This window comes from Streptosporangium sp. NPDC005286, assembly GCF_040607515.1.
GTDB lineage: Bacteria > Actinomycetota > Actinomycetes > Streptosporangiales > Streptosporangiaceae > Streptosporangium.
This window is the reverse complement of the sequence record NZ_JBEXGU010000036.1, coordinates 1-57671: the sequence shown is the minus strand read 5'-3', so window position 1 is coordinate 57671 and position 57671 is coordinate 1. Positions and strand designations below refer to the sequence as shown.

General features: G+C 69.7%; 51 protein-coding genes and 1 tRNA gene (1 of these 52 running past the window's edge). 25 read left to right on the top strand and 27 right to left on the bottom strand.

Features of this window, described 5'->3' with window-relative positions:
- The 5 genes from ABZU75_RS16120 to ABZU75_RS16100 all read left to right on the top strand — a co-directional run.
- A protein-coding gene (locus ABZU75_RS16120; RefSeq protein ID WP_355554579.1) for a CDP-glycerol glycerophosphotransferase family protein crosses the window boundary here: on the top strand, positions 1–47 show its end. Its footprint begins 2854 nt before the window's first position; 47 of the gene's 2901 nt are visible here — the last part of the coding sequence; the start codon falls outside the window, past its left edge; its stop codon occupies positions 45–47.
- Positions 48–321: 274 nt separating this feature from the next.
- Entirely contained in the window at positions 322–3510 is a 3189-nt protein-coding gene (locus ABZU75_RS16115) for an ATP-dependent DNA helicase (protein WP_355554577.1), read from the top strand.
- A gap of 103 nt (positions 3511–3613) precedes the next feature.
- Positions 3614–7258: an ATP-dependent DNA helicase gene (locus ABZU75_RS16110; protein WP_355554575.1), complete on the top strand. Its 3645-nt coding sequence runs from the start codon at positions 3614–3616 to the stop codon at positions 7256–7258.
- A gap of 102 nt (positions 7259–7360) precedes the next feature.
- Entirely contained in the window at positions 7361–8068 is a 708-nt protein-coding gene (locus ABZU75_RS16105; RefSeq protein WP_355554573.1) for a TetR/AcrR family transcriptional regulator, read from the top strand.
- 32 nt (positions 8069–8100) lie between these two features.
- Entirely contained in the window at positions 8101–9294 is a 1194-nt protein-coding gene (locus tag ABZU75_RS16100; protein ID WP_355554571.1) for a cytochrome P450, read from the top strand.
- A 74-nt stretch (positions 9295–9368) separates the two neighbouring features.
- Here ABZU75_RS16100 and ABZU75_RS16095 read toward each other — a convergent pair whose 3' ends face one another.
- Entirely contained in the window at positions 9369–9698 is a 330-nt protein-coding gene (locus ABZU75_RS16095) for a hypothetical protein (RefSeq protein WP_355554569.1), read from the bottom strand.
- Between the two features lie 434 nt (positions 9699–10132).
- Here ABZU75_RS16095 and ABZU75_RS16090 point away from each other — a divergent pair, with 434 nt between their 5' ends.
- On the top strand, positions 10133–10471 hold the full coding sequence (locus ABZU75_RS16090; RefSeq protein WP_355554567.1) for a hypothetical protein: 339 nt from the start codon (positions 10133–10135) through the stop codon (positions 10469–10471).
- A gap of 81 nt (positions 10472–10552) precedes the next feature.
- Here the strand turns inward: ABZU75_RS16090 and ABZU75_RS16085 are convergent, their stop codons facing one another.
- A complete protein-coding gene (locus tag ABZU75_RS16085) occupies positions 10553–11356 on the bottom strand; it encodes an SAM-dependent methyltransferase (RefSeq protein WP_355554565.1) in 804 nt (267 codons plus the stop codon).
- Between the two features lie 229 nt (positions 11357–11585).
- On the opposite strand from ABZU75_RS16085, the gene ABZU75_RS16080 reads away from it, so the two are divergent.
- The gene (locus ABZU75_RS16080) at positions 11586–12290 is read left to right on the top strand and encodes a hypothetical protein (RefSeq protein WP_355554563.1); all 705 of its coding nucleotides are present in this window, start codon (positions 11586–11588) and stop codon (positions 12288–12290) included.
- 422 nt (positions 12291–12712) lie between these two features.
- Positions 12713–13315 carry a signal peptidase I gene (gene lepB / locus ABZU75_RS16075; RefSeq protein ID WP_355554561.1) on the top strand — a complete coding sequence of 201 codons (603 nt, stop codon included), beginning with the start codon at positions 12713–12715 and terminating at the stop codon, positions 13313–13315.
- A 221-nt stretch (positions 13316–13536) separates the two neighbouring features.
- Here the strand turns inward: lepB and ABZU75_RS16070 are convergent, their stop codons facing one another.
- From ABZU75_RS16070 to ABZU75_RS16040, 7 genes are all read right to left on the bottom strand, one after another.
- Entirely contained in the window at positions 13537–14142 is a 606-nt protein-coding gene (locus ABZU75_RS16070; protein WP_355554558.1) for a phosphotransferase, read from the bottom strand.
- A gap of 48 nt (positions 14143–14190) precedes the next feature.
- Positions 14191–15039, bottom strand: a complete 849-nt coding sequence (locus tag ABZU75_RS16065) for a DUF5753 domain-containing protein (protein WP_355554556.1) — start codon at positions 15037–15039, stop codon at positions 14191–14193.
- Between the two features lie 13 nt (positions 15040–15052).
- The gene (locus ABZU75_RS16060; RefSeq protein ID WP_355554554.1) at positions 15053–15565 is read right to left on the bottom strand and encodes a DUF6879 family protein; all 513 of its coding nucleotides are present in this window, start codon (positions 15563–15565) and stop codon (positions 15053–15055) included.
- A complete protein-coding gene (locus ABZU75_RS16055) occupies positions 15540–15782 on the bottom strand; it encodes a hypothetical protein (protein ID WP_355554552.1) in 243 nt (80 codons plus the stop codon). Before ABZU75_RS16055 ends, ABZU75_RS16060 begins: the two co-directional genes overlap by 26 nt.
- 176 nt (positions 15783–15958) lie before the next feature.
- Positions 15959–16168 (bottom strand): DUF397 domain-containing protein, encoded by a 210-nt coding sequence (locus tag ABZU75_RS16050; RefSeq protein WP_355554550.1) that lies wholly within the window; start codon positions 16166–16168, stop codon positions 15959–15961.
- 71 nt (positions 16169–16239) lie between these two features.
- Complete coding sequence (locus tag ABZU75_RS16045) at positions 16240–16443, bottom strand: DUF397 domain-containing protein (RefSeq protein ID WP_355554548.1); 204 nt, start codon at positions 16441–16443, stop codon at positions 16240–16242.
- A gap of 26 nt (positions 16444–16469) precedes the next feature.
- The gene (locus ABZU75_RS16040; RefSeq protein WP_355554598.1) at positions 16470–17303 is read right to left on the bottom strand and encodes a helix-turn-helix transcriptional regulator; all 834 of its coding nucleotides are present in this window, start codon (positions 17301–17303) and stop codon (positions 16470–16472) included.
- A gap of 810 nt (positions 17304–18113) precedes the next feature.
- Here ABZU75_RS16040 and ABZU75_RS16035 point away from each other — a divergent pair.
- Positions 18114–19100 carry an ATP-binding protein gene (locus ABZU75_RS16035; RefSeq protein WP_355554546.1) on the top strand — a complete coding sequence of 329 codons (987 nt, stop codon included), beginning with the start codon at positions 18114–18116 and terminating at the stop codon, positions 19098–19100.
- A gap of 167 nt (positions 19101–19267) precedes the next feature.
- On the opposite strand, the gene ABZU75_RS16030 is transcribed toward ABZU75_RS16035, so the two are convergent.
- The 8 genes from ABZU75_RS16030 to ABZU75_RS15995 form a co-directional block, all read right to left on the bottom strand.
- Positions 19268–20158 (bottom strand): ABC transporter substrate-binding protein, encoded by an 891-nt coding sequence (locus tag ABZU75_RS16030; RefSeq protein WP_355554544.1) that lies wholly within the window; start codon positions 20156–20158, stop codon positions 19268–19270.
- Complete coding sequence (locus ABZU75_RS16025; RefSeq protein ID WP_355554542.1) at positions 20158–21270, bottom strand: LLM class flavin-dependent oxidoreductase; 1113 nt, start codon at positions 21268–21270, stop codon at positions 20158–20160. The genes ABZU75_RS16030 and ABZU75_RS16025 overlap by 1 nt, the downstream gene beginning before the upstream one ends.
- Positions 21260–22138 carry an LLM class flavin-dependent oxidoreductase gene (locus ABZU75_RS16020; protein ID WP_355554540.1) on the bottom strand — a complete coding sequence of 293 codons (879 nt, stop codon included), beginning with the start codon at positions 22136–22138 and terminating at the stop codon, positions 21260–21262. The genes ABZU75_RS16025 and ABZU75_RS16020 overlap by 11 nt, the downstream gene beginning before the upstream one ends.
- 207 nt (positions 22139–22345) lie before the next feature.
- A complete protein-coding gene (locus tag ABZU75_RS16015) occupies positions 22346–23812 on the bottom strand; it encodes a hypothetical protein (protein WP_355554538.1) in 1467 nt (488 codons plus the stop codon).
- On the bottom strand, positions 23809–24531 hold the full coding sequence (locus ABZU75_RS16010) for an ABC transporter ATP-binding protein (protein ID WP_355554536.1): 723 nt from the start codon (positions 24529–24531) through the stop codon (positions 23809–23811). The genes ABZU75_RS16015 and ABZU75_RS16010 overlap by 4 nt, the downstream gene beginning before the upstream one ends.
- Positions 24528–25361 (bottom strand): ABC transporter permease, encoded by an 834-nt coding sequence (locus ABZU75_RS16005; protein ID WP_355554534.1) that lies wholly within the window; start codon positions 25359–25361, stop codon positions 24528–24530. The genes ABZU75_RS16010 and ABZU75_RS16005 overlap by 4 nt, the downstream gene beginning before the upstream one ends.
- A complete protein-coding gene (locus ABZU75_RS16000) occupies positions 25358–26374 on the bottom strand; it encodes an ABC transporter substrate-binding protein (protein ID WP_355554530.1) in 1017 nt (338 codons plus the stop codon). Before ABZU75_RS16000 ends, ABZU75_RS16005 begins: the two co-directional genes overlap by 4 nt.
- Positions 26367–27356 (bottom strand): ABC transporter substrate-binding protein, encoded by a 990-nt coding sequence (locus ABZU75_RS15995; RefSeq protein ID WP_355554528.1) that lies wholly within the window; start codon positions 27354–27356, stop codon positions 26367–26369. The genes ABZU75_RS16000 and ABZU75_RS15995 overlap by 8 nt, the downstream gene beginning before the upstream one ends.
- A gap of 126 nt (positions 27357–27482) precedes the next feature.
- On the opposite strand from ABZU75_RS15995, the gene ABZU75_RS15990 reads away from it, so the two are divergent.
- On the top strand, positions 27483–28259 hold the full coding sequence (locus ABZU75_RS15990) for an IclR family transcriptional regulator (protein WP_355554526.1): 777 nt from the start codon (positions 27483–27485) through the stop codon (positions 28257–28259).
- 156 nt (positions 28260–28415) lie between these two features.
- A complete protein-coding gene (locus ABZU75_RS15985; protein WP_355554524.1) occupies positions 28416–31634 on the top strand; it encodes a penicillin acylase family protein in 3219 nt (1072 codons plus the stop codon).
- 96 nt (positions 31635–31730) lie between these two features.
- Here the strand turns inward: ABZU75_RS15985 and ABZU75_RS15980 are convergent, their stop codons facing one another.
- The 3 genes from ABZU75_RS15980 to ABZU75_RS15970 are packed head-to-tail and all read right to left on the bottom strand — an operon-like array spanning position 31731 to position 36159.
- Positions 31731–33287 carry an IucA/IucC family protein gene (locus ABZU75_RS15980; RefSeq protein ID WP_355554522.1) on the bottom strand — a complete coding sequence of 519 codons (1557 nt, stop codon included), beginning with the start codon at positions 33285–33287 and terminating at the stop codon, positions 31731–31733.
- Positions 33284–34978 carry an IucA/IucC family protein gene (locus tag ABZU75_RS15975; protein WP_355554520.1) on the bottom strand — a complete coding sequence of 565 codons (1695 nt, stop codon included), beginning with the start codon at positions 34976–34978 and terminating at the stop codon, positions 33284–33286. Before ABZU75_RS15975 ends, ABZU75_RS15980 begins: the two co-directional genes overlap by 4 nt.
- 23 nt (positions 34979–35001) lie before the next feature.
- Positions 35002–36159 carry a siderophore biosynthesis protein gene (locus ABZU75_RS15970; protein ID WP_355554518.1) on the bottom strand — a complete coding sequence of 386 codons (1158 nt, stop codon included), beginning with the start codon at positions 36157–36159 and terminating at the stop codon, positions 35002–35004.
- A gap of 224 nt (positions 36160–36383) precedes the next feature.
- On the opposite strand from ABZU75_RS15970, the gene nudC reads away from it, so the two are divergent.
- A complete protein-coding gene (gene nudC, locus ABZU75_RS15965) occupies positions 36384–37361 on the top strand; it encodes an NAD(+) diphosphatase (RefSeq protein WP_355554516.1) in 978 nt (325 codons plus the stop codon).
- Between the two features lie 273 nt (positions 37362–37634).
- Here nudC and ABZU75_RS15960 read toward each other — a convergent pair whose 3' ends face one another.
- Together ABZU75_RS15960 and ABZU75_RS15955 are read right to left on the bottom strand one after the other, a co-directional pair.
- Entirely contained in the window at positions 37635–37889 is a 255-nt protein-coding gene (locus ABZU75_RS15960; protein ID WP_350921976.1) for a mycoredoxin, read from the bottom strand.
- A gap of 58 nt (positions 37890–37947) precedes the next feature.
- Positions 37948–38928: an alpha/beta hydrolase gene (locus ABZU75_RS15955; RefSeq protein ID WP_355554514.1), complete on the bottom strand. Its 981-nt coding sequence runs from the start codon at positions 38926–38928 to the stop codon at positions 37948–37950.
- Positions 38929–39104: 176 nt separating this feature from the next.
- On the opposite strand from ABZU75_RS15955, the gene ABZU75_RS15950 reads away from it, so the two are divergent.
- From ABZU75_RS15950 to ABZU75_RS15930, 5 genes are all read left to right on the top strand, one after another.
- Positions 39105–41168 (top strand): ATP-dependent DNA helicase UvrD2, encoded by a 2064-nt coding sequence (locus ABZU75_RS15950; RefSeq protein WP_355554512.1) that lies wholly within the window; start codon positions 39105–39107, stop codon positions 41166–41168.
- Positions 41165–42031 carry an acyl-CoA thioesterase II gene (gene tesB / locus ABZU75_RS15945; RefSeq protein WP_350921983.1) on the top strand — a complete coding sequence of 289 codons (867 nt, stop codon included), beginning with the start codon at positions 41165–41167 and terminating at the stop codon, positions 42029–42031. The genes ABZU75_RS15950 and tesB overlap by 4 nt, the downstream gene beginning before the upstream one ends.
- 115 nt (positions 42032–42146) lie before the next feature.
- Positions 42147–42443: a hypothetical protein gene (locus ABZU75_RS15940; RefSeq protein WP_355554509.1), complete on the top strand. Its 297-nt coding sequence runs from the start codon at positions 42147–42149 to the stop codon at positions 42441–42443.
- A gap of 126 nt (positions 42444–42569) precedes the next feature.
- A complete protein-coding gene (locus ABZU75_RS15935; RefSeq protein WP_030910441.1) occupies positions 42570–42839 on the top strand; it encodes a WhiB family transcriptional regulator in 270 nt (89 codons plus the stop codon).
- A gap of 74 nt (positions 42840–42913) precedes the next feature.
- Positions 42914–43108: a hypothetical protein gene (locus tag ABZU75_RS15930; protein WP_350964065.1), complete on the top strand. Its 195-nt coding sequence runs from the start codon at positions 42914–42916 to the stop codon at positions 43106–43108.
- Between the two features lie 197 nt (positions 43109–43305).
- On the opposite strand, the gene ABZU75_RS15925 is transcribed toward ABZU75_RS15930, so the two are convergent.
- Positions 43306–44643, bottom strand: coding sequence for an AarF/UbiB family protein (locus ABZU75_RS15925; protein ID WP_355554506.1), 1338 nt, complete (start codon positions 44641–44643; stop codon positions 43306–43308).
- 65 nt (positions 44644–44708) lie between these two features.
- Complete coding sequence (locus ABZU75_RS15920; RefSeq protein ID WP_355554504.1) at positions 44709–45809, bottom strand: ThiF family adenylyltransferase; 1101 nt, start codon at positions 45807–45809, stop codon at positions 44709–44711.
- A gap of 212 nt (positions 45810–46021) precedes the next feature.
- Here ABZU75_RS15920 and ABZU75_RS15915 point away from each other — a divergent pair, with 212 nt between their 5' ends.
- The 3 genes from ABZU75_RS15915 to ABZU75_RS15905 all read left to right on the top strand — a co-directional run bounded on the left by ABZU75_RS15915 (position 46022) and on the right by ABZU75_RS15905 (position 48060).
- The gene (locus tag ABZU75_RS15915; protein WP_355554502.1) at positions 46022–46807 is read left to right on the top strand and encodes an enoyl-CoA hydratase-related protein; all 786 of its coding nucleotides are present in this window, start codon (positions 46022–46024) and stop codon (positions 46805–46807) included.
- Between the two features lie 141 nt (positions 46808–46948).
- The gene (locus ABZU75_RS15910; RefSeq protein WP_350922000.1) at positions 46949–47464 is read left to right on the top strand and encodes a M48 family metallopeptidase; all 516 of its coding nucleotides are present in this window, start codon (positions 46949–46951) and stop codon (positions 47462–47464) included.
- Positions 47465–47478: 14 nt separating this feature from the next.
- Positions 47479–48060 (top strand): hypothetical protein, encoded by a 582-nt coding sequence (locus tag ABZU75_RS15905; protein ID WP_355554500.1) that lies wholly within the window; start codon positions 47479–47481, stop codon positions 48058–48060.
- 21 nt (positions 48061–48081) lie between these two features.
- Here the strand turns inward: ABZU75_RS15905 and ABZU75_RS15900 are convergent, their stop codons facing one another.
- From ABZU75_RS15900 to ABZU75_RS15890, 3 genes are all read right to left on the bottom strand, one after another.
- Entirely contained in the window at positions 48082–49068 is a 987-nt protein-coding gene (locus tag ABZU75_RS15900; RefSeq protein WP_355554498.1) for an endonuclease/exonuclease/phosphatase family protein, read from the bottom strand.
- A 297-nt stretch (positions 49069–49365) separates the two neighbouring features.
- Positions 49366–49911, bottom strand: coding sequence for an NUDIX domain-containing protein (locus ABZU75_RS15895; RefSeq protein WP_355554496.1), 546 nt, complete (start codon positions 49909–49911; stop codon positions 49366–49368).
- On the bottom strand, positions 49908–51218 hold the full coding sequence (locus tag ABZU75_RS15890) for a zinc-dependent metalloprotease (RefSeq protein WP_350964069.1): 1311 nt from the start codon (positions 51216–51218) through the stop codon (positions 49908–49910). The genes ABZU75_RS15895 and ABZU75_RS15890 overlap by 4 nt, the downstream gene beginning before the upstream one ends.
- A 79-nt stretch (positions 51219–51297) precedes the next feature.
- Between ABZU75_RS15890 and ABZU75_RS15885 the strand changes: the two genes are divergently transcribed.
- The 5 genes from ABZU75_RS15885 (at position 51298) to ABZU75_RS15865 (ending at position 57644) form a co-directional block, all read left to right on the top strand.
- The gene (locus ABZU75_RS15885) at positions 51298–52371 is read left to right on the top strand and encodes an NAD-dependent epimerase/dehydratase family protein (RefSeq protein WP_355554596.1); all 1074 of its coding nucleotides are present in this window, start codon (positions 51298–51300) and stop codon (positions 52369–52371) included.
- Positions 52372–52673: 302 nt separating this feature from the next.
- Positions 52674–53099: a molybdenum cofactor biosynthesis protein MoaE gene (locus ABZU75_RS15880; protein ID WP_355554493.1), complete on the top strand. Its 426-nt coding sequence runs from the start codon at positions 52674–52676 to the stop codon at positions 53097–53099.
- Between the two features lie 83 nt (positions 53100–53182).
- A complete protein-coding gene (locus ABZU75_RS15875; RefSeq protein ID WP_355554491.1) occupies positions 53183–54229 on the top strand; it encodes a PDZ domain-containing protein in 1047 nt (348 codons plus the stop codon).
- 339 nt (positions 54230–54568) lie between these two features.
- Positions 54569–57490 carry a UPF0182 family protein gene (locus tag ABZU75_RS15870; protein WP_355554489.1) on the top strand — a complete coding sequence of 974 codons (2922 nt, stop codon included), beginning with the start codon at positions 54569–54571 and terminating at the stop codon, positions 57488–57490.
- A 77-nt stretch (positions 57491–57567) separates the two neighbouring features.
- Positions 57568–57644: transfer RNA gene (locus ABZU75_RS15865), tRNA-Met, on the top strand.
- Positions 57645–57671: the final 27 nt, after the last annotated feature.

Below are 57671 nucleotides of genomic sequence, written 5' to 3'. Positions count from 1 at the left end.
ACGGCAAGGCGACGGCCAGGCTCGTCGACCACGTCTTCCTCTCCTGAGCGGTTCCCGGGGGCGGCCGCCGAGCGGCCCCCGGGGTCGGCCGCCCGGCCCCTGAACCCGTCCCGGGACGTTCCGGCGCAGGTCAGCGCCTTGCTCTGATCATCGCTCCCAGCCGGCCCCGCCCGTAGCCCACCCGGCGGGGCCGACAATCCGCCATGCCGTACCCGCCGACTCGGCACGATCATCGTCCGGGATCTGGTGGAATGGCGAGTTGTGAGTGGTCAGGACTGGCGGCTGGTACGTCGTGAGGGTGCGGGGAGAACTGTTGCCCCTGTGCTGGACGAGCACCAGCGGGCGGTGGTGGCCCACGAGAGCGGCCCGCTGCTCGTGCTCGCCGGGCCGGGCACCGGCAAGACCACCACGATCGTGGAGACCGTCGTGGACCGGATCGAGCGCCGGGGCGTCGACCCCGAGCGGGTGCTCGTCCTCACCTTCAGCCGCAAGGCCGCCGAGGAGTTGCGCGAGCGCATCACGGCCCGGATGCGCCGTACCACCCGCACCCCGCTCTCCCTCACCTTCCACAGCTACGCCTACGCGCTGCTCCGCCGCGAGGCGGTGATCGCCGGAGGGGTGCCGCCGCGCCTGCTGACCGGCCCCGAGCAGCTCCTGGAGATCCGCCGCCTGCTCCACGGCGAGCTGGAGGACGGCGCCGTCCACTGGCCGCAGGACATGCACGAGGCGCTCAAGACGCGCGGCTTCGCCTCCGAGCTCCGTGACTTCCTGGCCCGCGCCGCCGAACGCGGCCTCGACGGGCCGGAGCTGGTCGGGCTGGGCCGCCGCCACGGCCGCCCCGACTGGGTGGCCGCAGGCAGGTTCGCGGACCGCTACCAGGCCAGGTTCGACCTCGATCTCGAACCGGTGCTCGACTACGCGGAGCTGATCCGGGCGGCGGGGGCGCTGCTCTCCGACCCCGAGGTGCGCGACCGCGAGCGATCGGCGTACGACGCCGTCTTCGTCGACGAGTACCAGGACACCGATCCCGCCCAGGAGTTCCTGCTCCAGCAGCTGGCGGGGGAGGGGCGCGACCTGGTCGCGGTCGGCGATCCCGACCAGTCGATCTACGGTTTCCGCGGTGCCGACGTCCGAGGGATCATGAACTTCACCGACCGGTTCCGCGACGCCCACGGCGCGAAGGCCCCCGTCGTCGCGCTGCGCGTCTGCCGCCGCAGCGGCCGGAACCTGCTGCGGGCCACCCGCCGCGTCACCACCCGGCTGCCCGCCACCCCCGGCGGGGCCGCCCACCGCGACCTGCGCGCCCTGCCGGACGCCGACCCCGGTGACGTACGGGTGCTGGTGGCCGACGGGGCACCTCAGGAGGCGGCGATCGTGGCCGACACGCTCCGCAGGGCGCACCTGCTCGACGGGGTCCCCTGGTCGCGGATGGCGGTGCTGGTCCGCTCCGCGACCCGCCAGGTGCCGCTGCTGCGCCGCGCCCTGGTCACCGCCGGGGTGCCGGTCGTGGTCGGCGGCGGCGAGGTGCCGCTCTTCCAGGAGCCGGGCGTGCGGCCGCTGATCAGGCTCATCCAGGTGGCGCTGCACCCGGAGACCCTCGACGAGGGGGTGGCGGAAGAGCTGCTGACCGGCGCGCTCGGCGGCACCGACATGATCGGTGTGCGCCGCCTCCGCCGTGCCCTGCGGATCGCCGAGCACGAGGCGCTGGCCCACCCCGCCGAGCACGAGGCGGCCGAGCAGGCGGATCGCGACGTGGCTCTCGATGTGGATCTCGACCTGGAGCGCGAGGCCCCCGGCCCCCGCTCCTCGGGAGAGCTGCTGGTCGCCGCGTTGAAGGACGCGCGGGAACTGGTGCGGGTGGAGCCGCACGTGGCGCTGCCCGCCGAGCGGGTCGCCGGTCTCATCTCCGCCGCCACCGAGGCCGTACGGCAGGGCGGCACCGCCGAGGACGTGCTGTGGACCGTCTGGCAGGCCACCGGGCTGGCCGGAAAGTGGACCGAGGTCAGCCTCAGGGGCGGTGTCAGGGGCACCATGGCCGACCGTGACCTCGACGCCGTCGTGGCGCTCTTCGACCACACGGCCAGGTTCGTCGACCGGCTCCCGCACGCCGGGGTGGACGTGTTCGTCGAGGACCTGGTTGCCCAGGAGATCCCCGGCGACTCCCTCGCCGCTCGGGCTCCCGACGGAGACAAGGTCCGCATCCTCACCGCGCACCGCTCCAAGGGCCTGGAGTGGGACGTGGTGGTCGTCGCCGGGGTCCAGGAGGGCGCCTGGCCGGACCTGCGGCTGCGCGGGTCCATCCTGAGTACCGACGACATGGTCGCCAGGGCCGAGGGTTCCGAGCACGAGAACCCGGCGGCCGTCTCCGCCGCGCTCGCCTCCCAGCTGCTGGCCGAGGAGCGTCGGCTGTTCTACGTGGCCGCCACCAGGGCCAGGAGCAGGCTCATCGTCACCGCCGTGGGCGGCGACGACACCGAGGAGCGGCCCTCCCGCTTCCTCACCGAGCTGGTGCCCGGCTCGACCGAGGAGGCGGGCGTCGACGAGCGGTCCCGCTGGCTGAGCATGTCCGCGCTGGTGGCCGACCTGCGATCGGCGGTCACCGACTCCACCAGGCCGGAACCGCTGCGCAGGGCGGCGGCCGAGCACCTGGCCAGGCTCGCCGCCGCGGGAGTGCCCGGCGCCCACCCCAACGACTGGTACGCCCTCACCCCCATCTCCGACGACCGCCCGCTGAGCTGGCCCGACGACATCGTGCGCGTCTCGCCCTCGGCGGTGGAGAGCTTCAGCAAGTGCGGCCTGCGCTGGCTGCTGGAGACCTCGGTGGGCGCGGGCGGCACCGACGTGGCCCGAGGCCTGGGCACCGTCGTGCACGCGCTGGCGGTCCTCGCCGCGACCGGCATGCCCACCGAGGAGACCCTCGGCAAGCGCCTGGACGAGGTCTGGAACGAGCTCGACTTCGGCGGTGTCTGGTACAACCGCAAGCAGCGCGCGGTCGCCGAGGAGATGATCTCCAAATTCGTCGCCTGGCACGAGAACAACCCCCGGACACTGGTCGGCCTGGAGGAGGCGTTCACGGCCATGGTCTCCGAGGGGGTGCAGATCAAGGGCCGGGTCGACCGGGTCGAGCGCGACGGTGAGGGCCGAGCCGTGATCATCGACATCAAGACCGGCAAGACCGGCGCCAAGGACACCGAGCTCGAACGCCACCCCCAGCTCGGCGTCTACCAGCTCGCCGCGCTGCTCGGCGCCTTCCAGCGGCACGGCCTGACCGAGCCGGGCGGCGCGGCCCTGGTCCAGGTGGGCGACGCGGCGGGCAAGAAGCAGGCCAAGGAGCAGGCACAGCCTCCCCTGTCCGACGACCCCGACCCGGATTGGGCCAAGGACATGGTCGGCACCGTCGCCGTCGGCATGTCGGGACCGTTCTTCCAGGCCAAGGTCAACGACGGCTGCCGCACCTGCGCCGTACGGTCGAGCTGCCCGGTCAGCAAGAACGGAGACCAGGTGTGCTGAACCGCCTCGGCGCGGGGTGTCTCCGGCACCACGCGCCGTTCCCCGGGCACGTCCGTGCCGCTCTCCGGCACCGGGGCCGTGTCGCGTCCACCGGGGGCGCCGCGTGCTGAGCCCGGTTCAGCTTGCCGCCAAGCTGGGCATCCTGCCGCCGACCCCGGAACAGGCGGCCGTGATCGAGGCCGGGCTCGAACCGATGGTCGTGATGGCCGGGGCCGGGTCGGGCAAGAGCGAGACCATGGCCGGGCGCGTCGTCTGGCTGGTCGCCAACGGGCTGCTCCGCCCCGAGCAGGTGCTCGGCCTGACCTTCACCAGGAAGGCCGCCGCGGAGCTGGCCGCGCGGGTGCGCGAGCGGCTCAACGGTCTCGTCGAGGTCGGGCAGGTGCCGGCGGAGCTGATGGAGGGCGAGCCGACCATCTCGACATACCACGCCTACGCGGCCCGTCTGGTCACCGAGCACGCCCTGCGCGAGGCGCTGGAGCCGACCATGCGCCTGGTCTCCCCGGCCGTCTCCTGGCAGCTCGCCAGCCGGGTGGTCAGCGCGTACGACGGACCGATGGAGCAGGTCGAGTGGAGCCCGGCGACCGTCACCCGGGCGGTGCTCGAACTGGCCGGTGAGCTGGCCGAACACCTGCGCACCCCGCAGGACGTGCGCGACGTCGGCACCAAGCTCGCCCAGCGGTTCGCCGAGCTGCCCGGCACCCCGACCAAGGACCAGCGCAGACCGCTGCTCACCCAGCGGGCCAGGGAGCAGCTGCTGCCGCTGGTCGAGGCGTACAACCGCCTCAAGCGCAGCCGGGAGGTGGTCGACCACGGCGACCAGATGGCGCTGGCCGCCAGGATCGCCGACAGGCACGCCGACGTCGGCGAGATCGAGCGCGGGCGGTTCGCCGTGGTCCTGCTGGACGAGTACCAGGACACCAGCCACGCCCAGCTCGTCCTGCTCCGCGCCCTGTTCGGCGGCGGCCACCCGGTGACGGCGGTGGGCGACCCCTGCCAGTCCATCTACGGCTGGCGCGGCGCCTCGGCGGGCAACCTCACCCGATTCCCCCGTGACTTCAGGACCGCCTCGGGGGAGCTCGCGCCCGTCAACCGCCTGTCGGTCAGCTTCCGCAACGGCGACGCCGTGCTGGACGTCGCCGCCCGGCTCCAGCTGCCGCTCCGGATGGAGGCCAGGGAGGTACCGGTCCTGGTGCCGGGTAAGAACCGGGTCGAGCGCGGCCGGGTGATGTGCGCCTTCCACGAGACCGCGGACGACGAGGCGCGCTGGGCCGCCCTGGAGATCGCCAGGGTGCTGGGCGTCGAGAGCGCGCCCGACGGCATGCCGTGGGGCGACGGCGAGCGTAAGAAGGCCAAGCAGAGCATGTGGGGCGGGCCGCAGTCGCTCCAGCCGCACGACGTGGCGATCCTGGCGCGCAAACGCTCGCAGTTCCCCGCGCTCCGCAAGGCCCTGGAGGAGCGCGGCATCCCGGTCGAGGTCGTCGGCCTGGGCGGCCTGCTCCTCGTGCCGGAGATCGCCGACATCGTCTCCACCCTGCGAGTGATCTACGACCCGAGCGCGGGAGACGCCCTGGTGCGGCTGCTCTCCGGTCCCCGCTGGCGGATCGGCCCCGCCGACCTTAAGGAACTGGGCGAGCGGGCCCGCGAGCTGAACCGGGAGACCCGCGAGGGCGCGTCGCCGGTGGCCGACCCGCTGGACCAGGTCGTGGCCGACATGGCCGAGGAGCGCGGCAGCCTGGTCGACGCCCTCGACGAGCTGCCCGACCGTCCCGCCTGGCAGGATCTGTTCTCCCCGCTGGCGAGGGTGCGGCTGGTCGCCATGGCACAGGAGCTGCGCCTGCTGCGCGCCCACACCGGCCAGCCGCTGCCCGACCTGATCCTGGAGATCGAGCGCAGGCTCGGCCTGGACATCGAGGTGGCGGCCAGGGGGACGGCCGTCGGCCCGTTCGCCGCCCGCGCCGACCTCGACGCCTTCCTGGACGCCGCCGCCCGGTTCGCCGGAGACTCCGAGGACCCCACGCTGGGCGCGTTCCTGGCGTTCCTGAAGGCGGCGGACGAGGAGGAGAACGGCCTGGACGCCGGGCGGGTGGGCGAGAGCAACAGCGTGAAACTGATGACGGTCCATGCCTCCAAGGGGCTGGAATGGCCGGTCGTGGTGGTGCCCGGCCTCTCCCAGGCGCTGTCGAAGACCGGGACGCTCACCGTCGGCACCGTGTTCCCGGCCCGCTCCACGACCAGCCCGAGGTGGACGGAGAACCCCCGCAAGCTGCCCTACCAGCTCCGCGGAGACGCCTCCGACCTGCCCGGACTGGCCGGGCTGGCCAAGGAGGAGCTGGCCGACTTCGACGAGCGCTGCCGCGACCGCGACCTGCTTGAGGAGCGCCGCCTGGCGTACGTCGCCGTCACCCGCGCCCACTACCTGCTGATCGCCTCCGGCTACCGCTGGGGCACCGCGTCCAGGCCGCTGGAGCCGTCGGACTTCCTGCTGGAGATCCGCGATACCTGCGGCAGGGTGGCCTTCTGGGCCCCGGAGATGGAGGAGGGCGCCACCAACCCGCTCCTCGCCGAGCCGGCCGAGGCCCGGTGGCCGATCGAGCCGGACGATGCCCGCTACGCCGCCGTTCTCGACGGCGCCACCATGGTGGAGGCCGCCCTCGCGGCCCTCGCCGGGGGGACCGCTCCGGTCTCCTTCGAGGACGTCCCCTTCCCCGAGGTTCCCCGGGACTACGAGGATGTTCCTCTCCCCGAGGCTCCCCGGGACGAGGAGGTGCCCTTCCCCGAAGATCCGTGGGACAAGGAAGCGTTCCTTCCCGAAGACCTGCCGGATGGGGAGGCTCCCGGCCCGGACGACCGCGGGCCCGTTCCCGAGGAGGCGGAGAACGGTGATGTGCCCTTCCCCGCCGATCCGCAGGAGGGGAACGCGCCCTTTCCCGGGGCTTTTCCCGGGGCGGCGAACACCGGGCAGAGCGACCGGGCCGACTCCGGTGCCGAGACAGCCGAGACAGCCGAGACAGGGGAACGGCGGCCGGTGCCGGCGGCCGAGCTGCGGGGGTGGGACAGGGAGCGGGCGAAGGCCTGGGAGCGTGACATCGAGCTCCTGCTCAGGGAGCGGGAGATGAACCGGCGGCGCGGTGGCGGCAGGGTGGAGCTGCCCACCCACCTGACCGTCTCCTCCCTTGTCACGCTGGCCTCCGACCCCAAGGCGCTGGCCAGGCAGATCCGCCGCCCGGTGCCCAAGAAACCCGCGCCGCTGGCCCGCCGGGGCACCTCCTTCCACCGCTGGCTGGAGGGGCGCTGGGGCCAGCAGCGGCTGATGGACGAGTTCGAGCTGCCCGGCGCGTCCGACGACTTCGAGGAGACCGACGCCCACCTCGACCAGCTGCGCGACCGCTTCGAGGAGAGCGAGTGGGCGGGCAGGGAACCACTCGACGTCGAGGTCCCCTTCGAAACCGTGATCGCCGACCGGGTGGTCCGCGGCCGGATGGACGCCGTCTTCCAGATCTCCGAAGGGCGCTACGAGGTCGTCGACTGGAAGACCGGCCGGCGTCCCAGGGGCAAGAAGGCCGAGGCCGCCGCCTCCGTCCAGCTCGCCGCCTACCGGCTGGCCTGGTCCCACCTGGCCGCCGTCCCGCTGGAGCAGGTGGGGGCGGCCTTCCACTACGTCCTGCTGGGCGAGACGGTCCGCCCCGTCGACCTCCTCGACGAGCACGGCCTCGTCACCCTCGTCGAGTCGGTCCCCGAACTCCCCTGATCGGCCCGAAAAGGGATTGTCCGCGCCGGAGGGGAGGTCTACTCTCTGACTTGTTGACCAGATTTCATAATTGGTCACGAGGTCAGGGGGAAAGGTTTCAGGGTGACGGAACGAGCAGGGCAGACCGTCGGCCGCGCCGACCGGATCCTCGACGCGGCGGCCGAGCTGCTCGTACGCCTCGGCTACCGGAAGGTGACGATCGACGACATCGCCCAGCTGGCCGGCATCGGCAAGGGCACCGTCTACCTGCACTGGCGCACCAAGCAGCAGTTGTTCGAGGCCGTGCTGCTGCGCGAGTCCATCTCCTACGTCGAGGAGCTCCTCGACGAGCTGCGCCGGGACCCGGCGATGCTGCTGCCGCACCGCTTCATCCCCGCGTCGTTCCTCATCGTCGATCGCCGGCCGGTGCTGCGGGCGCTGTCCGAGGAATACCTGCGGCAGGCACAGAGCAGGTCGGCCGACGCCTTCCTGCACAGCCAGGAGCTGCTCGCCTCCGAACGGTTCTACGACCTGATGACCCGGCACGGCCTGCTCCGCGACGACGTGCCGAACCTGGCGTACACGCTGAGCGCGACGATGACCGGGTTCCATCTCTACCAGGACCTGGATCCGATGGCCGTCCAGCTGGACATGCGGGCCAAGCTCGACTCGCTCGCCCACGTGGTCAGACACGCCTTCGAGCCGGCCGAGCCGCCGACCTCCGAGGAACTGGCCAAGGCGGTCTCGGAGGTCATCGCCGTCTTCGAGGACCTGATCCCGCCTTACCGCACCTGGATCTACGCGTACGAGAGAACGCACGAGCCCGGCTGATCCCGGACCCGTCCCGATGAGAAAGGCACGCCATGACCACCATCGCCGACACATGGGGCCTGCACGAGGGGCACTTCTGGCTACGCGGAAGGCGGCCGGACCAGCCGGTGAGTTTCGACGCCGGCACCGGGATGTGGAACGTCTACGGCTACCCCGAGGCACTGCGGATTCTCGGCGATCCGAAGACGTTCTCCTCCGATACCAGCCGCATGGTACCCGAGGTCGCCAAGCCCGCCGAGCGCAGCCTGACGCAGCTGGACCCGCCCATGCACGGCAAGCTTCGCAAGCTCGTCAGCCACGCCTTCACCCCGAAGGTCGTCGCCGACCTCGAACCGCGGATCGCCGAGCTGACCAACGAACTGCTCGACGCGGTGGCCGACACGGGCCGGCTGGAGCTGGTGGCCGACCTCGCCTACCCGCTGCCGGTCATCGTCATCGCGGAACTGCTCGGGGTGCCCAGCTCGGACCGCTACCTGTTCAAGCAGTGGGTCGACAGGCTGTTTGAGAACTCACAGCAGTTCTCCCTCGTCGACCACAGCGAGGAGCAGGAGCGCAACCTCGAGGTCGCCATGGAGCAGGTCAAGCACCTGACCGACTATCTCGGCGAACACGCCGCGGAGCGACGCCTCAGGCCGCGCGCCGACCTGCTCACCAAACTTGTCGAGGCCGAGGTGGACGGCGAGCGCCTCAGCCAGGCCGAGGTGGTGAACTTCGCCAACGTCCTGCTGCTGGCCGGGCACATCACCACCACCATGTTGCTGGGCAATACCGTGCTCTGCCTGGACGCCCAGCCCGAGCAGTTCGCTCGCGCCCGCGCGAACCGGTCGACGGTTCCCGCCGTGATCGAGGAGTCCCTGCGCTTCTTCAGCCCGTTCGCGGCCCTGGGCCGGGTCACCAACGTCGACGTCGAGCTCGGCGGACAGCACGTGCCCGCCGACCAACTGCTCATGGTGTGGATCGCGGCGGCCAACCGTGACCCCCGGCAGTTCGCCGACCCCGACGTCTTCGACCCGACCCGTGACCCCAACCCCCACCTCGGTCTCGGCCGGGGAATCCACTTCTGCCTCGGCGCGCCGCTGGCCCGCCTGGAGGGCAGGGTCGCGCTCGACATCCTGCTCGACCGCTTCCCCCACCTGCGCACCGACCCGGACGAGCCACCGCAGTTCATCCCCAGCCCCAACATGACCGGCGTACGGAAACTGCCGCTGCTCACCTCCGCCGGCTGAGCGGGCTGCTCTGCCAGGAGAAAAGGGGCGTGGAAGCAAACGCCTCCACGCCCTTTTCTTGGTGTTCGTTGCCCCTAGCAGTGTCGGGCGCGGGCGTGTTTGTACCCCAACTCGAATCCGCGCTTGTATTCCGCGGAACCGCTAGGGGTTTTGCTGCTCACGCCGCTCTTGCAGGAGCGCTCGCCGGCTTTGTACCCGACCGCGTACCCCTTCTTGCAGCTCTTGTCCTTCTGGCATGACTTGGTCGGGGATGGGGCCGCCGTCGCGTTGTGCGAGGGGCTGCCTGCTACCGCCTCCGGGTTGGTCGGGGTCGCGCCCGCCATGCCCGCCAGGCCGCCGATCAGCACGACACTCGTTGCGCCGACCGCGATCGTCTGAAGGATTCGGTTGGACATGGTGCTCATCTCCTTTGCCGATCGAGCGGTGCCGTCGTGCCGGCCGAGGCCGGACCACGGGACCGCGACATTCTCAGCGGGAGAGTGATACCCGACATTCGCTGACAAAAGCATATAAAACGGACTCTTTATTTCAAACCTGTAATCATCGTAAAAAAATTATTCGGCAGGAATCTGGGATTCATTGTTGAACGGATGAACTCCGGGGGACACGCAAGTCTTTCAGACCCCACTCGACGAGCGGCACGCACGGTTTGAGGGGGGAGCGGCGGGGCAACCCGCCGCTCCCCCCTCAGGTGCCTGAACGGGCCGCCCTAGGCTTGACGGTGCTCCGGCGGCCAAGATCCTTTATGTGATGAAAATAGGGATGCACGGAGAGGAAGGCCGCTCTACTCTCGGTTCCGCTGACGTTCTTGAACGGTTGGACGGAACGGGAGGAACCCATGGAGAACGCGGCAGAGGCCCGTGCCGACGAGCGTGCCAGGATCGTCGCGGACCTGCGCCGCGCGGCCGAGGGCTACCGCTCCTACGCTGCCTTCATCGAGGAGATCACGGACCCGTCGACGCCGTGCGATCTGAGCGACAGTCTGCCGGTCGTGCAGGCGGAGGCCGAGATGCTGGAGAACGCCGTGAAGGTCGCCGAAGGCGATCGCCGGGCGCTGGCGAGGCTCATCCCGCCCGTCCTGCAGACGGACGAGGACGTCGCCGCGCTCGCTTCCTCTCCCGAGGACGCCGAGGTGCACAGGCGAATCCGTGACCATGCCGTCCAGACGCAGGAATGATCTTTCGTGACCGATGAAGCATCCGGGCAGGAAGCTCGTGCTCTCGCCCGGCACATCACGCGGGTCAGGAGGGTGTGACCGTCAGGGCTTGCGGCCTACTCCGACGTAGCCGATCGAGGTGTTCCGCTCGCCGAACAGGGGCGGATCGACAGGGCGCCAGTCCTTGGGGAACACCAGGCCGGGTTCGACCAGCTCGTAGCCGTCGAAGAAGCGGGAGATCTCCGCGTGCGTGCGCAGGCTCAGCGCCTCGGTGGCCCGGTTGTAGATCTCCAGAGCCTCCGGCGTGGTGTCGGGCTTGGCGTCGATCGCGTGACTGAGAACGAGGTGGCTGCCCGGCGCGCTCGCCTCGTAGAGCCGCTGGATGATCTGGTAGGCGCCCGCGCCGTCGGGGTTCTCGTCCGGGATGAAGTGCAGAATGGCCAGCAGCAGGAACGCCACGGGCCGGTCGAAGTCGACGTGCTCGCGCAGCTCGGCCAGCAGCGTCTCCGGGGCACGCGCGTCGGCCTGCACGATGGTGACGTTGTCGCCGTTCGCCAGGAGCGCCCGGCTGTGCGCGCACACGATGGGGTCGTAGTCCACGTAGACCACGCGGGTGTCGGGCGCGACCGCGTGCGCGATCTCGTGGGTGTTGCCCCGCGTGGGTAGCCCGGAGCCCAGATCCACGATCTGCCGGACGCCCGACTCGACCAGATGGCGTACGGCACGTGCGAGGAACGCCCGGTTCTCCCTCGCGGAGTCGCGGGTCTCGGGAAAGAGCTTCAGAATCTGTTCGGCTGCGGCCCGGTCGGCGGCGAAATTGTCCTTGCCGTCCAGGTAGTAGTCGTACATCCGGGCGACATTGGGCACGTTCGGGTCGACCCCGGCCGGCGTAGCCTGATCATCCACACTTTCTCCTGATTTTTCGGCATCCGTGTGGAATTGATCTTAGAGAGTCTGCCGCACGTTGACAGCAGGATGAGGTCATCGATGCGGGGCTTCGGCGGCGGACGCCGCCGGGGCCGGTGAACAGCCCAAACGGCCTGCCCTCCCGGTCGGGTTTGATCCCTCTGGATGATGTGCCGGTCATCCTCGCGAGTGACGTCACGGCCCTGCCTCTGTTGTCACGATCTGGTCTGTGGCAACAGAGGCGGCTTTACGGGCGGGTTGGTGGCGGGTCGTCGGGAGGGGGGTGCTGTTCCTGGCGGCGGTAGCCGCCTCCTGGTGGCTCGTCGGTATCATCTTCGCCCTCGGCTCAGGATGGTCGCTCCTGGGCGGGTTTCTCGGCATCGCCGTGGTCATCTGTTCCCTGATGGTGCTGGTCGAGATCTCCGAGGACGTTCCCTGGGCGCTCTGGGGGTCACTTCCGTTCCTCGCCGTACTGGTGTTTTTCGGCATGTTCCTACCGGGCGACTACTACCTGAGCACCTTCGGTGAACCGGTGACCGCGACCGTGGCGGAGCGGACATGGGTCGAGGGCCGGAGGTCGAACAGGGACTATTACCGATATGTCCTGCGGGGACCGGACGGTCGACTCCTTGAGGAGGTGATCAAGGACTACAGGAACGAGCCGCCACTGGAGATCGGGGCGCCGGTCGAGATGCTGGTGGATCCCCGGGGCGTGTTCGAGGCCAGAGAGCCGTCGAAGCTGGGATCGCTCACCGTCCTCTGGGTCTCGGCGGCCGGGGTGGTGCTGATGACGATCGTGCTCAGCGTGATGGGTGAGCTGCGACGCCGGACCATGCTTCCCAAGGGTTCAGGCGCTTCGAAAGCCGATGACTCCGAAAGGCCCCCGACAAAGCGCGGTTCCGGGAACCCCGCCGAGTCCGACAGACCCGAATGAGCGAACGACTCCAGAAGATCCAACAAGCGAAGAGGTTAGAGCCCCCACTGTGGCGGCATGGCCCTCGTTTCCCGGCGCCACGCCCACTGGCTGGGGAGACTCATGCACCACCTCCGTGGGCACAACCCGTCTCAACGGCAGGTAGCGCGTAATGGCGATGAGTTCGCCAGAGGCGCCGAAGCTCGAAACCCGGCTCTGTTGTCGACGTGGCCGACGGCGTGCGGCACCGTGACCAGGCCGTCGACGAACGCGGTGATCTTGTGGTGGGAAGCGGTAGTTTTCATATGAGAAGTGCCTCGTGGACTGGTGTGGACAGGGCCTTCGACAAGCCCTGTCCTCCCAGGTCGTAGGAACTTTTCTGGGGTAGACGATCAAGCCCGGCGAAATTCACCGCGAAAGCCCGAAGCCGATGGAGGCATCTCATGACCGCCGGGTCCGAGAACAAGCAGAACAAGTCCTCCCGTAAGGGTGGCGTGCGCGAGAGCCTGTTCCTGTTGGTTTGCGGCGTCGTGGTGGCGGTGCTGCTGCAGCTTTTCGTCTTCCGGCTGTTCTGGATCCCGTCGGAGTCCATGGAAAACACCCTGCGCGAGGGCGACGGCGTGGTCGTCAACAAGCTGCACGGTGCGACCGAGCGTGGTGACCTGGTGGTCTTCAAGGGCTGGAACGGCGAGGACACCATCAAGCGGGTCATCGCGATCGGTAGCGACACCGTCAAGTGCTGCGACGCCAAGAAGAGGATCACCGTGAACGGGGTCCCGCTCGACGAGAAGGACTACCTCCACCCCGACGACTTCCCTTCGGGGGAGGAGTTCGAGAAGGTCGTTCCCGAGGGCCGCCTGTGGGTCATGGGCGACCACCGCTCGGCCTCTCAGGACTCCCGCAGCCACGAGGAGCAGGAAGGCGAGGGGACGATCGCGGAGGCCGACGTGATCGGCCGTGCCATGGCGATCTTCTGGCCCTTCTCCCGGGTGGCCGTCCTCTCGACGCCGGACACGTTCACCCAGGCGTTCACCGAGGACAGATAACTGCACCTTGTCATCCCTGGGCGATGGTCTGCCTGGTCACAGCATGATCGCACCAGGTCCACAGGATCCACGGCGCGGGACCACACGGTCACGGCCGTCCCATTCGTGTCGCGGTACGACGTGGACCACATACGATCGTGCCTCTGACCAGAGGTGGTTGAGGTGGCGCGGTGTGTTTGCCGGGAAACCCGGTCCCTCGCCAGAGCCGGAGCAGCCTCGGATCAGCCGATCCGGTACTCCACCCAGTCGCGGCCCGCTGCGGCGGCACGTGCGCGCGAAGCGCGAATGTGCTCGGGGCCGTTGCGGGCGACGAACTCCCGGAACAGCGACCACACCGAGGCCAGCCCGGTCACCGCGGCCTCGGGCGCGGACTTCCACGCGGGTACCTGCTCGGCGGCCCGCTCGGCCTGCTCGGGCGTGTGGCCGGCAAGGATGAGCCGAGGGATCAGCAGGGCGGCCTCCACCCAGGCGGCGCCCTGGCAGGCCAGCCCCCAGTCGATGAGCCGGACACCGTCCACCCCGGCGAGAAGGTTGTCCTCGTGCAGATCGGCGTGGAGCAGTGTGTCTCCGGCTATCGCGGCCCAGTCCAGGCCGGTGCGGGCGCTGCGATAGGCGGACAGACCCCGCAGGTCGGCGGGCGGGTCGGCCAGCAGCCTGTCGGCGCGGCGGGTCAGAAACTCCACGTTGTCGGTGACGGATGGCACTGCTGCGCCCGGGGTGGGGGTGAGCCTCTCGCCCAGCACGTGGACGATGTCGAGCACGTCGGGCAGGTCGGGTGAGCCCGGTGCGAAGTCGACGGCCCGCTTCACATCGACGTGCTCGAACATCAATGTGATCCACCCTGCGGTGTACGAAGTGGTACGAACTTGCGCGGTTCAGCCGAGGGCACGGATCGCAGCCGTGATCAGGGCTCGCGCTTTGATCCCGTAGACCGCATTGGAGGCCAGTTCGCCGAATCCCTTCACGTACAGGGCGATCTCGCGGGGCTGGGTAACTGTCACACCCGCTGACAGCAGTTCCACGAACACGCGCCTGTCGTCATAGATGGAAAACGTCTCCATCGTCCACAGTTTCCGGCGCGCGGTGAACGGGATGATCCCGAGTGAAATCGACGGCAGAGACATTCCCTCCAACAGGTGACCGAGTTGCTCGGCCATCGCGCCGTCATCCGCCACCCGGTCGCGTAGCACCGACTCCTCCATCAGCATGGCGAACCGATGGTCGCCTTCACGCAGGAGGCGACCACGGGCCAGCCGCGTGGCCACCGCCTCGTCGACATCACCCGGAGTTCCATGGAAGTCGGCGAAGCACGACAGCACGCTCCGCATGTAGCCAGACGTCTGAAGAGGCCAGGGAATGAACTGCGAGCTGTAGAAACGAAACAGCCGAGTCTGCTCGTACAGCGACACCCGCATCTCCTGGAGTCGCTTCATGCCGCCGCGCTGGAGTCGCCTCCACTCCACGTACATGCTGTCCGCGTCGCGAGAGGCGGCGATCAGGTCGGTGGTCTCGCTTTCCGCGCCACAGACGCGGCACCAGATACGAATGTCCTCATCGCTGGGTGGCGTACGGGCGTGAATGAGCCGTGAGCATTTTGACTCGTCCCAGCCGGCTGCCGCTGCCAGTGCCCTGGCGCTGAGGCCGGAGTCGCGCAGGATCTCTCTGAGGCGGTTGGCGATGACCTGGCGTGCCTGCTGGGCGCTGGACGACGGAGAGGTGGACACGCGCGACGGTAGGTCAGGTGGGCCGATAGTCCGCGTGATCGACACCCCGCTCCCAGACGGCCTCGAACGCCGCCAGGCAGAGCTTGATCACGGCGGGATCATCGCAGAACACATGACCAGCGGGCTCACCATCTCCGGAGAAGTAGGCGAACCGGATCAACCGCTCGTCGAACAACCAGAAGTCGTTGCCGGGTAGCGCCAGGTCAGAGGTCAGCCGCCGAGGAAGCCAGCGCACCTGCTCGCCTCCGGCGAGGTTGGCGTAGGGAGTGGCCGAGTGCTCATAGCGGATGTAGTCGCTCACCGGTTCCGACACGACCCGAGCCCGCCGTACGGCCACGCCCCGAGCGACCGCACCGCTGACCAACGTCACCCACGGGGCATCGAAGTCGGTGCGGTTGAAGTGGACGCCCTCACGCCAGGCGACGAATCCTGGGCTGGAGATGCCATAGTCGTCGCGCATCTCCAGGTGGAGCGCGGAACGATGGCACTCGCCGAACAGGTCATCGAACGTCGGTTCCGCCGTCACCGCACGCCTCCATGAGCAGGTCCCTCATCCGGGCTGGAATCCTGACGATCTTCTCATTTCTCGCGATCGGGCTGCGGGCCTCGACCTCGGCCAATTCGGCTGGATCATCCACCTCCCAGCCCTGGATCACGAAACTGCCGTCGGTGCCGTCCACCCAGACCGAAGGACAGCCACCGTGCTCGCTTCCTGGGTCGATGCCGATGAACCGCAGCGCCACGGTGGCCTCCCGCGTAGGTGGTGTGTACGGACGATTCCAACCGGAGGTACACGCGCTCGACGCTAGGTAACGGCCTGCTGGACGAGCAACGAACTTGCGAGGACTTGCGCACGGGTCTCCTCGCCGAGGTCGTTGACCGCATTCATGGCACTCAGCAAGCCCGCGAAGGCCACCGGCTATCTCTGGTCGAACTCGCCGCTCTTCACGCCACTGATGAAAGCGCGCCACTCACCGGAAGCGAAGCTCAGCGTGGGGCCGCTGGGGTCCTTGCTGTCTCGTACGGCCCGGCCGCCGCTGGACAGGTTGGCTACCTCGACGCAGTTATCGGTGTTGGCTCCACTGAGAGTGCTCTTGTACCAGGTGAGGTTCTGAGTGCTTTGATCCATGGTGTTTCGTCTCTCTTGATTTACTCCGGGAGTGTCTCCAGATGATGGGCTGGCTCTGCTGGTTGTTCGGGTCAGTCGAACTTGCCGTTTTTGATGTTGTCGGTGAATGACTGCCACTCGGTGTGAGTGAAGCTCAAGGTGGGGCCGTTGGGGTCCTTGCTGTCCCGTACAGCCCGGCTGCCGCCAGGTAGGTTCGCGACCTCGACGCAGTTGCCGGTTTGGCCGGTGTAAGAGCTCTTGCGCCACTCCAGATTGGAAAGGTCAGGGAAGTCCATCCCGCTTCTCCTTTTTGGCATGTATTTTATGCCATATTGTCGGCTGCGTTTTTCACCAGGTCAATGGAGTCTTCCGGTGACAGAGCTGTGGCGCGCAACCGTTCAAACGCGATGGTGTAGTCGGTGATATCGGCGCTTTCTTCGAGGTAGAGGTCACCTGCCAAGGTTTCGACATACACCACATGAGGGTCAGCTAGATCGGAGAACTCCAGGATGACAAACGAGCCGCTCGTGCCCGCATGGGCGCCGGCGCTGAACGGTATGACTTGCATGGTGGTTTTACCTGCTTCTGTGGCGGCAAGCAAGTGGTGCAACTGCCCACGCATAATGGCCGGACTGCCGATGACGCGGCGGACGGCCGCTTCGTCGATCACGACCCATAGTCGAGGGCGATCTTGTCGGCTAAGGATCAGTTGACGGGTAAGGCGGACCTCCGTAAAGCGCTCGATCTCATCGTGACTGAGCTCTTGCGCACCGCCTTTGATCATGGCCCGAGCGTACTCTGGTGTCTGGAGCAGTCCGGGAATGGCTACGGACTCAAAGTTATATATCGAGGCGGCTCCTGTTTCGAGTCCGATATAGACCTCATATGGATTTGGTAGGACATCGCGGTAAGAGCGCCACCAGCCAGGCTGACGAGCTTCGCGGGCGAGCTGAATGAGATGCTCCCGCTCGGAGCCGACGACCCCATAGAGGTCAAGCAGCTCGCGCATGCTGCGAGGTTGCGGCAGGGAGCGGCCAGTCTCTATCCGAAAAATGGTCGAAGTGGACCATTCCAGGCGGCTGGCGACTTCCTCACGGGTCAGCCCTGTGGTGTTGCGGCAGTTGGTCAGTTCCAGGGCCAGGCGGCGTGCTCGCACTGTCGGGCTTTGGTGGCGGACACCGCTGGGGCTTCTGAGCAAGGTGGCTCCTCGGTTGCATGGATCCGCAAGCACTAGTGCTTTTCTAAAAGGCTATTGCTTGTCACTGACGGTTAGTGCACTCTTACACAAGGTTGCCACCGCCGGGCGGTGCTCGGAGAGTGAACGGTCAAAAAGGTGGTGAGCGCCTGAAGGTATACCAAACGTTGCAGCAGGATTCTAGTGCAGATGGCGGGACAAAGAATGCTGATGTAATTCAAATCAGGACACATCTGGCGTAGCTGGGCATATTGCTGTGATCGCGAAATTCGGACATGACTAGCGCCTGCAAAAAAGGCGGAGTCCGCCGAGTGCTACCCACACTCGACGGACCCCTTGAACCGGACTCTGGAGGTCCAATTCCGTGATCGATTTTACAAGAGCGATCCGAGTCATCCGGATGCGCTTCAGTGGTGACCGGCCGCCGGCCCCGTTGGGGTGCCGGTGGTGTGGGCATTCGCCCTACGCGCACGATGACCGATGCCTGCCCCACCGGCAGGCGCACGCCTACGAGCGGCCGACGCCCGCGCAGTTCCGGGCGAGGCTGGCGGAGTGGTGGCGGCTGGGGTTCGCAGGGCGGTTGTCCGCCTCGGCGGAGGTACGCCCGCCGGGGGAGACGCGGTCGTTTTCCGGTCACGGACGTCACGCCCGGCCTGTGGAGCCGGTGGTCGCCGGGTCGCTCGCGTCGTACGGGCGAGGTCGACCACCGGACGATCTCACCTTGAGCGGGCGGAGGGCGTACCCGGGCATGCTGCGGCAAGGGAAGGCGGCGTGAGCGGGCGGCATCGGCGGGGAGGGCCCGTCGATCAGCGAGGTCCACGGCAGTGGGACCGCGAGCAGCGGGAGGTCGCGGCCCGGCTGGATCGGGCCGAGGCGGGCTGGCTGGTCATGTACGGGGTGGGCGGGCGCCGGTTCTACGCCATCGCCGCCGGGCAGGTTCCCGAGCCCCTGGTCGTCGAGGCGCGTACGGCCGAGGAGTTGTGCGCGCTGATGCGCGAGAGCGAGGCCACCGAAGCGGCGACGGTGCCGTCACCCGAGCAGCCGCCCGGCGTGCATATGGTGCCGGAACCCCAACGACAGCCGGAACCCCCAAGGCGGCCGGAATCTCACCGACAAACGGAATCCCACCGGCACTGGCAAGGAGATTCGATGATCGCAGGCACCCCCGACGGGCTCCGGACCGTCTGCTGGGACATTCCCCGTGACCCGGCGACCGTCGGTGAGGCCCGCCGGATGACCCGCGACACCCTTACCGGCTGGGGCCTGCCGCCGGAGTTCGCCGACGACGCGGTGCTGGTGGTCGGCGAGCTGGTGGCGAACGCCACGCTGTACGGCGAGGAACCGATCCGGCTCTCACTCTGGGGCATGCCCCAGGGAGTCTGCGTACGGGTCACCGATCACGGTTCCGAACGGCCCAGAAAGCTCAGCCTGGGCGAGGACGCCTCGCACGGCCGGGGGCTCGCGATCGTGGAGGCGCTGGCCGACCGGTGGGGCGTCGTTCCGGTGCCGGGCGGGCTCGGCAAGACGGTCTGGGCCGCCTGGGGGATCTCCCGCTCGGAGTCCGACGCGTCCCGCACCGTCGACTGCGCGGAGCTGGTTCCGTCCTCCGGAGTCCGTGAGGAGGCATCCATCACATCCCCCTGTGCCCTGGAAAAAGGGTCCAGTGCCCGAGCAGGGGCGTTCCTGCGGTCCTCCTCCGTCATCGAGGCGGCGTTCATGGCATCCGCCCAGTTCCGTGCGGGCGACCTGCTCGCCTGATGTCCGGTATGGACTGTGATCCCGCGGCCGAGAAACCGGGACCGCCAGGGCGGCCTTCCCGATGCTCAGCGCAGGTGAGGAAGGCCGCACGGGGCCGCAGGATCAGCCCGCCGGTGAGGCCGGCAGGGGCGGAGGTGATGCGCCGGCTGCGGGATCACACCGGACGGTCAGCCCGTGACCAGTTTGCCGAGTTCGGGGAGTACCGCGTCGGTGACGGTGATCCTCTTCTCGATCAGCCCGTTGGCGTGGAAGAGGTCGGCGACGTGCTGCTGCTCGGCGACGAACTCCTCGCTGATCGGGTGCAGGCCCCACGGGCGGGTGCGCAGCGCGTGCTCCCAGGCGTCCAGGTCGCCGCCGTCGTCCTTGGCGAACAGCTCCGCAGCCGCGCGGGGGTTCTGCCGGGTCCACTCGTCGGACTCCTGGAGCGCGGAGACGATCCTGGCCAGCTCCTCGGGCTGTTCGAGGGCGAAGTCGCGGCGGGTGAACCACAGCGAGCGGTGGCTGAACAGGCCGTCGGTGGCGACCAGCTCCCGGATGGATGCCCGCTGCTCGACCCCGGTGAGGTAGGGGTAGGAGCCCACCCACGCGTCGACCTCGCCGGACAGGAACAGCTCGGCGGCGTTGTCGTAGACGTCGACCGGGACGATGTCGCTCCAGCCAAGCCCGACCCGCTCCAGGGCGAGCAGCAGCAGCGTGGTCTGCCACGAGCCGTGCCCGAGGGCGACCCGCTTGCCCTTCAGGTCTTCCAGGCTCCGGATCGGCGAGTCGTCGAGGACGACCAGGCGGCCGTTCTCGATCCGGGGTTCGGAGATCGCGACGTAGACGACGTCGTGCCCCTTGGCCTGGGCGGTCACCGGGGGTGTGGCGCCGGTGCCGATGAAGTCGTAGCCGCCGTCGAACAGGTGGTCGCTGTGCACCGACGGCAGCGCCCGGGTGGGGTCGACCCGCTCACCGGTCGGGAGGGAGCGCAGGTTCACCCACTCCACGTCGGGAAGCCCCCGGTGGCGTAGCACCCAGAGCGAGTTGTTCTGGGGGAAATATCCGACTCGGCTGGTCATCAGGACCGTCCTTTCAGCAGGGGGAGCACGTGCGTGCCCACCCGATGGGCTTCTTCCAGGTGTGGGACTCCGGCGAGGATGAGGGCGTCCACGCCGAGCCCGATCAGTTCGTCGAGCCGTTCGGCGACCTGGTGGTAGTCGCCGACCAGGCCGAAGGCGGGGCCGTCGCGCAACTCGCCGAACCCGCCCCAGACGCCTGGCGAGACCTCCAGGTCGCGGAGGTCCCCGCCGGCCGAGGCGAGGAAGGACCGGCTGCGCCGCACGCCGACCGAGTCGCCGGAGCCGGACTCCCCGCCGGAGTCGCGGGGCACCCTGGCCGCCCAGCCCCGGCGGAGCTCGTCCCACGCCTCTTCCTCGGTCTCGCGGGCGAGCACGTCCACCCGGACCGCGAACTTCGGCGGGGTGTCGCTGTGTGCGCGGACCAGGTCGAACTTCTCCGCCAGCGCGGGGTACGGCTCCAGCCAGGACAGGTAGTGGTCGGCGTGCCGCCCGGCGGCGGCGATCGCGGCGGGGGAGGAACCGGAGAAGAAGATCTCCGGGAACGGCTGCCCGGCCAGTTCCTCGGGCAGGCCCGCGTTCTCCACCTGGTAGAAGCGGCCGTGGTGGGTGTGGGAGCCGTGCCACACGCCCTTGAGCACGTCGAGGAACTCCGAGGTGCGCGCGTAGCGGTCGTCGTGGTCGATCCGGTCGCCCCACCAGAGCTGCGCGGGTCCGCCGCCGCCGGAGATGACGTTGTAGACCACCCGCCCGCCGGTGGCCCGCTGCAGGGTGGCGGTCATCCGGGCCGCCTGCACCGGGTGCAGGAACCCCGGCTGGAAGGCGATCATGAACCGGTAGGAGCCGGTCTCCCGGGCCAGGGTGGCCGCCGCGGCCCACGGGTCGTCGGTGTGCGGGAAGGACGGCAGCAGCCCGCCGACGAAGCCGGAGTCCTCGGCCGCCCTGGCCACCTCGGCCATGTAGTCGACGTGGCTGTAGCCGTCGGGGGCGCCGTCCCTGACTCCCGGCGCGAGGGCGCCTGGCAGGTCGGCGAAGCCGCCGCGGCTGCCGCCCCTGCGGCGCAGCGAGGGCTGGTCACCCTCCATGTGGATGCGCCAGTAGATGTCAACCGACATGGGTGCTCTCCTTCAGCAGCGGCAGCAGGTGCTCGCCCAGCCGGTAGGTCTCCTCAGGGCGCGGCCCGGTCTCAAGGAAGAACTCCGAGACGCCCCGGTCGGCGTACTCCCCGATCGCGGCGGCCACGGCGGCGTAGCAGCCGGTCAGCCCGGTGAAGCCGGTACGGCGGGCCGCCGCCAGCGCCTCGTCGTCGTCCTCGCGGGCCAGCACCGGCAGCCGCAGACCGTACGCCGGTCCGGGCAACCGCTCGGTCAGGGTCTCCAGGTCGTCCTGCGGTGAGAAGACGTGCACGTCGGCGTGGCGGGCGGAGAGCTCAAGCGCCTCCGGCGAGGTGCCGCCGAGGTAGACGGTCGGAAAGGCCCGTCCGGAGAGCGGGGCCGCGAAGCCGCCCCCGGCCACCTGGTAGAAGCGGCCTCGGTACTCGAAGTCCCCCTGCCAGACGCCCTTGGCGACGGTGAGGAACTCCTCGGCCCGCGCGTACCGGTCGGCTCCGGTGAGGAAGTCCCCCTGGGCCCTGGCCACCGCGGGATCGAGGTCCACCGCGAGCTGCCAGCCGAGCCGGTCGGCGGAGAAGCGCTGCAGCGAGGCCGAGAGCTTGGCCAGGTAGACCGGGGTGGCGATGCCCGGGGGGAACTCCGCGATCACCCGCAGGTGGCGTGAGTCGCGCAGCACCCCGGCGGCCGGCACCAGCGACTCCTGCCCCTCGGGATCGAAGGGCACCAGCGCGCCGGACAGCCCCGCCAGCTCGGCGGCCCGGCCCGCCGGTCCCGCCGGATCCGAGCGGGCGGGTCGTACGTCGGTGACGAAGCCGGGCAGCGCCGGCCGGGCGGCGCTCCGGGTGGGCAGCGTGACGTTGAACCTGGCCATCACGCCACCGCGCCGGGCGGAACGTCGTGCGTTCGCGTCACTGTGCTGAGTGGCACGCGGTGCGCCCATGGCACCGCGCCGAGTGGAACGTCGTGCGTCCGTGGCACCGTGCCAGGGGAAACGTCGTGTGCCCATGCCACTGTGCCGGGGCGCCGTGCCGCGTGGGAGCGTTCTCGCGGACTGGCCGGAATCGATGGGACAGCCATGTCAGATCTTTCCTAGAGGCTCGGCGGAGACGGGAAAAGGCAGCGCGGGGAGGGTGAACTCCTGCCCGGTCTCCTTCAGGAACTCGGGCGGCGGCGGGTAGCGCGGGGGAGTCGCGTCGGCGGGCAGCAGGCTGTGCCAGGGCTCCCGCGCGTCGAACTCGTCCCGGATCGCCGCCAGCGTCTCCGGCTGCTCGACCAGGGCGACCGCGGTGGCCGCCAGGTAGCGGGCGGCGGCCAGCAACCCCTGGTGGGCGATGTTCGTGCCGGTCGACGCGGTGGCCGCCCAGGAGTGGAGCGGTACGCCGAGCGGCACCACGGGCGCGACCAGGCTGAGGTGCGGGGCCTGCCAGCCGACCTCGGAGGTGTCGCTGGACGGGCCGCCGAGGTCGGTCTCCGGCGGCGGGGTGAGCGGTGCGATCCCGGTCGCGAGCCCGATCCGCGGCCTGTCGATCGCGGCCTGGAGGTGGAGGGCGAACTCGTGGTCTGAGTCGGTGAACCGGGCGGGACCCAGCTCGGACATGGTGTGATGCAGCAGCTCGGCCCCGGCCCGGTTGCCGAGCCCCTGCCGGATCGCGGTCACCAGGCGGTGCTCCAGCCGGGTCCGGCCGGCCGTGGCGGCTGCCCCGGCGCACTCGACGACCTTGTCGTACAGGGTCCTGGCGCGTTCGTGGGTCGCCTCGCGGACGTAGACCCAGACCGTCTGCACGTCGGGTGTCACGTTCGGGGCGCCGCCCCCGCTGAGGGTGTAGCTCACCCGGCCGGACGGTGAGACGTTCGCGGCGCGCAGGTGTTCGATCATGGTGGTCAGCAGCAGGGCTCCGTCCAGGCCGCTCCTGGTGCCCAGCGGGTCGGACCCGTGCCCGGCCGAGCCGAGGAAGGTGAAGGTCCCGGAGATCAGCGCGCTGGTGACGTCCCATCCGGTCGCCGTGACGGGTGCCGGATGCCAGTCCAGGAAGGCGTCGAGCCCGTCGTAGGCGCCGTCGCGCACCGCGTACGCCTTGCCGACCAGCTGTTCCTCGCCGGTGGAGGCGAAGACCTTTACGGTCGCGCGGTCGCCGAGCGCGACGGCGGCGGCGATGGCCGCGCCCGCCGACGCCGCCGCCAGCGCGTTGTGCCCGCAGCCGTGCCCCGGGCCGTACGCGGGGCCGTAGAGCGGGTCGCCCGCGTAGCTGATCGGGTCGTGGTACGGCACGCCCGCGCGCTGGGACAGACCGGGCAGCGCGTCGTACTCCACGTTGAACCCGAGCACGGGGCCGCGCCCGCCGCGGGTGGCGACGAAGGCCGCGGGGAATCCGGCGGTGCCCCACTCGATCGCGAAGCCGTACGAGCGGAGCAGGTCCGCGGTGGCCGATGCCGAGCGCCACTCGCGGAGCGACGGTTCGGCGTACGACCAGATGGTGTCCGACAGGCCGGTCAGCACGGGCTCGTTCGCACCGATCCAGTTCAGCGCGGTTTTCTCCGTGCTCACCGCGCCACTCCCACGTGTCCGGGCTCCTTGGCGGAGACCCCGAGGTCGGCGAGCAGGCGGCGGCGGAGCGCCACGAAGTCGCCGTCCACCCGGTCGCGGGGGCGGTCCAGCTCGACGGTCAGGTCGGTGACGAACGCGCCCTCGCGGAGCACGACGATCCGGTCGGCGAGCAGGATGGCCTCCTCGACGTCGTGGGTGACCAGCACCACGGCGGGGCGGTGCCTGGCGCACAGTTCGGCGATCAGGTCCTGCATGTGCAGCCTGGTCAGCGCGTCGAGCGCGGCGAACGGCTCGTCGAGCAGCAGCAGTTCGGGCTCGCGGACCAGGGCACGGGCCAGCGCGACCCGCTGCGCCTCGCCGCCGGACAGCGTCGCGGGCCAGGCGTCGGCGTGGCCGCTCAGGCCCACCTCGGCGAGTGCCGCCAGGCCCTTGGCGCGGGCGCCGCGGCCCTGCCCGAGGATCACGTTGGCCAGTGCGCGCTTGGAGGGGATCAGCCGAGGCTCCTGGAAGACGACGGTCCGCACCGGCGGGACCAGCACGGTCCCGCTCGTGGCGGCGTCCAGCCCGGCTAGGATCCGCAGCAGCGTCGTCTTGCCGGTGCCGCTGGCACCGAGCAGCGCGAGGAACTCACCGCGCCGTACCCGCAGGTCGATGCCGTCCAGTACGGCGCGGTCACCGAAGACCCTGCGCAGGCCCGTGGTCTGTACGGCCAGGCTCATCGGGCCGCCACCGCCTTCCGCCACGGCATGGTGAACCGCTCGGCCAGCCGGAGGATGACGTCGGCGGTCAGCCCGATCAGCGCGTAGAGGATGACGCAGAGGGCGAGGATGTCGGTGCGCAGGTAGTCGGTGGCCCTGGCCATCAGGTACCCCAGACCGGCGGTGACGTTGATCTCCTCGGCGGCGATCAGCGCGACCACGCTGAGCGTGGTCGACAGCCGCAGCCCGGCGAAGATCGAGGGCAGCGCGCCCGGCAGCACCACCTCCCTGGCGAGAGCGAGGCGGCCGAGCCCGAACGAGCGGGCGGCCTCCACGACCTTGCGGTCGACGTTGCGCACCCCGCTGGAGACGTTGATGTACATCGGGAAGGTGCAGGCCACGCTGATCAGCAGGATCTTGGAGGTCTCCTCGATCCCGAACCAGACCATGAACAGCGAGGTCAGCGCCAGGAACGGGATGGCACGCAGCGCCTGCATGGAGGAGTCGAGAAGCTCCTCGCCGAGCCTGCTCAGCCCGGACAGCACCCCGATGACCAGCCCGGCGGAGGCGCCGAGCAGCAGGCCGAGGCCCGCGCGGGTGAGCGAGACACCCAGTGCCTCCTGCATCTGCCCGTCGGCCCACAGCTCGCCGAAGGTTTTGACCACGTCCTGCGGACCGGCCAGCACGTCAGGGGTGATCACTCCTGATGCGGTTCCCGCGTACCAGAGCCCGACGAGCAGGACCGGGCCGAGGACGCGCAGGGCCAGGCTCGCCGCCGGATGGCGGCCGGTGTTCCTGGGCGGGTCTGGCGGGACGAGCCCCGCCGTTTCCTGTCCGGTCAGGACCGTCATGAGGCCGCGTCCGGCAGTGAGGTGACGTCGACGACGTACTGGGAGACGTCCAGCGGGGCGGTGAGGACCTTCTGGTCGAGGAAGAACTTGGCGACCTCCTGGTACTTGGCGATCTCGGCGGCGGTCACCGGCTGGGCGGGCTTGCCCTGCTTCTGGATCTGGACCACCAGGTCCTGCTGGGTGCCGGTCACGGCCTGCGGCCCGGCGGAGGTGAAGACGTTGAGGTAGGCCGCCGGGTCGGCGTTCTCCTTGGCGGTGCCCTCCTCGATGAACGCGTACAGCGCCTTCAGCACCTCGGGGTGCTTGTCGATCAGGGTGTTGGCGGCGACGTAGATGACGTAGTTGTCCGACTTGATCTCCGCCCCGCTGGCCAGGATGCGGGCGTCCAGGCTGGTCACGGCCGGGATGAGGAAGGTGGAGAAGGTCGACCAGGCGTCCACCTTGCCGGAGCCGAAGACCGGCGCCGTCTGCGGCGGGGCCAGGTAGACCCGCTTGACCTTCTCGACCGGCACGTTGAACGTCTGCAGCGCCTTGAGGAGCAGGTACTCGCTGGTGCCGCCGTGGCCGACCGCCACGGTGTGCCCGGCGAGGTCGGCCACGGACTTGATCGGGGAGTCCTTCTTGACCACGATCCCCTCGCCCGCGAGGTCAGGCGGGACGGTGGCGAAGATCTTGAAGCTGGGCTTGACGGCCAGCGCCGTGACGCCCGAGGTGATCGAGCCGACGGCGATGTCGAGCGACCCGGCGTTGATGGCCTGCGCCGCCGGAGCGAAGACGGAGAAGTCTCCGGCCCACTGGACCTTCGCGTTCACCTTGGCCAGGGCGGCGTCGAGGCTGCCGTCCTTCTTCGCCACCGCCAGGAAGCCGCTGTTGCCCGGATCGGAGATCCGCACCACCACCGGCTCGGCCTTGGCATCCGGCGCGGCGGCGGCCGAGGTGTTCGCCGAGGGAGTGGAGCCGCACGCGACCAGCAGGGCGAGGGGGAGCGCGGCGGCCAGGGCGAGTCTACGCATGGGATTCTCCGTGGGATCGGGCATTGGCGAGCGGGGTGTGGTCGGCCCAGGTGGCGACGTCCACCGCCGACTCCAGGAAGCCGTGGCCGCGCAGGAACCGCTCCTGCTCGGCGAGCAACTCCAGGCGCTCCGCGGACAGGTCGAGGTGGAGGGAGGCGCCGGAGTGGTAGGCGCCGGCCACTCCCGCCGAGCCCGCGCCGGTCTCGGCGCCCAGGATCCTGGTGACGTCGGCCGGGTGGTCCGCGGCCCAGTCGGCCGCCCGCAGGAGCACCGCGAGGAACCGGGTGACCAGGTCGGGGCGCTCGTCGAGCAGCCGCTGGTGGACGGTGATGGGGCGCGGCGTCCCGTTGTTGATCCGCGCCCGCCGGTCGGGAACGGCGTCGAGGTCGACCGCCACCTCGGCGTTGTGGCGCAGGGCCGCCTCGACGGCGAGCGCGCCCTTGACATAGACCGCGTCGACCTCGCCGCGGGCCAGGGCGGCCAGCTCGGCCTCCCACTGCCCGCCGCCCGGGGTGGCCTCGACGTCCACCGGGTCCGCGTCGCCCAGGTCGAGTCCGGCCAGGGAGAGTGCCCCCCGGAAGCCCTGTAGCGCCATGGCCCGCCAGAAGTCGATGGCGAGGCGGTGCCGGGGGACGGCCAGACGTAGACCCTTGAGCTGCTCCGGGCTCTCCAGACCACTGCCGCCGCGGACCAGGATGACCTGGCGCTCCTCGATCCAGGTCAGGCCGATGAGCCGGGTGGCCTCGCCGCGCGAGCGGGCCCAGAGCGCGGGGACGTTCCCGCCCTCGCGGAACAGGCCGGTCAGCTCGTGGGTGAAGTGGTGGTCGGCGGAGACGTCGGCCGTCGCGTCCTGCAGGGACCGGACGCCGATCCCGTCGGGTGCGAACTCCTCGGTGAGCCAGCCCCGGTCGGCGGCGACACCGGTCGCGGTGGGCACCGGACACCGGGTGAACCAGATCGTGTCTGGCGCAGCTGTGGTCATGCGAAAGAGTTTGCTAGTAAATTGGTAGGAAATGCAAAGTATGTCCCGCGATGCGGGAAACCTTTGCGCCGCTGACCGCCGCTACCTGCTCATATCCCTCCCCACCCGAGAGAAGGAGATTCCCGCATGACGGCATCGAGCCGCGTGGACGGTGTCCAGTCGGTCCTGCGGGCGGTCGGGATACTCAACTGCTTCCGCGAGGGCGAGCCCGCGCTGACCGTCTCGGAGCTCGCCCGGCGGACGGACCTGTCCACCTCCACCGCGCACCGGCTGGCCCGCAGCCTGCTCGACACCGGATTCCTGGAACAGGACACCGAGACCGCCTGCTACCGGCTGGGTCCTTCGATCACCGAACTTGGCCAGCTCTCCTTCCATCGGCGCGGCCTGCACAAGGTCGCCCCGGAGCTGGGGCAACTCGCCCGTGTCACCTCGGCCACCGTGGATCTGGCGGTCCGCAACGGCCCGCACGCGGTCATCCTGGTCGGGGGTTCCCTCAACCCCGACCGGGGAGTCGGCCTGCACCGCCCGCTCCACTCGACGGCGCTCGGCAAGGTCCTGCTCGCCTGGGCGCCGCCGGGGAACGGCGACCTCGCCGCGCTCGGCCCGCTCCAGGCCCAGACCCAGCGGACGATCATCGACCACGCCGCCCTCCGCGCCGAGCTGGACCAGGTGCGCCAGAGTGGCCACGCTCTCAACGACGGAGAGTCCTCGGAGGGCGTCCGCACCGTCGCGGTCCCCGTTCTGGACCGCGCCGACCGTGCCCGCTACGCCCTCGCCGTACGGGCGACGCCCCGGCTCATCAGCGACGCGCGAATCCCCTGGTTCGTCAAGCAGGCCCGCGCCTGCGCCCGCGTCCTGGAGGTGCTCCTGCTGCCTCCCGCCGAACGCCGCTGGCACTCGTGATCCGGCGGGCACGGCACCCCGGTTTCGACCGGCCGCACTGACGGCGAGTCATGAACCGGCGCAGACGATTATCACACCGGCCATTGATTCGCCGTTGGTCCGGAACGTATGTTCCTAGCAACATCCGAGTATGCCTCATGTTTTAGGGATTCTCCTATGCATGCACGTCTCAGGCGGACGATCACGGCGGCCTCCGCGCTGCTGATGGCCCTCGCGCTGACATCCCCCCTCGTACCGGCATCCGCATCCGTACCGACGTCCGCGGTCACGGCCGCGGCGGCCTACCCTCCCGACGACTACTGCCTCGGCGAGTGCGTCGACATCCTGCCCCCGGGCCAGAACGGCAACGCGACCCTGGCCGGGATCCTGGCCCACCAGTCACTGGGGACGAAGCCCAAGCACAGCGACGACCAGCTCGGCAAGTACGCCAACCTCCTCTCCGGCCACACCGGCCTGACCAACGACCAGATCGCCAACTTCTTCAACGACGCCTCGTTCGGCGTCCCCGAGGGGCAGGTGGAGAGCACCATCAGCCCCCGCTCGGACGTGACGATCGTCCGTGACAAGGCGACCGGCACCCCGCACATCACCGGGACCACCCGCGAGGGCACGATGTTCGGCGCCGGGTACGCGGGCGCGCAGAACCGCCTCTGGGTGATGGACCTGATGCGGCACGTCGGCCGGGGCGAGCTGACCTCGTTCGCCGGAGGCGCGCCGGGCAACCGGGAACTGGAGCAGAGCGCCTGGCGCAACGCCCCGTACACCGAGGCGGACCTGCAGGCGCAGATCACCAGGCTCAGGAACGCCAGCCCCCGGGGCGCGCAGCTCTACACCGACGTCGAGCACTACATAGCCGGCATCAACGCCTACATCGACACCTGCATGGCCAACCGGGACTGCCCCGGTGAGTACGTGCTGACCGGGCACATGGACGCGATCACCAACGCGGGCGGCCCGGTGAAGTTCACCATGACCGACCTGGTGGCGATCTCCGGTGTCATCGGCGGTCTGTTCGGCGGCGGCGGCGGTGCGGAGATGCAGTCCGCGCTGGTCCGGGTCGCGGCCCGCGCCAAGTACGGCACGACGATCGGCGACCAGGTCTGGTCGGCGTTCCGCGCGCAGAACGACCCGGAGACGACGCTCACCCTGCACGACGGCCAGAGCTTCCCCGCAGGGAACGCGCCCGCCGGAGCCACCGGAGTCGTCCTCCCCGACCCGTCGACGGCGCCGGTGAACATCGTCGAGAACAGGACCGGATCGGCCACCACCCCGGCCTCGGCCCTGACCGCCAAGGGCATGCTGGACGGGCTGCTCGTCGACAACTCCAAGCCGGGCATGTCCAACGCCGTGGTGGTCTCGGCGGCCAAGTCGAAGACCGGGCACCCGGTCGCGGTGTTCGGCCCGCAGACCGGCTACTTCGCCCCCCAGCTGCTCATGCTCCAGGAACTCTCCGGCCCCGGCATCCGGGCGCGCGGCGCGGCCTTCGCCGGACTCAACCTCTACGTGCTGCTCGGCAGGGGCACCGACTACGCCTGGAGCGCGACCTCCAGCGGCCAGGACATCACCGACACCTACGCCCTGCAGCTCTGCGAGCCCGGCGGCGGCGCGGCCACCGTCGCGTCGAACCACTACCTCTACCGGGGCGTCTGCACCGCGATGGAGACGCTGCGCAAGACCAACTCCTGGAAGCCCACGGTCGCCGACTCCACCCCCGCCGGCTCGTACGACCTGGTGATCCAGCGCACCAAGTACGGGCTGGTGAGCTGGCGCGGCACGGTCGGCGGGCAGCCCACCGCCTTCACCGCGCTGCGGTCGACCTACCACCACGAGGTCGACTCGGCGATCGGCTTCCAGATGTTCAACGACCCGGCCGCCATGGGCGACGCGACGGCTTTCAAGAACTCGGCCGCCACCATCGGCTTCGCGTTCAACTGGTTCTACGTCAACTCCACCGACTCGGCGTACTTCATGTCGGGCAGCACCCCGGTCAGGTCCTCGGTCTCCGACCCGAACCTGCCGATGACCGCCGACGCGGCCCATGAGTGGGCGGGCTACGACCCGGCCACCAACAGCGCGACCTACACCGCTCCCGCCACCCATCCGCAGGCGGTCAACCAGGACTACTTCGTCAGCTGGAACAACAAGCAGGCCAAGGACTACGGCGCCGCGGACGGCAACTTCAGCTTCGGGCCGGTCCACCGGGCCGACCTGCTGGACGCCCCGATCAAGGCGGCCCTGACCGGAAGCGGCAAGCTCGACCAGGCCGGCACCGTGAAGATCATGGCGGAGGCCGGCGTGACCGACCTGCGGGGCAAGAAGGTGCTGCCCGACCTGCTCCGGGTGATCAACAGCACCGCGGTGACCGACCCGGCCCTCGCCTCCGCGGTCTCCAGGCTCTCCGCCTGGACGTCGTCGGGTTCCAGGCGGCTGGAGACCTCGCCGGGCAGCAAGGCCTACGCCCATGCCGACGCGATCCGCGCGTTCGACTCGTGGTGGCCCAGGCTGGTCCGCGCGCAGTTCAAGCCGGGACTGGGGGACGGCCTGTACCAGTCGCTGGTCAACGCCCTCCAGATCAACGAGTCTCCCTCGGGCCATCAGCAGGGCGACCAGTCCACCCTGCCCACCTCCGCGAACGAGGCTCAGGCGCACAAGGGCTCGGCGTTCCAGTACGGCTGGTGGGGCTATGTGAGCAAGGACCTCAGGAGCGTGCTCGGTGACCAGGTCACCGGGCCGCTGCCCGCCAGGTACTGCGGGGACGGCACGGTGGCCGGCTGCCGCACCGTCCTGCTGAACAGCCTGTCGGAGGCGCTCGCCGAGCCCGCGGCGACGACCTACCCCGGAGACGACGTATGCGCGGCGGGCAACCAGTGGTGCGCCGACGCCGTCGAGCAGTCGCCGCTCGGCGGGATCACGCACTCGCTGATCTCCTGGCAGAACCGGCCGACCTACCAGCAGGTCCTGTCCTTCCCGGCCCGCCGGGGCGACGCGATCACCAACCTGGCGGAGGGGAGGACGGCCAAGTCGTCGAGCAACCAGCTCCTCTACCCGGCGAGCAGGGCCGTCGACGGCAACCCGACGACCCGCTGGTCGAGCTCGTCCAGCGACAACCAGTACCTCCAGGTCGACCTCGGTTCCGCCACGACCGTGGGCAGGGTCATCCTGCGCTGGGAGGCGGCCTACGGGGCCGCGTACTCGATCCAGACCTCGACCGACGGCTCCACCTGGACCACCGTCTACTCCACCACCGCCGGAAACGGCGGTGTGGACAACGTGACGTTCACCCCGACCACCGCCCGCCACGTCCGCATGCAGGGCGTCACGCGCGGGACGACGTACGGCTACTCCCTCTACGAGCTGGAGGTCTACCCCCGATAAGGCACGCCCTGAGGTAGCGGACGGGGACGGCGGTGGACCACCACCGCCGCCCCCTCCGCCGGTCCGAGAGCCGGATCCCGCCGGGAGGCGCGCTCCTCAGATCGCGGCCAGCGGGTTGGCGACCGGCACGTACCCCGCGGCGCGGTCCGCCGACCGCGCCCACCTGACCGACAGGTTGGCCTTGGCGGGCAGCGGCGCCCCCGCCAGCAGGTCCGACAGCGGCCGGGGCCACCCCCGCGACTCCGCGTACCCCGCCAGGACCTTCCCGGCCACCGCCCACAGCTCCCGCGCGGGCCCGGCCCCGGAAAGGGAGGCGGCGATCTCGGCGAGATGGTTGACCATCAGGCAGTAGACCACCCGGCTCCAGCCGGCCTCCGCGTCGTAGGTGAGGGCCTCGGCGACCCGGGCCGGCAGGCCGGACAGGTCGTGCCGCCCGGCGACGAGCTTCGTGCCCTCCATGTCGCGGAAGACCGCCTCCACCGGCAGCCCCTCCGTGTCCACCCCGATCAGCACGTTCTGCAGGTGAGGTTCGAGCACCACACCGTGGCCGAGGTAGGCGTCGAGCACCGGCAGCGCCACCCGCTCCACGTACGCCCGCCACCAGCGCACCGGATCGGCGGCCGTCACCTGCCGCCCGGCGGCCAGTGTGCCGCTCAGCAGGGGGGTCACCCCGGGTCTGCAGACCGACCACGGGCTGACCCGGACGATGACGCCGAGCCCCTCAAACAGCCGGGTGCCCAGCTCGGCGGAGCGGTAGCCGGGTTCGGGCAGCCAGCGGGTGCCGGGGAAGGTCGCGGACAGCTCTCCGAACATCGGTCCGAGACGGCGGCTCAGCTCGACCGCGCCCGCCAGCTCGTACCAGGAGTTCTTCCGCAGGCAGTTGGTGATCCGCACGTCCAGGCTGAACTTCAGGCACCGGTCGATCAGCGGCTCGTAGACGGTACGGACCGACGAGGTGGGAACCGCCATCCGGGTACTGTTCCCCAGGTCGAGAAGCCGGCCGTCGGCCAGCGGCGCGGCCAGGTCGGCCGAGAGCAGCTCCAGCTGCCACGGGTGCGCGGGCAGCAGCGAGTAACCGGGCGGCGCCGCTCCGAGCGCGTCGAGCGAGCCGGCCTCGCCCGCCTCCGCCAGCACGTCGTCCCTGACCCCGAGCAGCCGCAGCGGAAAACTCGCGTGCGCCTCGGGCGCGTAGCGCAGCCAGTCCGCGCCGCCGCGCGCCTTCGGGCTGGGGTGGAACGGGTGACCGAAGACCAGCGCCTGCTCCGAGGCCAGCCACGGGTCGGCGGGGGGCGGCACGTCCCGCCGGGCCGCGAGCAGCGCCGCCATGGCGTCCCTGCTCGCGGCCACCTGGACGGCGAACTCGTCGTTGCCCTCGCCGAGCTCGGTCTCCACCAGCCGGACGAGCAGGTCCGCCGAGAGCGGCTGCCAGGAGTCGTTCTCCAGCCACTCGGCCCGCCCCTCGAAGCGCAGCGCGAGCCCGCCGTGCGCGCGGGCCCGCAGCAGGGTGTCCGCGACACGCAGCAACACGTACGGCTCGTCGTGCCTGACCTGCCCGCGAGGTCCCGAGATCTCCCGCACGCAACAGCGCAGCAGCGCCGCCAGTGAAGCCTCCTCGGCGACGGCTGCGGGGGAGTCGAGGGCGAGGCTGGTCATGGCGTCCTTCTGGTGATCGCGGCCGGTGTGGCCTGGGGCTGCTGGCGGAGGTAGTTCGGCCCGCTCGTGCCGTAGAACTTGTTCACATCCCGCGCGCCGGTGCGCGCCTTGTCCACCAGGGTCCCGGCGGTGACCATCGACTTGCCGACGAGCCTGGCGGCGTCCAGGGTCCTGGCCCGCAGCAGCCTGGCCATCGGGTTCTCCCCGTACTCGTCGAGCGCTCCGGCGAGCGCGTCGCGGACCAGCTCGGAGGCCCGCGGCGACGGCAGCGCGCCGAACGCCACGGCGGCGGCCGCCAGGTGCAGGGTGATGGTCACGAACATGTCGGCGAGCGCGTGCGGGTCGTCGGTCAGCATCCGCGCGTCCGTGAAGTCCGGGACCGGGAGGCCGGCACCTCTCAGCAGGTCGGGTGAGGTCAGCAACCCGTCGTTGTCCTTGACGAGCAGCCGCACGACACTTTCGCCCGTGGTGTCGGTGTCGAACACCAGCGAGAGGTTCTGCTGGTGGGCCTCGAGCGCGGTGCCGTACCTGACGAAGAGCCGCACGTGGAAGCGGAACAGCACCCGCAGGTACCGGGCGAGCAGACCGGCGACATCCCCGCCGAACCACCGTCCGGCGAGACCCTCCACGACCAGGCCGCCCCCGGGCAGCGGCGCCGCCAGCGCCGCGACGGAGACGACCTCCCCCACGGGCTGGCGGCGCAGCAGCCAGCCCAGATACTCGTGCCCGGCGTGCCCGTACGTCTGCTCGTCGGCCAGCAGCACCTCGGGATCCGGCATTGCCCGCAGCAGCAGCTCGGCCCGCGCCCCGTCGGCCAGCGTGCCGGGCTTGATCGACCTCCGGTTGCGCAGCCCGAGGGTGCTGGTGGCCAGCGGCAGCTTCAGGTGCGCGCCCGGGGCGATCTCGACGGTGCGCATCGACAGCGTGGGCCTGACCTGCAGATACGGCTGAGGGGCCACGGTCGCCCACGGAATCTCCTCGACGCGGGGGACCGTCAGCGGGTGCACGGGGAACAGCGCGTGCGTCCCGGCGAGACTCCCCGCCAGCCCGACGGCACGGAACCCGGGTGCCCCCGGCATCTCGGCCCCGGTGAGCCGCTCCCGGGGAACCGCGGCCCAGCGCAGCTCGAAGGCGGGCGCGAACTCCGGCGCGTACGCGGTCAGTTCCTCGTCGGACAGGCCGATCCGGCACCGGGCCGTCGGGTAGACGGGGTGATCGACGAACGCGGCCAGCGTCTCGTACCACACGCTGTCGCGTCCGCCACCGGTTCCCGTCGTGCCCGTGGTGCCGGACGTGGCGGCGGCCAGTCTGGCGAGTACCTCTTCGTGGTGGAGGTCGTGCAGGTCGAGGGCGCGCAGTGCCTCGTGGCACTCCCTGGCGAACGACTCGACCCCGGCCGCGTCGGCGGGGTCGGAGACCTCCCGCAGCGTGTGCAGGACCTCCCGCAGGCGGAGCGCCTCCTGCGGGGCCGCGACGAAGTCCTGGAACAGCGAGCCGGGGACCAGCCGCACCCGCCTGCCCCCCGGCAGGACCAGCGCGACGCCGTCCTTGCCGTGGGTCACCCGCCTGGCCAGGCCGCCGTAGTCCTCGCGCAGCAGCGCGTTCAGCACCCGGACGGCGAGGTACGGCTCCCGCCCGCGCACCGAACCTCCGCCGATGCCGGGGCCGTCCACGGTTCCCTGACCGGTCACACGTCGGTTCGCGGGTCCCCGGCTCATGCGATCACCCACGGGTTCTCCGCCCTGAAGGCCGCGACGGCGGCGTCCACGCCCGCCCGGTCGGGCCCGGTCGCGCGGACGATGCCCAGGTAGTCGCGGTTGGTGTTGCTCCGGTCGATCCGGTCGCCCACGGCGCGCAGCGGCCGGTGCCAGATCCGGACCGGGTCGCCGGAGGCGGGGACGACGGTCCCGGGAGCCTCCACCACGGTCCCCGAGCGATCGGCGACCAGGCTCAGCGCGGTCCCGTGCCCCCGCACCGGGGCGAGGTCCGCCGGCCCCATCCCGAGATGCGTCCCGAGGACGAGCTCGAACAGGGGCACCTGGAGCAGGCTCGCCAGCAGGAAGTCGCAGTGGTCGCCGATCACCCGGTAGTTGACCTCGACGATCCGTGGTCCGGCCAGGGTCATCACGTACTCGGTGTGGCAGGCCCCGAACCCCACCCGGAGTGCCTCCAGCGCCCGCAGCACGTGGTCGCGGCCGGGAGGCGGCTCCCAGTCGAGCCGTTCCTCCACGAAGTGCGGCAGCGGCCCGAGAGTGGTGCGGAAACCGCCGAGCACCCTGATCCGCTCGCCGTCGCCGAGCGTCTCCATCGTGTGCAGGGGGCCGTCGAGATACTCCTCCACGACCAGCGTCTCCGCCGGCCGCCTGCCCCTGATGGACAGGACGGCCGCCGCGAGCTCGCCCGCGTCGTGGACCAGCACGACGTCCTCGCTGGCCACGCCCTCGCACGGTTTCACGACCGCGGGGAAGGGCAGGTCCGCGACCGGCGGGTCGGCCGGTGCCAGCCGCGCGGTACGGACGGTCTCGACCCCGGCCGCGGCCAGCCGCCGCCGGGTGAGCGCCTTGTTCTTGGTGTCGACGCAGGCCCGCCAGTCCTTGCCGGGGAGTCCGAAGTACGCGGCGGCGAGTGCGGTCTCCGCCTGGATGTGGTCGGAGTTCGAGAAGATCGCGTCCGGGGTGCGGTGGTGCGCGACGGTGTCGATCACCGCCCGCGCGTCGCGCACGTCGCAACGGAGCACCTCCGCTCCATGGTCACGGTACTGTTCCGGCCGGTCGGTGAGGATCGTGACCTCGCACCCGAGTGCGCGTGCCGCCGGGAGGAAGCCGTCGGTGACCGAGTCCGTCGGTTTCAGCGCGGTGAGGTACAGCCGCAATGCAGGAACCCCCGATATCAGGTAAGGCTAACCTAACTCGGTGCATCCTAGCGGGATGGAGATCATCGCGCCGGGATGATCGGTCTATTGACCGTATACGTCCGTGTCGTCAAAAGACGGGGTCTTTTCCGGAGGGCCTCCGGCCAGGGGGGACGCCGTCGGCCCTGTGCGGCTCCGCGTTCCGGCGGCGTAATATGTGCACTCGTTTGGGGAGGCGGAACGGCGTGGAGATCACTGCACAAGAAGGACTTCTGGGGCCGCTGCTGCTCGCGCGCAGCGCCATCGACAGGTCGGCGGTGCTCCGCGGCGACACCGAGTGGCTGGAGCGGGCCTGGGCGGACGGCGCGACCAGGGTCGTGGTCGTCGACGACGGGCAGGCGCTGATCCGGCGCAGCGGCGGAGAGGCGGAGCTGGTCCTGCTGTCCACCGCCGACGCTCCCGAGGGAGAGCGTTACCTGCTCGGCGTCGACGCGGAGGGCATCGCCTACTTCGCCGTGACGGCGTCGCTGGCCACCGCCACCCATACCGGCTCCTTCAACCGGATCGTCTCCCCGCTCGACCCCTCGGAACTGGGTGAGGGGCAGACCGTCACCGCCGGGTTGCGCCAGGTGGGATCGTTGCTGGGCGATCTGGACGCCGGCCTGCTGGTGTACGCGGTCGCCCTGGAGGCATGGCACTCCACCCACGAGTACTGCCCCCGATGCGGGAGCCGCACCGAGGTGCGGGCCGGCGGGCATGTGCGTGTCTGCCCCAAGGACGACAGCCAGCACTTTCCCCGGGTCGACCCTGCGGTGATCATGCTGATCCACGATGACGACGACAGGTGTCTGCTGGCCAGAGGACCGCAGTGGCCCGAGGGGCGGCTGTCGGTGCTGGCCGGTTTCGTCGAGCCGGGCGAGTCACTGGAACAGGCCGTGGCGCGCGAGGTGTCCGAGGAGGTCGGCGTGCGGGTCGCCGATGCGCGCTACATGGGCAGCCAGCCCTGGCCGTTCCCACGCAGCCTGATGCTCGGCTTCTTCGCGCGGGCCACGTCGACGGAGTTCGTGCTGGACTCCGAGGAGATCGCCGAGGCCCACTGGTTCAGCCGCGCCGAGCTGCTGGCCGCGATGGAGAGCGGCGAGGTGCGCCTGCCGTCGGAGCTGTCGATCGCCCGCAGGCTCATCGAGACCTGGTACGGCGCACCGCTGACCGGCGACTGGTGAACGTGCCCGCCGCCGTGTCCGCCGCCGTGCCCGCCGCCGTGTCCGCCGCCGTGCCCGCCGCCGTGTCCGCCGTACGCCACGGGCGCTGACGGATCCGGCGGCCGAGACCGCGCGGGCTCGGCCGCCGGTGACGGGTGCCCTCTTCGGGGCTTTCGCGAGACGTTCTCCGGCCCGGACCCTCGTACCGGTACGTGGTGCACGGGTGTGCGGGGCCAGGCATGTGGGAGCCCCGGTTTTCGGTGGAACCGGGGCTCGGGTGGTGCGGGGGGACGGTTACACGCCCGCGCCCGCCAGGATGCGCTTGACCTCGATCACCGAGGGGTTGGTCCTGACGATCTGGCCGGTGGGGGAGTCGACCACGACGGTGGGCACGACCTGGTTGCCGTTGTTGACGCTCATGACGAAGGTGGCGGCGTCCGGATCGCTCTCGATGTCGACCTCGTTGTAGGAGATGCCCTCGCGGCTGAGCTGGCTCTTCAGCCGCTTGCAGGGGCCGCACCAGGTGGTGGTGTACACAGTCAGCGCCATGTCGTGAAAAATCCCCTCATGTGATGTCCGGCGCCATTGGCAACAAAGTGAGAGCCCTTCATCTTCCCAATGAGAAAAGCTTCTCCGCGACCCACTGCTGGACCTGCTCCGCCACGCCGGGCAGCCGGTAAAGAGGCGCACTGTGCTCGATGCCCTGCTCGGTCAGCACCGTCACCGGCACGCCGACCTGCTGCAGGTGCTCCTTGAGTTGCCTGCTGTGCTCCGCCGACACGAACTCGTCCGACGAGTGCACGATCAGCATGGGTGCGTCGCCGCGGCTCGCGTGCCACGGTACCTCCATGCTGGTCCACACCCTGGCGCACTTGCCGGTGGGCTCGCAGCCCCCGGCGAGCTTGATGGCTGAATCGCGCAATTTGCGCTTGTTCGGGTCGAGGGTGCCGATGCCTTCGGTGTACGCGGTGAGCGGGGAGATCACCGGAGAGATGCCGACCACGCCGCGCAGGCCGGGCAGGCCGTTCTTGTAGGTGCCGACGGCGGTGGCCAGATGGCCTCCGGCGGAGAAGCCGACGACCACGTAGTTGTTCGGGTCGAAGGACCAGCGCGCCGCGTGCCGCCGCGCGGTGGCGATGGCACCGAAGGTGTCGGTGCGCGGGGCCGGCCAGGAGGCGTCGCCCGAGAGACGGTAGTTGATGTTGAAGACCACGTAGCCCTGTTCGGCGTAGCTACGGCTCACCTCGGTCATGTACTTCTTGTCACCCGAGGACCACCAGCCGCCGTGGACCAGGAAGACGCCCGGCCGCTTCAGCTCGTCGGGCTGGTACCAGACGTCCATGCGCTGGCGCACGTGCCGGCCGTAGGCCACGGTTTCGACAAGGGTGCCCTGGACCAGCGGGGCGGCCCCTGTGCTCGAAGTCGGAGTCGGCGTCGGAGCCGGCGTCGGGGTGACCTTGCCCGCCTTTCCGCCACCGACCTGGGTCGGCGCTGAGATCGCGTGTGCGGACGCGGTCGTGTGCACCACCGCGGGTCCGACCACCGTCGCCGCCAGAGCGAGCGCACCCACGGTTACCCAACTTCGCACGGGCCTCTTCCTTCCCCGGAACCAGTCGCACCTCATTGTGGGGCAAAAGGCCCACTTTATGCATCTCGATGATCGATACAGGGTGAAGGCGGCATGTTGCCAGAATGAGCGAGGTTTGGCCAGAGCCTGGGAGGATGTTGCGGCCCGGTCCGTTCGACTGCTTGTAAGGAGGCTCTGTGAGGCCCGACGACATTCTGGCGGCACTGGATCCGGAGCAGCGTGAGGTGGCCGAAGCCGTCCGGGGACCGGTCTGCGTCCTTGCCGGCGCGGGGACGGGCAAGACCCGTGCCATCACCCATCGCATCGCGCACGCCGTCCACAACGGGGTGGTCGACGCCCAGGGTGTGCTGGCGGTGACGTTCACCACACGCGCGGCCGGTGAGCTCAGGCAGCGGCTGCGCCAGCTCGGCGCGCCGGGCGTGCAGGCGCGCACCTTCCACGCCGCCGCACTACGTCAGCTCACCTACTTCTGGCCGCGGGTCATCGGCGGCGACCCGCCCAGGGTGATCGAGTCGAAGCTGCCGCTGCTGATCGACGCCTGCCGCTCCCTGCGCAAGAACCAGGACCGTTCGGAGTTGCGCGACATCGCCTCCGAGATCGAGTGGGCCAAGGTCACCCAGATCGGCCCCGAGGACTACGCGGAGGCCGCGAAGAAGGCCGGCCGGACCTCGCCCGTACCGGCCGAGGAGGTCTCCCGGCTCTACGAGATGTACGAGACCCTCCGCCGCGACCGGCACCTGGTCGACTTCGAGACCATCCTGGAGCTCACCGCGGCCGTGATGACCGAGCACCGCGAGGTGGCCAATGAGATCCGCAGGCAGTACCGCTACTTCGTGGTCGACGAGTACCAGGACGTCAACCCGCTGCAGAAGCTGCTGTTGGACACCTGGCTCGGCGGGCGCGACGACCTGTGCGTGGTCGGCGACCCCAACCAGACGATCTACTCCTTCACCGGAGCCACGCCTCGCTACCTGACGGGTTTCTCGGTCGAGTACCCCAACGCCACCGTGATCAAGCTGGTCCGTGACTACCGCTCCACCCCCCAGGTCGTCTCCCTGGCCAACCGGGTGCTCGACCGGGCGAGGACCCCGCACAAGCTCGCCCTGATCGCCCAGCGTCCGGACGGTCCCGAACCGGTTTTCGCCGAATACGACGACGAGACCGCCGAGGCGGAGGGGGTGGCGCGGGCAGTGCGGAAACTCGTCACCGGCGGCGTGCCGACCCGTGAGATCGCCGTGCTGTTCCGGGTCAACGCCCAGTCCGAGGCGTACGAGCAGGCATTCAGCAAGGCCGGCCTGCCGTACGTGCTGCGCGGCGCCGACCGGTTCTTCGAGCGTCCCGAGGTCCGCCAGGCGGTCGTGCTGCTGCGCGGCGCCGCACGCTCCGCCGAACCCGGCGACACGCTCGCCTCGACTGTGCACCACATCCTGTCCGGCATCGGGCTCACCCCCGAGCCACCCGGCGGAGGCAAGGCCCGCGAGAAGTGGGAGTCGCTGAAAGCCCTGGCCGACCTCGCCGAGGACCTCGCCGCCGCGGGCGCGGACCTGCCCGCCTTCGTCGCGGAGCTGGAGCGCCGGGCCAGCGAGCAGCACGCGCCGCCGGTCGAGGGGGTCACCCTCGCCTCGCTGCACGCGGCCAAGGGCCTGGAGTGGGACGCGGTCTTCCTCGTCGGCGTCACCGAGGGCATGCTGCCGATCATCTACGCGGAGACACCTGAGCAGATCGAGGAGGAACGTCGCCTCCTGTACGTCGGTGTCACCCGTGCCCGCGCCCACCTGGGACTGTCGTGGGCGCTGGCACGCTCGCCGGGAGGCAGGCGCTCCCGCAAACCCTCCCGATTCCTGGACGGGCTGACCGGTCGTGCCACGCAGCGGAGCCGCACACCCGCGGCGGCTGATCGCCGCGCGGTCGCCGCGCCGATCAGTTGCCGGATCTGCGGGAAGACCCTGATGGCCGCCGCCGAGCAGAAGCTCGGCAGGTGCGCCGCCTGTCCCGCGGACTACGACGAGGCACTGCTCGAAGCGCTGAAGGCATGGCGTACGGGAGTCGCGAAGAAGGAGAAGCTCCCGCAGTGGGCGGTCTTCACCGACGTCACCCTCCAGGCCATCGCCGAGCGGGCACCGGTCTCCGAACAGGACCTGTTGACGATCACGGGAATCGGACGCGTCAAACTGGAGCGTTACGGTGAAGCGGTGCTCGAACTGTGCCGTGTCGCCGCAAACCATACGGAGGGCGCGTGAACGAGGCGTTAAAGGAGCTCCTGGACCTGCTTGACCTGGAGCAGATCGAGCTCGACATCTTCAGGGGACGCAGTCCCGAGGAGCGTATCCAGCGTGTCTTCGGTGGTCAGGTGGCCGCGCAGGCCTTGGTCGCCGCGGGGCGGACGGTGCCCGACGGCCGCGACGTCCACTCGTTGCACGCCTATTTCATCCGCCCGGGGGATCCGGCCATCCCGATCGTCTACAACGTGGAGCGGGTCCGTGACGGCCGCTCCTTCACCACCCGGCGGGTGGTGGCCATCCAGCACGGCAAGGCGATATTCACCATGTCGGCCTCCTTCCACGTGCAGGAGACCGGCGTCGAGCACCAGGCGGCCACGATGCCCCAGGTGATCGATCCTGAGGAACTGCCGTCCTACCGGGACCGGATGCTCCAGATCGTGGGGACGAACTCACTGATACGCGAGTGGGCGTCCAGGCCCAGGCCGGTGGACGCCCGCTATGTGACCCCTCTCACCTGGGAGGCCCATCGCGACCCGGAGCTTCGAGGTTCAAACACCAACGTGTGGTTCCGTTATGAGGCGGAGCTGCCCGACGACCCGCTGCTGCACGTGGTGCTCGCCGCCTACGCCTCCGACTTCACCCTGGTCGACACCGTGCTGCTGGCCCACGGCCTGGCCTGGGGCGCCTCCAATGTCTCCGGCGCCTCGCTGGACCACGCGATGTGGTTCCACCGCCCCATCCGGGTGGACGAGTGGGTGCTCTACGCTCAGGAGTCGCCGTGGTCGGGGGCGGCTCGCGGGCTCGCCAAGGGCGAGATGTTCACCCGGTCCGGGGAACTGGCCGTGTCGGTAGTGCAGGAGGCGATGATCCGCGTGAGATAGTCGCAAAGTCGCAGGTAGAAAATATGTTGCCCGCTCTGGTGGCCCGGGTTTAGGGTCATGGTCAAGCAAGTCGGACGTTCCTGTCCGACGATCCACGAATGGAGGTGAGCCCGCTGTGAAGAACATCCTGATGCCGTCCCAGATGGGGCTCGCTTCCGTGCGCCGTAACACCGCTCTGCCCTGCGGCAGCCAGGTCTCCCTCGCCCGTGGCGCGGCAGCTCCGGTTCTGCAGGACAACCCTGCCCGCTTCTGGGTCGAGGCCGACCGCCGGTCCGCCCTGATCGCCTTCGCGACAGAGGCCCCGGCCGTCCCGACCCTTGTGGGCGCCAGCTACGCAGCAACGACCAAGCACATCGGAAACGGTGGACTGCGCGGTCCGCAACCCTGGAGGCATCCTCCGGTCATAATCTGACCGAGGAAAGAGCCTTCAGGCCGCGGATCCGCACCAGGATCCGCGGCCTTCTTGTTTGTCCGCGTCATTCCTGACCCCCACCCAAGAGGTAGCCGAAGATCAACACCTAGCTGAGAGGTGAAACAGATGGGGGCCCAGACGGTCATGGACCTGATCGACGAAGCCACAATCCCCTGTCGTACCGACCCCGACCTGTGGTTCGCCGAGTCTCCGGAGGACGTGGAGTTCGCCAAGGCGCTCTGCGGAGGCTGCCCGATCCGCCAGGCCTGCCTGGCCCGCGCGCTGGAGCGCGAGGAGCCATGGGGAGTCTGGGGCGGCGAGCTCGTCCTGCGGGGGGCGATCGTCCCCCGGAAGCGTCCGCGCGGACGTCCGCGTAAGAACCCGGTCGCCGCCTGAACAATCCGGTCATCGCCCAGACCACCGAGAAATCGATCAACCAGGAATCACACGTTCCCGAAAGGACCACTCCGATGAGCTACTTCAACACCACCGGACTCGACCTGCCGTCTATGCAAGAAGAATTGGTACGTGACCGAATACGGACCCTCCACCGCGAGGCGGAGGAGCATCGCAGGGCCGCCGGACTTCAACGTCTCCAACGCGCCCAGCGTGGTGCGGAACGCGCCTCGGCGCGCCTGCGCACCGCGCTCCTGCGCCTCGTCTGATCCATGAGGATCGGCGGCGACGCATAGCGGACGCACAGCGGAACACGGCAGATGAATGAGGGGTGACCCGCTCCGGCGGGCCACCCCTCACGCGTCTCGACGGTGCACCCTGCACGGGTCTCGCCGGGCCGCCACTTATGCCGTTCTACCGGGGTCCGCCGGGTCGCCGCTCATGGGTCTCGCCGGGTCGTCTCCGGTCAGGCGCTGGCGAGGGTGGGCTCTCCCGTATCCTCGTCGGCGAATCCGGGGACCCAGCGGATGACCTCCTGGCGGAAACGGGCGGTGGCGCCGAGCTGGCAGAGCACGCCGATCCCCGCCGTGTGCACCCGATGGATGAGGACGTACGACACGGGCAGGTTGAGCTGGCGCACCACGTTGCCCGGACGCAGGTCGGTGGCCATGGCGGCCTGCTGCTGGAGCCACTCCCTGCTGAAGGAGAACTCCTCCACGGAGGTCGGCTCGACGTAGGGGGCGAGGAACGCCCGCAGGGCTTCGGTGTCGATCTCGATGTGCGGGCGGATGAACCCCTCGTCACGTAGCCCCCGGACCACGGTCTCCATGTCGCCGTTGTTGAAGATGCGGGTCAGCTTCCCGAAGAGCGGCGGGTATCCGTCGGGCAGCCGGTTGACCGCGCCGAAGTCGAGCACGCACATCCTGCCGTCGTCGAGGATCCGGAAGTTGCCCGGGTGGGGGTCGGCGTGGAGCATGCCCAGCCGGGCCGGTGAGGAGAACAGGAACCGGACGAGCTGGAGCCCGGCCCGATCGCGCTCCTCCTGGGTGCCGCCGGTGATGATCCGTGACAGCGGGGTGCCGTCGACCCATTCGGAGACGAGCACCTGCTCGTTGGCGGCGATGACATCCGGGATCAGAAAGTCGGGGTCGTCCTTGAACTCCTGGGCGAAGGCGTGCTGCGCCTCGGCCTCGCGCAGGTAGTCGAGCTCCTCGATCACCCGCTCGCGCAGCTCGTTCAGGACCGCCTTGATGTCGAGACCGGGCAGTATCACCCCAAAGAGCTTGCCGAGCCTGGCCAGCTGGGTGAAGTCGGAGAGCAGGGCCTTTCCCGCTCCCGGATACTGGATCTTGACCGCGACCGTCCGGCCGTCGTGCCAGACCGCCTTGTGCACCTGCCCGATCGAAGCGGCCGCGGTGGGCTTGTCGTCGAATGACTGGAAGTTCTCCCGCCAGTCGTCCCCCAACTGCTCGACGAGAACCTTGTGCACGGTCGCGGTGGGAAGCGGCGGAGCCGCGTCCTGGAGCTTGGTCAGGGTCGCGCGGTAGGGACCGGCGATCTCGGTGGGCAGTGCCGCCTCGAAGATGGACAGCGCCTGGCCGAGCTTCATCGCCCCGCCCTTGAGCTCTCCGAGAACCTTGAAGATCTGCTCGGCGGTGCGTTCCTGGATTTCCTGGGCGACGATCTCGGCCGACTTGCCGCCGATCCGTTTCCCGAGGCCGAGAGCGGTACGGCCGGCGAACCCGATGGGAAGGGCCGCCAGCTTTGCAGAGCGCGCAACGGCGCGACGCGGAAGGTCACTCACCTCGGTTAGCGGCGTGTCCCCCGTTACAGCGAGACGCCGCTCCCTCCCTTCGCTGTGCTTGTCCGTCAGCGGCAGGTAGCCGACGCGACCATTGTTAGCGAACCCAACTCGTTTCGGAAGCAACGACATTGAGGATGAACACTCCAGGATCGCCTTTTCCACGTCCAATCTGGCAATACTTCCATTGTGCTGTTTGTCACAACGGGTTCACGGCCATCTATCCAAGCAAGCGCATGACCGGCGGCCGATGCCGCCACCAGCGCGGACAGCGTCGTCCCGCACGCGATCTCCCCTGCGGGGAAGCCGCCCAGGCACGCACTGACAATGGGCCAGCCGGGGTCGCGATCGCGTCGCGTCAAATCTAGGCAGTGCAGGCACGTGCTCCGTCCAGGTAGTACCAGCGGACCGACCGAACCGAAGGCCTCGAAGGCGGTTGCCAGCAAATGTGGGATCCCCCACTCGACGAGTTCCCTGACCAGGAGGCCGTCCAGGGGCACCACCGGAGCGAGCACCGCCAGGTCGGGTGGCCTGGCTCCGTCGGCCAGCTGGGCGGCGCCGTCGCCGGTCGACGCCGTGAGGCCGGGCGCCAGCCTCCTGGCCACCGCGACCGCACCGTCCTGCCTGCTCATCCCCACCTCCGTCCAGCCGAGCCCGCCGGGGACGACATCCCGTCGCCGGGTCGTACCGGGATCGACGACGCAGATGTGGCCGACCCCTGAGGCGGCGAGCAGGGCGACGACCTGCGCGCCCACCCGGCCCGCGCCGTAGACCCGCACCCGGGCCTGCTGCCTGCGTTCCAGCACGGCAAGCCCTCCGTCGACCGTGCCGGGGGAGAGGGAGAGCGCGTCCAGATCGGGCTGGAGCCGGTCGCGCTCGGCCATCACGAGCGCGCGCAGCGGGCCGGGACCCGCCGCCGCGTCGTCCACCACCCCCCGGCTGACCAGCAGATCGAGCAGGGTCCGGCCGCGCTCCTCGCCGAGACCCGCGTCGGTGGCGCCGGCCAGCACGCCCGCGAGATCCCTTACGCCGTCGAGACTCTCCACCCAGCGGCGGACCTCCGGCTCCAGATCGCTCAGCACCACCGCGTGCCGGGGATGCAGGCCGAACTGCAGGGTGCGTCGGTCACGGGCGACGCGGCGCAGCGCGGGCTTCAGGCGTGGTCGCATCAGGGGGCCTTTCCTCGAAGGGGGCAGCCTGCGGGAGAGCCGGTGAGCAGGCTGGCCGGGCGTGCCAGCGTGCCATGCCTCCGCGGGCTCCCGGACGTCTTTCCCGCCGCCTGTGGATAACTCCTGCCCTGTGGACAACTTCCACCGGGCAGGGTTTCCCGGCAGGCCCCTCGGCGGTCGGGCGGAGAACGCCGTGGGCTACGCTCCCCGGCATGAACGAGATCTTGATTGATCGGCGGGAGAACGGTGTCGCGGTGCTCACCCTGAACCTCCCTGACCTGCGCAATGCGATGACCGACGCGATGACCGCCCGGTGGCGGCAGGCCGTCGCCGGCCTCGCGGCGGATCGCGACCTGCGGTGCGTGGTCGTCACCGGAGAGGGGAAGGCGTTCTGCGCCGGGGGAGACCTGTCCTGGCTCGCGGAGCGGAGGACCGAGGACATCCCCGCCCTACGCGACCGGATGCTCGGCTTCTACCGGACCTGGCTGACGATCGCCGATCTGGAGGTGCCGACCATCGCCGCGGTCAACGGCGCCGCCGTCGGGGCGGGGTTGTGCCTCGCCCTCGCCTGTGACCTGGTCTACGCCGCCGAGGAGGCCAAGCTGCTCGCTCCCTTCACCTCGCTCGGCCTGCACCCCGGCATGGCGGCCACCTATCTGCTGCCCAGGGTCGCCGGGGTGGGTGTGGCCAGGGAGATGTTGCTCACAGGGCGGACGATGACAGGGCTGGAGGCGGCCTCCGCGGGGCTGGTGAACAGGGCGTTTCCCCGTGAGTCGCTGATGGCGGAGGTACTGGGCATCGCGTCGCGGATCGCCGCCAACGCGCCGATCGCCACCCGGCTCACCAAAGTCGCTCTCGCGGGCGGCGGGCACGCCGACCTCGACGCCGCGCTGCGTTGGGAGTCCCTTGCCCAGCCGGTCACCATGGCCTCCGACGACATGCTCGAAGGGCTGGCGGCTCAGCGAGAACAGCGGGTCCCGCGATTCGGCAACGCGTGAGACGGCTGATATCCAGGTTAATTAGATAAGTTGTGATCACACTTGATCGCTCCCGCCGAACAATCGGTGAACGGGGATTGACCAGCGGGAACGTGTTCTACCCCCTGGTGTGAATTCGCCATTCTCGGCTACCGTTCATATGTGCCCCCCGAGACAGTCGAGGTCCGCCGAAGTTCTCGCCGCCGGCGGACGGTTTCTGCGTACCGCGACGGTGAGAAAACGATCGTGCTCCTCCCCGCCGGTCTGAGTAGCACCGACGAGGAACAGTGGGTGCGCCGTATGCTCGATCGACTCGCGGCCAAGGAGCAGCGCAGACGTCCCTCGGACGACGACCTCCTCGATCGAGCCGTCGAGCTGTCGGCCCGCTATCTGGGCGGGGAGGCGAAACCGTCGAGCGTGCGCTGGGTGGAGAACCAGAAGCACCGTTGGGGCTCGTGCACTCCGGATCACGGAACCATCAGGATCTCCACGCGCCTGAGGGGCATGCCCTCGTGGGTGGTGGACTATGTGATCATGCACGAGCTCGTCCACCTGCTGGTGCCGAGTCACGGTTCGCGCTTCTGGGCGCTCGTGGAACGATATCCCAAGGCCGAGCGGGCGCGGGGCTTCCTGGAGGGATTCTCCACGGCGGCCCACGGCTCCGCGGAGGAATGGTGACAGAGGATCGAGTGGTGGCCGTTCTCGTCACGCCCTCCATGGCGGACGCGGCCCCGCCGGGAATCGACGCCGCCGACTTCCTGACCGCCGTCGCCGAGGACACCTACGAACTCGTCGCCGGGCTCGACTTCGTCTCACCGATCGTGGTGACGAGCGTACCGGGCATGGAGGAGATCGTCTGGCCGGGCACCCCTGTCGTTGAGATCCCCGACCTCTCGGGGAGCGCCCTGGTCGAGGCGGCCTTCGCCGCCCTGCCCCACGGCGAGCAGGCGGTCCTGCTGAGCGCCGACGCGCCCGACCTGCCTCCGCTGCTCATCGGCAAGCTCTTCCGCGAACTCGGCCGGGCACGGATCGCCGTCTGCCCTGCCGCGGGCGGTGGCACGGTGGCGCTGGCCGCCCACCTGCCCTACCCGGGCTGGGCCTCGGTGGGCTTCGACGACCTCGACCCGGTCAAGGCGCTCCGTGCCTCGGCGCCCGGCAGCCGTATGGTCGCCAGGGGGCCCGGCTGGCATCGCCTGCGCGCTCCCGGAGACCTCCACCTCCTCGACCCGGGCCTCGAAGGCTGGGACAACACCCGGGCGCTGCTCTCGGCCTGAGCGGCCCGGGTGCCCGAGCCGTCAGAGCGAGGGCAGGCGTAGGTCGGCGAAGACGGCTCGGTGATCGGTGCCGGGAACGCTGTGCACGCTGACCGCGTTCACACCCACCCGCCGGTCCACCACGACATGGTCGATCGTGATCAGCGGCGGGACGCGCCTGTTGACCGGCCAGGTGGGAGTCAGCCCCTCTCCGGCGCTGTCGGCCGCGTCCTGATAGCCGCGGCCAAGAAAACGGCGCATGGCCGCGTGGTCGAGGCTGGCGTTGAAATCGCCCGCGAGGATGCGGATCGTGTCGGGCGCGGCGGAGGGCAGGGCGTCCAGCGCCGCCGTCCAGTCGTACACCTGCCTGCCCAGCGGCGGGAAGGGGTGCACGTCGATGATCTCGACGGGCTTGGCGCCGGGGACGGTCATCAGCGCGGCAGGCATGTTGTGCCCGATCGCCTCGAACAGGTTCTCCCTGGGGGTCAGCGGATACCGGGAGTACAGGCCGCTGCCGCCGGCGCTCCACTCCGGCTCCAGCACCTGGTACGGCATGATGCCGCCAAGACCGGCCGCCTCCAGCTTCTCGACCATTCCCGGGGTCAGCTCCTGGGTGCTCAGCACGTCCGGGTCCAGCCGCCGGACCAGATCCATCACGGCGTCGGGCTCGGCATGCCCGAACAGCGTGTTGAGCGTCAGCACCCGCAGGGGCGTTCCCGTCACCACATCCCCGGAGCGAAAGGCCCTGGGGAGCACACTGAGGCCGAGCGCCGCGGTGGTGACCAGCGCGACGGCCGTCGCGGCCCGGTTGCGGGTCAGCACGGACAGCAGCACCGGTACGAGCGAGGCGGCCGCCACGTACGGGGTACCGGTCATGAGCTGGGTGGTCAGCGAGTCGCGTTCGAGTCCGGCCACCCGGGCCACCGCCCAGGCGGCGAACGGCGTCACCGCGGCCCAGGCGAGGGATTTGGGGATCCTCCAGCGCCGTGGCGGCGTCACGACCGCGCCTCTGGCGCTCCTGTCAGCCACGATGTCTACGCTCACAGTGCCCCGATCCGCTCTGTACAGCCTGATTGGGAACGAAGATATCCAGGCAGAGGTGAGACAAGCATAAAACGGTCCAACGCCCGCGGAAGACGGCCGGAAATCGACTGATTCATCGGAACCTATGCGTTCCGGGAAGCCGCCGAGACCGGGAACCCCCGGTGGCCACCGCGCCGCCCGGTGCGGTCGTCGCCGAGCCGCACAGGGCGAGCGTCCAGCCATCCGGAGCCGCGGTGGCACCGAGCCGCAAGAGCCCGAGCCGGTACCGGGCCGGGCTCCCGGTCAACCGGAGCGCAGGGCCTCGCGGGCGCGGCGGGCCAGGCGGCGGGTCGCCTCGTCGGAGAGTTCGGGGATCTCGTCCACGGGGAACCAGCGCAGGTCGAGCGACTCGGCGCTGATCACGGCCTCGACGTCCGCGGGGGCGACCGCGCCGTACTCCACGTCCAGATGGCTGCTGTGCGGCGGATGGCACCAGACCCGATGCCGGTCGAGTGCCAGCGGGCCGGGCAGCAGCCGCAGGCCCGGAATACCGGACTCCTCGGTGGCCTCACGCATCGCCACCGCCTCAAGGGAGACATCGCCGCGCTCGCAGTGGCCGCCCATGGGCAGCCACATCCCGGCCTTGGGGTGCAGCGTCAGCAGAACCCGCTCGCCGTCGTGGGAGAGCACCGCGGTCGTGGCCGTCAGGTGACCGGTGACGCACTCGCGCCACATCGCGTCATCATGGGCGTGTACGTGATCCAGGAACTCCTTGCGGAGGATCTCCTCCTCCGCCGTGGGCGCGGTCCACCCCGTGAGCACGTCCCGCGCGTCGGCGCGCAGGCTCACGCGCCGCCCCCACCTGCGTCGCCCTTGTCATCGCCCTTGTCATCGTCCTCGCCGGGAGTGGCGGGAGGCTCGCGCAGAGATCCCTCCAGGGACGACAGGTCGAGCTCGGGCTCGCCCCGTACGAACCCCTCGGGGTTGTCGAGGTCGTCGGCGGTGGGCATGAGGTCGGGGTGGCTCCAGACCGCGTCGCGGCCGTCGATGCCCCGGTCGGATTCCAGCGCCTGCCACAGGGTGGCGGCCTCGCGCAGGCGGCGGGGCCGGAGTTCGAGGCCGACGAGCGTGGCGAAGGTCTGCTCCGCGGGGCCGCCGGTCGCCCTGCGGCGCCGTACGGTCTCCGCCAGCGCCGTCGCCGAGGGGAGCTTGCCGTCCGCGGCGCCGTCCACGACGGTGCCGACCCAGCCCTCGACGAGAGCGAGCATGGTCTCCAGCCGGGACAGGGCGGCCTTCTGCCGCTCGGTCTCCTCGGGCTTGAGCAGGTTGCCGCCGCTCAGCGCCTGCTGGAGCTGCTCGGGATTGTTGAGATCGAGCCCGCGGAGCTGCTCCTCCAGGGCGGAGGCGTCCACCGTGATGCCCCTGGCGTATTCCTCCACGGCTCCGAGCAGGTGCGCGCGCAGCCACGGCACGTGCTGGAACAGCCGGTGGTGGGCCGCCTCGCGCAGGGCGAGATAGAGGCGGATCTCCTCGGCGGGGGTCTCCAGACCCTGGCTGAACGCCGAGATGCCGCCGGGCAGCAGGGCTGCGTTGTCCGACAGCGGCAGGCCGATGTCGGTGGCGCCGATCACCTCCAGGGCGAGCGAGCCGATGGCCTGGCCGATCTGCTGGCCGACCATCATGCCGCCCATCTGCTTCATCATCCCCATCAGCGGCCCGGCCATGGCCTGAGCCTCCGGGGGCAGACCGGAGGCGCCGAGCGTGCCGCTCATGGTCTCGACCATGCGGGCGGCGATCGGGTCACAGAGCTTCTGCCAGACGGGGACGGTCTTTTCGATCCATTCCGAACGGCTCCACGCCTGAGGGTTGCTCACCCCGCTCGGTAGGGAGGTGGCCTCATTGAGCCAAAGGTCGGCCAGGTTCAGGGCGTCGACGACCTGGCGTCGCTCGCCCTCCATGACACTGGGGTCGCCCTCGGCGACCACAACGTGCCGTGCGATGTTCTTCGCCATGTCCCAGTTGACGGGACCTGAGGTCGGCGGAGCGGAGAGCATGTCGGCGAACTGGCGCATTGCCGCTGCGATCTGCTCCGGGTCGCCGAACATGGCGAACGGATTGTCGTTGGGGTCGTTTTCCCGACCTGGCAAGTCAGTCACCGCTCTACCTCGTGCAGGATGGAGGAGTCCACATCCGCCACGTTATCCGTCGCATGGCGGGTCAGTGCAAAGTGAGGACCTGGTGCCTACCTCGAAACGCTCCCGGCCCCCTGTCGTCGCCGTCACCGGCGCCGCCTCGGGCCTAGGCCGTGCTTTCCTCGCGAAAGTCGCCTCGTCTGCGGATTTCCGCAGGGTTGTGGCCATCGACGAGCAGCGCGGCGATGTGCCCGATGTCACATGGCGGGTGCTCGATGTTCGAGATCCGCTCTTGGCGAACCGCATATCCGATATTGACGTGCTCGTGCATCTGGCCGGTGACTACGCGCTCGATGCCGACCCCGCGGAGCGGCGCGCCTACAACCTGCGCGCGGCCCAGACGGTGCTCACCGCCAGTGCCGCGGCGAGGGTGCGGCGGGTCGTGCTGGTCACCAGCGCCATGGTGTACGGAGCCGTACCCGACAATCCCGTCCCGCTGCCTGAGGATTCCGAGGTCGCCGCCGAGCCGGATACGGGCATGGTCGGCGACCATCTGGAGATCGAGGCACTGGCCCGGCGCTCCCTGCGCAGCCACCCCGGTCTCGACGTGACCGTGGTCAGACCCGCGGCCGTGGTCGGCCCCGGTGTCGACAGCGTGGTGACCCGGCATTTCGAGGCGCCCCGGCTGCTGACCGTCAAGGGATGCAACCCTCGCTGGCAGTTCTGCCACGTGGACGACCTGGTCTCGGTCCTGGAGATGGCGGCGCTCGGCACGGTCTCCGGGGTGGTGGCCGTCGGCGGCGAGGGCTGGCTGGAGCAGGAGCAGGTGGAGGAGATCTCCGGGCTGCGCCGGCTGGAACTGCCCGCAGGGCTGACCTTCGGAACCGCCCAGCGCCTGCACCGCCTCGGCATCACCCCGGCTCCGGCCACCGACCTGCACTACGTCGTCTACCCCTGGGTGGTCGACTGCGCGACGCTGCGCGAGGTCGGCTGGAAGCCGATGTGGACCAACGAGGCCGCGTTCGAGCAGCTCCTGGAGCTGCGTGGTGGCAGGCACGCCGTCGTGGGCCGCCGCCTGTCCGGCAAGGAGGCCACGCTCACCGCGGCCGGCGCCACCGTCGCCGTCCTCGGCACCGCGGCGATCGTCCGCGCCGCCCGCAAGAAGCGCCGCCCCTGACGGCCCGCCCAGGGAGCCCGAGCGAGCTCCCGCAGGGCCGTGCCGGCGACCGGACCAAGGACTCCCATGGGGACGTGCCTACGCCCATGCCCTGAGGGACTACCCGTGAGGCCGCGCCGGCGACTGGACCTCCGCGAGGACGTGCCCCATGCCTCCCCTTGGGGGACTTCCCGTGAGGCCGCGCCGGCGACTGGACTGAGGAGAGCGGGGTCGTGAGGGACGAACGGCCCCGGTCGACGAGGGAAGGAGCCGGATCCCAGCGGCCGAGCCGCGACGCGTTAGCGTCGCCATAGACTCTGTGCGTGGATGTCATCCGGTTGCTCGATATTCGCGACAGCGCGCTCTCCGTCGACGAGGTGCTCGCCGCCGTCGGCAATCACGCCGCGGGCGGTACGACGGTCTTCGTCGGCACGGTACGAGAAGAAGATCACGGCAGGCCGGTCACGAGCCTGTCCTACTCGGCACATCCGAGTGCCACGGGCGAGCTGCGCCGGGTGGCCGAGAAGGTCGCCGTGGACTTCCCGGTGACCGCCCTGGCGGCCGTCCACCGGGTCGGCGACCTGAGGCTCGGCGACGTCGCGGTCGTCGTGGCGGTCGCCGCGCCGCACCGCGGTGAGGCGTTCGAGGCATCCAGAAGGTTGATCGACGATCTCAAGAGCCAGGTCCCCATCTGGAAGAACCAGTTTTTCACCGACGGTTCCTCCGAGTGGGTGGGAGCCTGCGATTGATCTCGGCTGAGGGGTATGCGCCTGTCGGCGCGGCGGCGTCCGGGTGCGGTTTCATGACCTGTCGTACGGCATAGGCTTTGTCCATGTCCCGACGAGCCCTGACTTTGATGGTGGCGGGCTTCCTCACGCTCATGCTCGCGCTGGTCGGCGCCGTGCTGCCGGTGCCGTACGTCGTGCTGAGCCCTGGGCCGACCGAGAACACCATCGGCGACGTCGACGGCAAACCGGTGATCAGCATCGAGGGACACCAGACGTATCCGACCGACGGCAAGCTCAGCCTCGTCACCGTCGCCTACCAGGGCGGCCCCGGGACCAGAATCGATCTGTTCAGCGCGCTCAGGGGATGGATCGATCCCACCATCGCGGTCGTGCCCGAGGAGACGATCTTCCCTCCGGCGACCACCGCCAAGGAGGTCGAGGAGCAGAACACCCAGGAGATGACGAACTCCCAGGACGATGCGACCGCGGCGGCGCTGACCGAGCTGAGGATTCCCTACAACTCGATCGTGACCGTGGGCTCCACGGAGAAGGGCATGCCGGCCGACGGGAAGTTCAAGGCCGGTGACGAGATCGTCTCGGTGGACGGCACGCCCGTGGCCGATCGGGAGACCGTCTCCTCCTCCGTTCGCAAGCACAAGCCGGGCGAAGAGGTCAGTTTCGTCGTCAACCGTGGCGCCCAGAGCCTGACCATCGCCGTCCCTACCGTCGCCGGTAAGGACGGAGCACCCATCGTGGGCATCACCATGCGGGTCGGCTACAAGTTCCCCTTCGAGGTCAAGATCAATGTCGGCGACGTCGGCGGGCCGAGCGCGGGGATGATGTTCTCCCTGGGCATCGTCGACAAGCTCACCCCGGGGTCGTTGACCGGCGGCAAGTCCATCGCGGGGACCGGAACGATCACCGCGGAGGGCGACGTGGGCCCGATCGGCGGCATCCAGCAGAAGATGGTCGGTGCCAGGAGGGCCGGTGCGACGGTCTTCCTGACCCCGGCCGACAACTGCGCCGAGGCGGTCAGAGCGATCCCGGACGGGCTCAGGCTGGTCAAGGTCGAGACGCTGCGCCAGGCCGTTCAGGCGATCGACTCGATCCGCACCGGCTCGGGTTCCGTGCAGAGCTGCCCGACCGGCTGACGCCGGAACCGGGCCGGATGCCGACCGTGCGCCAGGACGTCACGGTGCACGCGATCCGCGCTGGAGGAGCGGCTCCGCGGGCTCGACGGCGAGGTGAGCGTGATGGCCGATTTGCAAAGAAAGTTGAATTTTCGGGCCTGGAGTTCGTCATGGGGCACTCATCAGGACCCTTGCGCGTTGCTACCGATGGACCCGATACCAGTGGACTGTTGTGGCCGGACCGTGCCCGAAAGGCTAAGCGCGCCCCAACTCTCGCCGGTGTAGGTTTCCAGACACGGACCGTGCTCTTACGACAAGGGGTTGGCCTTGAGCTTCCGGACCCCCGGAGCCGGTAGGGCAATGCGCTTGCCCCGCCGGCCACGACTGCTACTTCCCGTCGCGATCACTCTGGTCGTGATAGTCGCGTTATTCTTCCTCTTTGCCGGCATTTTTACCGACTACCTCTGGTACGAATCGGTCGACTACACGGCCGTCTTCTCCGGCGTGATCGTTACGCAGATCCTCCTGTTCGTCGTCGGTGCGCTGCTGATGGTCGGCATCGTCGGCGGCAACATGCTGATGGCGTACCGCATGCGGCCGATGTTCGGCCCCGGGATGTTCGGCGGCGCCAGCGGTGCCGACCGGTATCGGATGGCCCTCGACCCGCACCGCAAGCTGATCTTCCTGATCGGTGTGGCGGTGCTCGGCCTGTTCGCGGGATCATCCTTCTCCGGTCAGTGGAAGACCTGGCTGGAGTTCATCAACGCGACGCCGTTCGGTGAGACCGACCCGCAGTTCGGCTACGACATCTCCTTCTTCATGTTCACCTATCCCTTCATCCGGATGGTGCTGAACTTCCTGTTCGTCGCGGTGGTGTTGTCCGCCCTGCTGTCGGCGATCGTGCACTACCTGTACGGCGGGTTCCGGCTCCAGTCACCCGGCGTGCACGCCTCGCGCGGCGCCCGGGCGCACCTGTCGGTGCTGCTCGGCATCTTCGTGCTGCTGAAGGCGGTCGCCTACTGGTACGACCGGTACGGGCTGGTCTTCTCCGACCGGGGCTTCAGACACGGTGCCTCGTACACCGACGTCAACGCGGTGCTTCCCGCCAAGAACATCCTGGCGATCATCGCGCTGATCTGCGCCGTCCTGTTCTTCGCCGGGGTCGTGCGATCCGGCGGCATGCTGCCCGGCGTCGGCTTCGGCCTCCTGGTGCTCTCGGCCATCCTGATCGGCGGGGTCTACCCGGCCCTGGTCGAGCAGTTCCAGGTCAAGCCGAACCAGCAGGGCAAGGAGCAGGAGTACATCAAGCGCAACATCGACGCGACACGAAAAGCCTACGACGTGGACGACGCCGAGGTGATCGACTACACGGCTCAGGGTGACCCGAGCAAGGTCAGCGTCACCGCCGACAGCTCCATCTCCGGCGTGCGCCTGCTCGACCCGAGCCTGGTCGCCAAGACCTACCAGCAGAAGCAGCGGATCCGCGGTTACTACGACTTCCACGAGCCGCTCGACGTCGACCGCTACCCCGACGCGGACGGCACGATCCGTGACACCGTCGTCGCCGTGCGAGAGCTCACCGGACCGCCGGCGGAGCAGAACAACTGGATCAACCGGCACCTCGTCTACACCCACGGCAACGGCTTCGTGGCCGCGCCCGGCAACGAGGTCGACTCCGAGGGCCTGCCCAACTTCGACGCCAAGGACATGCCGGTCACCGGCTCCCTGGCGGAGCGGACGAAGCTCAAGGAATCGCGGATCTACTTCGGCGAGGCGCCCGCTTCGACCCAGTACGTCGTCGTCGGCGGCGGCGGGGAGAAGCAGCAGGAGCTCGACTACCCCGAGAGCGGCGGCACCGGCCAGAAGAACACCACCTACGACGGCAAGGGCGGGGTCCCTGTCGGTTCGTTCATCAACAGGATGCTCTACGCCGCCAAGTACGGCGAGATCAACCTGCTGCTCTCCGGGGACATCAACGCGAACTCCAAGATCCTTTACGAGCGCAATCCGCAGGAGCGCATCGCCAAGGCGGCGCCGTTCCTGAGCCTGGACGACAACCCCTATCCCGCCATCGTCGACGGCAGGGTGGTCTGGATCTCCGACGCCTACACCACTTCCAACGCCTACCCGTACTCCCAGAGCAAGAGCCTGGAGGCGATGACGCGGGACACCATCACCGACCCGCGCCTGGTGGTGCCGCAGCCGCGTGACCAGATCAACTACATGCGCAACTCGGTGAAGGCCGTGGTCGACGCCTACGACGGCACCGTCAGCCTGTACGCGTGGGACGAGAAGGACCCCATCCTGCAGACCTGGCGCAAGGCCTTCCCCGGCATCATCAAGCCGCAGACGGAGATGTCGCCCGAGCTCAGGCAGCACCTGCGCTACCCGGAGGCGCTGTTCAAGGTCCAGCGCGACGTGCTCTCCCAGTACCACATCTCCGACCCGAACGCCTTCTACAGCGGCCAGGACTTCTGGAACGTCCCGAACGACCCGTCCGGCGACCGCGACACCAAGCAGCCGCCGTACTACCTGTCGGTCAAGATGCCGAAGACCTCGGCGCCCTCGTTCTCGCTGACGACCACGTTCGTGCCGCGCCAGGGGCCCAACCTGGCGGCGTTCATGGCCGTGGACGCCAACCCCGGACCGGATTACGGGAAGCTGCGCATCCTGCGCATGCCGTCCAACACCACGATTCCCGGACCCGGCCAGGTGCAGAACAACTTCCAGAACAAGTTCTCCGGCGAGCTCAACCTGCTCGGACTCGGCCAGGCGAAGGTCCGCTACGGCAACCTGCTGACCCTGCCGTTCGCCGACGGCCTGGTCTACGTCGAGCCGGTCTACGTGGAGATCGCGGCCGCCTCCGGCCAGGAGCCGTACCCGATCCTCCGCCGGGTCCTGGTGGCCTACGGCAACAAGGTCGGTTCGGCAGACACGCTCAAGGGCGCGTTGGAGCAGGTCTTCGGCGACGGCACCCAGAGCACGCCGCAGGGCGAGAACACGTCCGGTGAGGCGAAGCCGGAGGAGGCCAAGCCCACCACCGAGCTGGCCAAGTCGATCGACGAGGTGCAGAAGGCGTACGACAAGGCGCAGAAGGCGCTCCAGGCGAACCCGCCGGACTGGACCGAGTACGGCACCGCCCAGCAGGAGCTTGAGAAGGCGCTGGGCAAGCTGAAGGACACCGCCGAGACAACGGGGGTCACCCCCAGCCCGTCACCCTCGGCGACACCGTCCGGCACACCGGCTCCGTCGGCGACGCCATCGCCCCCGCCAAGTTCCTAGGGGGGCCGATACAGGGGCCCAGCGCTATTCGATTCGCGTCCACCTCCAAATCCGGGTATGGTTCATACATACACCGACGCGGGGTGGAGCAGCTCGGTAGCTCGCTGGGCTCATAACCCAGAGGTCGCAGGTTCAAATCCTGTCCCCGCTACCAACGAAGATCCCGGTCGCCGGAAACGGC

What these genes read in the sequence shown, in the direction of transcription:
- ABZU75_RS16100 (WP_355554571.1), top strand. Translation starts at nt 8,101, where the DNA reads ATGACCACCATCGCCGACACATGGGGCCTGCACGAGGGGCACTTCTGG.
- ABZU75_RS16095 (WP_355554569.1), bottom strand. Translation starts at nt 9,698, where the DNA reads ATGAGCACCATGTCCAACCGAATCCTTCAGACGATCGCGGTCGGCGCA.
- ABZU75_RS16090 (WP_355554567.1), top strand. Translation starts at nt 10,133, where the DNA reads ATGGAGAACGCGGCAGAGGCCCGTGCCGACGAGCGTGCCAGGATCGTC.
- lepB (WP_355554561.1), top strand. Translation starts at nt 12,713, where the DNA reads ATGACCGCCGGGTCCGAGAACAAGCAGAACAAGTCCTCCCGTAAGGGT.
- ABZU75_RS16070 (WP_355554558.1), bottom strand. Translation starts at nt 14,142, where the DNA reads ATGTTCGAGCACGTCGATGTGAAGCGGGCCGTCGACTTCGCACCGGGC.
- ABZU75_RS16050 (WP_355554550.1), bottom strand. Translation starts at nt 16,168, where the DNA reads ATGGATCAAAGCACTCAGAACCTCACCTGGTACAAGAGCACTCTCAGT.
- ABZU75_RS16045 (WP_355554548.1), bottom strand. Translation starts at nt 16,443, where the DNA reads ATGGACTTCCCTGACCTTTCCAATCTGGAGTGGCGCAAGAGCTCTTAC.
- ABZU75_RS16030 (WP_355554544.1), bottom strand. Translation starts at nt 20,158, where the DNA reads ATGACCAGCCGAGTCGGATATTTCCCCCAGAACAACTCGCTCTGGGTG.
- ABZU75_RS16025 (WP_355554542.1), bottom strand. Translation starts at nt 21,270, where the DNA reads ATGTCGGTTGACATCTACTGGCGCATCCACATGGAGGGTGACCAGCCC.
- ABZU75_RS16020 (WP_355554540.1), bottom strand. Translation starts at nt 22,138, where the DNA reads ATGGCCAGGTTCAACGTCACGCTGCCCACCCGGAGCGCCGCCCGGCCG.
- ABZU75_RS16010 (WP_355554536.1), bottom strand. Translation starts at nt 24,531, where the DNA reads ATGAGCCTGGCCGTACAGACCACGGGCCTGCGCAGGGTCTTCGGTGAC.
- ABZU75_RS16005 (WP_355554534.1), bottom strand. Translation starts at nt 25,361, where the DNA reads ATGACGGTCCTGACCGGACAGGAAACGGCGGGGCTCGTCCCGCCAGAC.
- ABZU75_RS16000 (WP_355554530.1), bottom strand. Translation starts at nt 26,374, where the DNA reads ATGCGTAGACTCGCCCTGGCCGCCGCGCTCCCCCTCGCCCTGCTGGTC.
- ABZU75_RS15995 (WP_355554528.1), bottom strand. Translation starts at nt 27,356, where the DNA reads ATGACCACAGCTGCGCCAGACACGATCTGGTTCACCCGGTGTCCGGTG.
- ABZU75_RS15990 (WP_355554526.1), top strand. Translation starts at nt 27,483, where the DNA reads ATGACGGCATCGAGCCGCGTGGACGGTGTCCAGTCGGTCCTGCGGGCG.
- ABZU75_RS15985 (WP_355554524.1), top strand. Translation starts at nt 28,416, where the DNA reads ATGCATGCACGTCTCAGGCGGACGATCACGGCGGCCTCCGCGCTGCTG.
- ABZU75_RS15980 (WP_355554522.1), bottom strand. Translation starts at nt 33,287, where the DNA reads ATGACCAGCCTCGCCCTCGACTCCCCCGCAGCCGTCGCCGAGGAGGCT.
- ABZU75_RS15960 (WP_350921976.1), bottom strand. Translation starts at nt 37,889, where the DNA reads ATGGCGCTGACTGTGTACACCACCACCTGGTGCGGCCCCTGCAAGCGG.
- ABZU75_RS15935 (WP_030910441.1), top strand. Translation starts at nt 42,570, where the DNA reads ATGGGGGCCCAGACGGTCATGGACCTGATCGACGAAGCCACAATCCCC.
- ABZU75_RS15930 (WP_350964065.1), top strand. Translation starts at nt 42,914, where the DNA reads ATGAGCTACTTCAACACCACCGGACTCGACCTGCCGTCTATGCAAGAA.
- ABZU75_RS15920 (WP_355554504.1), bottom strand. Translation starts at nt 45,809, where the DNA reads ATGCGACCACGCCTGAAGCCCGCGCTGCGCCGCGTCGCCCGTGACCGA.
- ABZU75_RS15915 (WP_355554502.1), top strand. Translation starts at nt 46,022, where the DNA reads ATGAACGAGATCTTGATTGATCGGCGGGAGAACGGTGTCGCGGTGCTC.
- ABZU75_RS15875 (WP_355554491.1), top strand. Translation starts at nt 53,183, where the DNA reads ATGTCCCGACGAGCCCTGACTTTGATGGTGGCGGGCTTCCTCACGCTC.
- ABZU75_RS15870 (WP_355554489.1), top strand. Translation starts at nt 54,569, where the DNA reads ATGCGCTTGCCCCGCCGGCCACGACTGCTACTTCCCGTCGCGATCACT.